We start from the raw sequence: 54,296 nt of genomic DNA, 5'->3' as shown, positions 1-54,296 counted from the left end.
ACCCTCGGCGGCACCACCGACCGGGTCGTCCTCGCGGGCGTCGCCGCCATGCAGCTCTTCTCGGCGCTCACCTCGTTCGTCGTGATGACCTCCGCCGACGCCGAGACGACCCGCGGCGTGCTGTTCTGGCTCCTCGGCTCGCTCGGCGGCGCCGGCTGGACCGACGTGTGGCTGTGCCTGGCCGCGTTGGCCGTGGCACTGGCGGTGTGCCTGCCGTACGCCCGCACCCTCGACGCCTTCGCCTTCGGGCAGGACGCGGCGGCCGCGCTCGGGGTGTCCGTCGCCCGCACCCGCCTGGTGCTGCTGTGCGTCACGGCCCTGCTCACGGCCGCGCTGGTCAGCTCGGCCGGGGCGATCGGCTTCGTCGGACTGGTGCTGCCGCACGCCGCCCGTGCCCTGACCGGCCCGGGGCACGCGCGGCTGCTGCCGGTCACCGCCCTGGCGGGAGCGGTCTTCCTGGTGTGGGTGGACACCCTCGCCCGAACGGTCCTCGAACCGCAGGAGGTTCCGGTGGGGGTCGTGACGTCGCTGATCGGGGTACCCGCGTTCGTCGCGGTGCTGTACCGGACGCGGAGGGCACGGTGAGCGGCACGGGCGCCCGGTTGGGAGCGGGGCTGCGGGCCGACCGGGTCAGCCGCCGTGCCGACGGGCATCTCATCCTGGACGGCGTCACCCTCGCGCCCGAGACCGGCTCCACGGTCGGCGTCCTCGGCCCCAACGGCTCCGGCAAGTCCACCCTGCTGCGGCTGCTGGCCGGGCTGCTCGCGCCGGCCTGCGGGGTCGTCACCCTCGACGGCGCACCGCTGGGCGACCTGCCCCGCCGCACGGTCGCGCGCCGCCTCGCCGTCGTCGAGCAGCAGTCGGACACCCAGGTGGAGCTTACGGTCGAGGACGTGGTGCGGCTCGGCCGCGTCCCGCACCGCCGCGCCTGGACGCCCGCCTCCGCCGACGACGAACGGGCGGTGCGCGCGGCCCTGGAACGCACCGGCCTCGAAGGCCGTTCCGGCCGGCTCTGGCACACCCTCTCGGGCGGCGAACGCCAGCGGGTGCAGATCGCCCGCGCGCTCGCCCAGGAACCCCGCGAACTCCTCCTCGACGAGCCCACCAACCACCTCGACGTCCACCACCAGCTCGACCTGCTCACCCTGGTCACGGGCCTGCCCGTCACCACCGTCGTCGCCCTGCACGACCTCAACCTCGCGGCGATGTACTGCGACCGGGTCGTCGTGCTGTGCGCGGGGCGGGTCGTGGCGGGAGGCACCCCGGGGGACGTCCTCACGGCGGAGCTCATCGCCGAGGTGTACCGGGTGCGGGCCGCCGTCAGCCGCGAAGGGCCCGAGGGGCGGCCCCATGTGCGGTTCCTGGGCACGCTGGTGTGAAAGGAGAGGGCCGGGCACGCCCCGGGTGGGGCGATCGCGCCACGGCGGCCGGAAAACGCTGAACCTGCCTGCGTGCGGCCACCCGCCCGCCTACGCTCACCTCGTGCTGCGCATCATCGACGACCGGACCGGCGAGCCGGTCGACGCCGCCCCGGCCCGCCGGGGCCTGACCCGTGTCGAGGTGCACGCGTCCGGCTCCGACGCCACGAACCTGCGGGTGCTGCTCGTCGGCGACCTGCTCGTCAGGACCCTGGAACTCGGCGGCACACCGGTGTGGGCGCTGCTGACCGGCGGCCGCCGCCAGGCGGAGCTGCGCGCAGACGCCGCGACGCTCGGCATCCGCCCCTTCGAGGACAGCCCCGACGTCGGCGCCGGTCTGGGCGAGGCCCAGGCCGTCCACGTCACCGCCGGGGGCGGGGACACGCCCGACGGGGTGCGGATCGCCGTCGCGCCGGTGGAGCCGGGGCGTCCGGACCGCTTCGACCCGGCCGCCCTGCGCCTCGCCCTGATCACCCGTCACCACAGCGACCCGGTCCGGCTGGAGGAGGCCGGGCTCGCCGACGCCCGCGCCACCCTCGCACGCTGGCGCGGCGCGGTCGCCCGCTGGGCACGGGAGCCCTCACGGCCGATTCCCGACGCCGTGCGGGGCCGACTGCGCGACGCCTGGGAGGACGACCTGGACGTACCCGGCGTGCTGGACGTCCTGCGCCATGTGGAGACCGAGCCGGACCTGGCCGACGGCGCCCGGTTCGAGACGTACGCCTACGCCGACCGGCTGCTCGGCCTCGACCTCACCCGCGATCTGGGAGCCCCGTCATGATCGAACGCGCCGGAGCAGGCCCCCTGCGCCGCCTGGTCGTGCTGCGGCACGCCAAGTCCGCCTGGCCCGTGGACGTCGCCGACCACGAACGCCCCCTCGCCCCGCGCGGCCGCCGGGACGCCCCCGCGGCCGGGCGGGCCCTGGCCGATGCCGACCTCCTGCCGGACCTCGCGCTGTGCTCCACCGCCGTCCGCGCCCGCGGGACCTGGGACCTGGCCGCCGCCGAGTGGGGCACACCCCCGCCGGTCCGGTACGACCGGCGGCTGTACGCCGCCGGCCCGGCCGGTCTGCTGGCCGTCGTCCACGAGGTGCCCGCCGAGGTGGAGACGCTGCTGCTGATCGGGCACAACCCCGGGCTGGAGGAACTGGTCCTGGCCCTTGCCGGTGACGGCCTCGACGACACCCTGGAACGGGTCCGTACGAAGTTCCCCACCTCGGCGTTCGCCGTACTGACCTGGCGCGGCACCGCCTGGCGGGCCCTTGCGCCCGACGCCGCGCTGCTCACCTCCGTGACCGTGCCCCGGGGCAAGAAGAAGTAGCCGGGGGCCCCGCTCCGGTATGGGTCCGTTCCGGTGATGTGCGCCGGGCTCGCGCTGCGCGCACCTGCCGCGGCGGGTACGCCGTCTGCGAAGAACGGCCGTCCCATCCAGGAGGAGAGCAGCCATGCACGCGGTGATTCGGCGGTACGAAGGGGTGACCGACCCGGCTGAGGCGGGACGCCGGGTGAACGAGGAGTTCCTGCCGCTCCTGCGCCAGGTCCAGGGGTTCGTGGCTTACTACTTCGTCGATGCCGGCGGCGGGGTGATGGTGTCGACCGGGGTCTTCGAGGACCGGGCCGGCGCCGAGGAGTCGACCGCGAGGGCGGGCGGCTTCGTCCGGGACCGGCTCGCCGAGCTGCTGCCCAATCCGCCCCAGGTCACGGCCGGCGAGGTCGTGGCCCACTCGTAGCGGAGGTCCCGGCGGCCCCGGCCGGCCGCCCCGCCCGGACGCCGGCGGCCACGCGATTAGGCTGGCCGGATGCAGGACGAATACCGCACGGTCGCCGGCGCCGGCGTGCACGAGACCGAGGTCAACCGCTCCCGCTTCCTGTGCGCCCTCGCCCCGGCGGCCACCGAGCAGGAGGCACAGGAGTTCATCGCCACGGTCCGCAAGGAGCACGCCGACGCCTCCCACAACTGCTGGGCCTATGTGATCGGCGCCGACGCCGCCGTCCAGAAGGCGAGCGACGACGGCGAACCGGGCGGCACCGCCGGCGTCCCCATGCTCCAGATGCTGCTGCGCCGCGACATGCGGTACGTCGTCGCCGTCGTCACCCGCTACTTCGGCGGGGTCAAGCTCGGCGCCGGCGGGCTCATCCGGGCGTACGGCGGGGCGGTCGGCGAGGCTCTGGACACCCTCGGCACCCGCACCCGCCGCAGGTACCGGCTGGCCACGGTCACCGTCGACCACCAGCGGGCCGGCAAGCTGGAGAACGACCTGCGCACCGGCGGGCGCGAAGTCCGCGACGTGCGCTACGGGGAGGCGGTCACGATCGAGATCGCTCTCCCGGACGCCGATGTGGACGCCTTCCGGTCCTGGCTCGCCGACGCCACCGCCGGGACGGCCGGCTTCGAACCGGGCGGGGAGGCGTACGGGGACGCCTGACGGCGGTTTCGGAACCGAACAGGAGGCCATCCCCGGCCCGGCGGAGCCTGCCGGGTGGAATGACCTGTTTCACAGCACAGTTGCGACATTTACCAAGAATTGCCGTCGGATGGGCGTGGCCGTCCGGGGTTCGTGGTGGACCAGGGGTCCACACGCGTTAGCGTGGTGGGTCTGACAGCGGGCGGGACCGGCTCGTGCCGGTGGAGAACGACAGCAGGGGGAGACATGCAGGCGGGGGCGGCGTCTTGAGGCTGCTGCACACCTCCGACTGGCATCTCGGCCGGGCCTTCCACCGGGTGAACATGCTCGGCGCCCAGGCCGAGTTCATCGGCCACCTCGTCACGACCGTGCGGGAGCGGGCCGTGGACGCGGTGGTGGTGTCGGGAGACGTGTACGACCGTGCCGTGCCGCCGCTCGCCGCGGTCGAGCTGTTCGACGACGCCCTGCACCGCCTCGCCGCTCTCGGCGTGCCCACGGTGATGATCTCCGGGAACCACGACTCGGCCCGCCGGCTGGGCGTCGGCGCCGGGCTGATCGGGCGGGCCGGCATCCATCTGCGGACCGAGCCGTCGGCGGCCGGCACCCCCGTGGTGCTGGCCGACACCCACGGGGAGGTGGCCTTCTACGGGCTGCCCTACCTCGAACCGGCCCTGGTGAAGGACGAGTTCGGAGTGGAGAAGGCCGGACACGAGGCCGTGCTCGCCGCCGCCATGGACCGGGTCCGCGCCGACCTCGCCGCCCGCCCGCCCGGCACCCGCTCCGTCGTCCTCGCGCACGCCTTCGTCACCGGCGGCGAACCCAGCGACAGCGAGCGGGACATCACCGTCGGCGGCGTCGCCGCGGTACCGGCCGGGGTCTTCGACGGCGTCGACTACGTGGCGCTCGGGCATCTGCACGGCTGCCAGACCATCACCGACCGTGTCCGCTACTCCGGCTCCCCGCTGCCCTACTCCTTCTCGGAGGCCGCCCACCGCAAGAGCATGTGGCTGGTCGACCTGGCCGCGGACGGCACCGTCGACGCCGAGCGCGTCGACTGCCCGGTGCCCCGCGCCCTGGCCCGGATCCGCGGCACGCTGGAAGACCTGCTCGCCGGCCCGGAGCTGACCCCGCACGAGGAGGCGTGGGTCGAGGCGACCCTCACCGATCCCGTCCGTCCGGCCGACCCGATGGCCCGGCTCACCGCCCGCTTCCCGCACACGCTCAGCCTCGTCTTCGAACCCGACCGCGACGACGACGAGTCCGAGGTGTCGTACGCCAGGCGTCTCGCCGGCCGCAGCGACCAGGAGATCGCCGAGGACTTCGTCGCCCATGTGCGCGGCGCCGGCCCCGACGCGCACGAACAGGGCGTGCTGCGGGACGCGTTCGACGCGGTGCGCGCCGACGAGACCGTACGGGAGGTGGCCCGGTGAGGCTCCACCGGCTCGCGGTCACCGCCTTCGGGCCCTTCGGAGGCACCCAGACCGTCGACTTCGACGGGCTGTCGAGCGCCGGGCTGTTCCTGCTGCACGGCCCCACCGGCGCGGGCAAGACATCCGTCCTCGACGCCGTCTGCTACGCCCTCTACGGCTCGGTGCCGGGCGCCCGGCAGGGCGGCGGGCAGGGCGCGACCCTGCGCAGTGACCACGCCGCGCCCGCGACCCGCACCGAGGTCACCCTCGACCTCACCGTCGCCGGACGCCGCCTGGAGGTCACCCGCCAGCCACCCTGGGAGCGCCCCAAGAAGCGCGGCACCGGCACCACTCTGGACAAGGCCCAGACGTGGCTGCGCGAGTACGACGCGACGGCCGGGGCCTGGAAGGACCTCAGCCGCTCCCACCAGGAGATCGGCGAGGAGATCACCCAGCTCCTCGGCATGAGCCGGGAGCAGTTCTGCCAGGTCGTGCTGCTGCCGCAGGGCGACTTCGCCCGGTTCCTGCGCGCCGACGCCGAGGCCCGCGGCAAGCTGCTGGGCCGCCTGTTCGACACCCGCCGCTTCGCCGACGTCGAGAAGCGCCTCGCCGAGCGCCGCCGCGCCACCGAGACCCAGGTGCGGGACGGCGACGCGGAGCTGCTGGCCGACGCCCACCGCATGCAGCAGGCCGCGGGCGACGCCATGGAGCTGCCCGCACTCGCCCCGGGCGAACCGGGACTCGCCGAGGCCGTCCTGAGCGCGGCCGCCGTCGCCCGCAGCACCGCCCGCGAGGAGCTCACCGTCGCCGCGTGCACGCTCACCGCGGCCGAGTCCGCGCAGGCAGCCGCCGGCCGTGTCCTGGACGACGTCCGCGAACGGGCCCGGCTCCAGCGGCGGTTCGCCCAGGCACGGGAGCGGGCGGCGAGTCTGGAGCGGGGAGCCGAGGCCTACCGGGAGGCGCAGGCGCTCATGGAGCGGGCCCGCAAGGCCGAAGCGGTCGCGCCCGCCCTGGACCTGCGGGAGTCCTCCGAAGCCGAACACCGCCGGGCAGCCGCCGCCGAGGCACGCGCGCGTGCCCTGCTGCCGGATGCCTTCGCCGACGCGAGTGCGGCCGGGCTCGCCTCCGCCGCCCGCCGCACCGCCGAGGAACTGGGCGGACTCGACTCGGCCCGCCGCGCCGAGCGGCGGCTGGCCGAACTCCTCGACGAGCGCACAGGCCTGGACCGCCAGGAGCACGCCGACGCGGAGCTCCTGCAGGACGCCGAGGCCTGGCTCGACGGCTGGGAGGAGAGGCGCACCGCCCTCCAGGCGGGGGTCGACTCCGCCCAGAAGGACGCCGCCCTCGCCGAGCAGCTCGCCGAACGGCGCGAGCCCGCGCGGCAGCGGCTGCGGGCGGCCCGCCTGCGCGACCAGCTCACCCAGGACACGGACCGGGCGGTCGAACGGGTCCGCACCGCACAGGACGAAGCGCTGCGGGCCAAGCAGCACTGGCTCGACCTCAAGGAACAGCGCCTGAACGGCATCGCCGCCGAACTGGCCGCGAACCTCACCGACGGCGAACCCTGCGCCGTCTGCGGCGCCACCGAACACCCCGCCCCCGCCCGCAAGGTCGCCGGGCACGTCGGCCGCGAGGCGGAGGAGCACGCCCTCACCGCCTACCAGCGCGCCGATGAACAGCGCGCCGAGGACGAGCGGCGCCTCGGGGTCGCGCGGGAGGCACTGGCCGCCGCCTCCGCGGAGGCCGGTGACACCCCCACCATCCAACTGGCTCAAGAGGCTGAGGAGTTGGAGGAGCGATACACGCGGGCCCGCAGCGCGGCAGCCCAGCTGCACGCCGCGCAGGAGCGCCTGCGGCAGGCCGGCCACGAGCACGAACGGCGCCTCGCCGCCCGGCAGGAGGCCGCCGTACGGACCGCCTCCCGGGTCGGTCACCGGGAGCGGCTGGACCGCGAACGGGCCGCTCTGGAGGAGGAGCTGGACCGGGCGCGGGGCTCCCTGGACAGCGTCGCCGCCCGGGCCGCACAGCTGGAGCGGCGGACCGCGCTGCTCACGGACGCCGCCGATGCCGCCCGGGCCGCCGAGGACAGCGCCCAGCGGCTCAAGGACGCCGACGCCCGGCTCGCCGACGCCGCCTTCCGCGCCGGCTTCGAGACGCCGCAGGCAGCGGCCGCCGCCCTCCTCGACCCCGCCGCCCACCGCGAGCTGCAACACCGCCTGGACGCCTGGCAGCACGAGGAGGCCGCCGTCCGGGCCGTCCTGGCCGAGGCCGACACGGCCGCCGCGGCCCGCGAGCCGCAGGCCGACCCGGACGCGGCGCAGCGGACGGCCGACGCGGCGGACCGGCGGCTGCGCGACGCCGCCTCCGCCCACGACGCCGCCCGCAGGCGCTGCGCCGAACTCGACCGGCTGTCGGCCCGGGCGGCCGCCTCCGTGCGCCGGCTGGCGCCGCTGCGCGAGGAGTACGACCGCGTCGCCCGGATGGCCGGTCTCGCCGCCGGCACCTCGGCGGACAACGAACGCCGGATGCGCCTGGAGTCGTACGTCCTGGCGGCCCGGCTGGAGCAGGTCGCCGCCGCCGCGACCGTACGGCTGCGCCGCATGTCGTCCGGCCGCTACACCCTCGTCCACTCCGACGACCGCACCGGACGCGGCCGCAGCGGGCTCGGACTGCACGTCGTGGACGCCTGGACCGGCCGGGAACGCGACACGGCGACGTTGTCGGGCGGTGAGACGTTCTTCGCCTCGCTGGCCCTGGCCCTCGGCCTCGCGGACGTCGTCACGGACGAGGCGGGCGGGGTGCGGCTGGACACCCTCTTCATCGACGAGGGCTTCGGCAGCCTCGACGACCAGACCCTGGACGAGGTCCTCGACGTCCTCGACTCCCTGCGTGAACGCGACCGCAGCGTCGGCATCGTCAGCCACGTCCCCGACCTGCGGCGGCGGATCCACGCCCAGCTGGAGGTCGTCAAGGGCCGGTCCGGGTCGGCGCTGCGCCAGCGCGGCGCCTGAGTCAGCGGCCCAGCGGCCGCCGGGGGAGGGGCGAGGAGTACACCACGCTCGTCGTCACCGAACCCAGCGCCCCGATCTTCCCCGACACCTCCTCCAGGTGGCGCATCGAGCGGGCCGTGACCTTGATGACGAAGCAGTCGTCGCCGGTGACGTGGTGCGCCTCCAGGATCTCGGGGGTGACGGCGACGAGGTCGTGGAAGGGCTTGTAGTTGCCGTTCGGATAGCGCAGGCGCACGAACGCCAGGATCGCCAGGCCCAGCCGCTCGGGGTCCACCACCGCCGCGTAGCCCTGGATGACCCCGGCCTCCTCCAGGCGGCGCACCCGCTCGGTGACCGCGCTCGCGGACATCGACACCGCACGGGCCAGGTCGGCGAAACTGGCCCGGCCGTCCCGCTGGAGGACGTCCAGGATGCGCCAGTCGGTGGCGTCCGGGGAATACTCGGTCATGCCCGAGGGATAGCAGGGGAATCCCCGGCGGATCAAGCTCAGGACCGGGGATCGTCACTTCAGGGTCGGCGTCGGCGCCCGTAGTTTCTCTCCCATGACCACCACCGTGAACCCCGTCCTGCGCGTCGCCCCCGCCGCTCCCGCCGAGGCCGCCGCCCACTTCCGCGCCGGTCTCGCCTTCCACACCGACGTGTCCGACGTCGCCGCCGCACTCGGTGCCGGTGGTGATCCCGGCTTCGTCCTCGTCGACTCGCGTTCCGCCGAGGCGTGGGACCAGGGCCACATCCCCGGCGCGCTCCACCTGCCGACCGTGTTGGTCCCCGAGCAGGCCGGGCAGCTCCTCGACCGGTCGGTGCCGGTCGTGACGTACTGCTGGGGCCCCGGCTGCAACGGCGCCGCCCGGGCGGCCCTCGCCCTCGCCGAACTCGGCTACCGGGTCAAGGAGATGCTCGGCGGCTTCGAGTACTGGGTGCGCGAGGGCCTGGCGTTCGAGACCTGGCAGGGTCGCGAGCGCCGGGCCCCGGACCCGCTGACGTCGCCTGCGGACGCCGGTGACTGCGGCTGCTGAACCCCCGATCTTTTGCCGCGAGTTGACCCTGTAGGTTCTTGCGCCATGGTGCGATACGCGGAGCCGGGCGCAGTGGAATGGGTGGAGTCGGGCGGCGGGCCGCTCATAGCGGTACCGGAGACCGTCCTGCCGTTCTGGGCGGGCGCCGACGGCGAGGAGACGGCCTCGGACTACGACCGGGCCTGCGAGGTGGACGGCCACGTCGGCCTCCTCCCGGTCGGCGACTGCACCGCCTTGGTCCTGGGCGACGAACCCGCCTCGACCGCCTACCTGCCCGACCACGGTGTGCTCGTCCGGTGGCGCGCCGGCAGCTCCGAGGACGAACTGCTGGCGAGCGTCCCGGCGGCGATCGACGGCGCGGAGTGGGAGCCGGACGTCCACTGGGAGGTGCCGGGCACGGTCCTCCTGTTCGACGCGGCCTGGCCGGGATCCGACCCGTCGGGGTCGGACCACGTGCGGGTGGCGCTGGAGCCGGGCCGGTACGCCGTGCGCGCGGCAAGCGTCCAGCCCGGCCCGGAGACCTGGCTGGGCCTGGTCCAGCTCCGGTTGCTCGCGCGGAGATGACACCCGGCGTCACCGGCGGAAAAACCATGTGCGCCGGCCGGCCGGGCCGAGCACGATGAACCCATGCCACGCCTTCCCCACCCCACCCCTGAGGAACTGCGCCGTGACACCCTGCCCCTGCGCGGCCGTACGGCGCTGGTCACCGGCGCCAGCCGCCGCGGCGGCATCGGGCACGCCGTGGCCCGCCGCCTGGCCGCCTACGGCGCGAGCGTCTACCTGCATCACCATGTCCCGCACGACGCCGGGCAGCCCTGGGGCGCCGACCGCCCCGAAGACGTCCTCGAATCCGTCCGCGCCGCAGCCGGAGACTCCGGCGCCCGGATCGTCGCGGGCCCCGGAGACCTGGCCGACCCGGACGTGCCCGCCGAACTCGTCACCAGGGCCGCCGACGCCCTCGGCGGACCCCTCGACATCCTCGTCGCCAACCACGCGCAGAGCGGGTTCGACGGCACCTTGGACGAGATCGGCACGGAGATGCTCGACCGGCACTGGGCGGTCGACACCCGTGCCGTCCTGCTGCTCGTCCAGGCACATGCCCGGTTGCGGCCACCCGGCCCCGGAGGCCGTGTGGTGATGATGACCTCCGGTCAGGACATGGCGGGCGGCATGCCGGGCGAGATCGCCTACGCCCTCCAGAAGGGCGCCCTCGCGTCGATCACCCGCTCCCTGTCGGCCACGCTCGTCGAGCGGGGCGTCACGGTCAACACCGTCAACCCCGGCCCCGTGGACACGGACTACCTGACCGGCGAGGACTACGACGCCGTCGCCGCCCGCTTCCCCTCGGGACGGTGGGGCATGCCCGACGACCCGGCCCGCCTCATCGCCTGGCTCGCGACCGACGAGGCGGGCTGGATCACCGGTGAGGTCATCAGCTCCGAGGGCGGGTTCCGGCGCTGATCAGAGCGCGGACCAGCAGATCAGAGGGCGGACAACTCGTCCACCAGATCGTCCAGTCCCAGCGATCCCTGCGACAGCGCGGCCATGTGCCAGGCCTTCGGGTCGAATGCGTCGCCGTGGCGGGCGCGGGCGTTCTCGCGGCCCAGGAGCCAGGCACGTTCGCCGAGCTTGTAGCCGATGGCCTGGCCCGGCATGGACAGGTAGCGGGTCAGCTCGCTCTCCACGAAGTCCGCCGGCCGGCTGCTGTGCGAGCCGAAGAACTCCTGCGCCAGCTCGGCCGTCCAGCGCTCGCCCGGGTGGAAGGGCGAGTCGTCCGGGATCGTCAGCTCCAGGTGCATGCCGATGTCGATGATGACGCGCACCGCCCGCATCATCTGCGCGTCCAGGTAGCCGAGCCGCCGCTCCGGGTCGGTCAGGAAGCCCAGTTCGTCCATCAGCCGCTCCGCGTACAGCGCCCAGCCCTCGGCGTTGGCGCTGACCATGCCGACGCTCGCCTGGTAGCGGGAGAGGTTCTGCGCCACGTGCTTCCACTGGGCCAGCTGGAGGTGGTGGCCGGGGACACCCTCGTGGTACCAGGTCGACACCAGGTCGTAGACGGGGAAGCGCGTCTCGCCCATGGTCGGCAGCCAGGTGCAGCCGGGGCGGGAGAAGTCGTCCGAGGGGGGCGTGTAGTAGGGGGCCGCGGCGCTGCCCGGAGGGGCGATGCGGGACTCCACCCGGCGCACCCGCTCGGCCAGGTCGAAGTGGGTGCCGTCGAGCGCGTCCATCGCCTCGTCCATGAGGCCCTGCAGCCAGTCGCGGACCTCGTCGACGCCCTCGATGTGCGTGCCCTGCTCGTCGAGGTGGGCCAGCGCCTCCCACGGGCTGCCGGCGCCCGGCAGGATCTTCTCGGCCTCGGTCTTCATCTCGCCGAGGAGGCGGTGGTACTCGGACCAGCCGTAGGCGTACGCCTCGTCCAGATCGAGGTCCGTGCCGTTGAAGTAGCGCACCCAGCGCGCGTACCGCTCCCGGCCCACCACGTCCGGCGCGCCCTCGATCGCCGGGGCGTACACATCCCGCATCCAGTCGCGCAGCCGGACGACGGCCTCGGTGGCCGAGCGGGCGGCGGTGTCCAGCTCGGACCGCAGGGCCTCGGGGCCGGCGGCCGCGTACTGCTCGAACCACCCGTGGCCCTCGCCGTCCGCGTCGGCCCATTCGCCGAGCTGCGTCACAAAGGTGGCGGTGGCGCGGGGGCCCGCGTACAGCTTCCGCTCCAGGCCGAGCGCCAGGGACTCCCGGTAGCCCTCCAGCGCGGCCGGGACCGCGCGCAGCCGCTCGGCGATCGCCGTCCAGTCCTCCTCCGACTGCGCCGGCGTCACGGTGAACACCTGCCGCACCGCATGGGCGATCGAGCTCAGGTTGCTGACGGAACGCAGGCTCTCGTCGGCCTCGTGCACCGCGAGTTCGGCGCCCAGCCGCTCGCGCAGCAGCCGCGCGCACCGGCGCTCGATGTCACTGTCCGCGCCGGGCAGCCGCTCGGCCTCGTCCAGCCGGGCCAGCGTCCGGCGTGCCAGCTCCGCGAGCGCCTCCTGGCCCGCGGGCGAGGTGTCGGGCAGCCTGCTCGAACTCTCCTTGTCGCCGAGGAACGTGCCGGTGATCGGGTCGAGGGCGACGAGCTCGTCGACGTACGCGTCGGCGACCTCACGGGGCAGCTGGCTCTTGATCTCAGACATGCGGCCATCCTCGTACGGCGGATCGCACACGTCACGCGGATTGAGCCGAGGGCGAAGGCGGCAGCAGCGGTCCGCACTCCCACTGCTGGAAGATCAGCCGGGTCTCCACCCGCGCCACCTCCCGCTGGGATGTGAACTCGTCCAGCACCAGCCGCTGCAGGTCGGCCATGTCGGCGACCGCGACATGGACCAGATAGTCGTCGGGCCCGGTCAGGTGGAACACCGTCCGCGACTCCGGCAGGACCCGGATCCGCTCCACGAACGGTCCCACCAGCTCCCGGCGGTGCGGCCTGACCTGCACCGACAGCAGGGCTTCCAGTCCCCGTCCCAGCTTGGCCGGATCCAGCTCCAGCCGGTGCCCGAGGATCACGCCCGAGCGGCGCAGTCGCGTCACCCGGTCCAGACACGTCGAGGGCGCCACCCCGACCTGCGCGGCGAGATCCCGGTACGTCGCCCGGGCGTCGTTCTGCAACAGCCGCAACAGATGGAGATCCACCGGATCGAGTACGACAGATTCAGCCATCGGCCGAACGTAGCACGGGATGCTCCCACGATTGTCCGATCGATGTTCAACCTTGCCCACCATGGACATGGACACGATGAGCACGCGCGCCCACGACGGCGCCCGCACCGCACCGCGAGCCCTCGCCACCGAGGCCGTGCACGCAGGGCGGGACGACCTCGCCCGGCAGGGGCTGCACGCCCCGCCGATCGACCTGTCCACCACCTACCCGTCCTACGACAGCCGCGGCGAGGCGGCCCGCATCGACGCCTTCGCCACCACCGGCGCCGAGCCGGACGGCCCGCCCGTCTACGGGCGGCTGGGCAACCCGACCGTCGCCCGCTTCGAGACGGCCCTGGCCCGGCTCGAAGGCACCGAGGCGGCGGTGGCGTTCGCCAGCGGCATGGCGGCGCTGAGCGCCGTCCTCCTCGTCCGCGGCTCGATGGGCCTGCGCCACGTCGTCGCCGTACGCCCCCTCTACGGCTGCAGCGACCACCTGCTGACCGCCGGGCTGCTGGGCTCGGAGGTGACCTGGACCGACCCCGCCGGGGTCGCCGGCGCGCTGCGCCCGGACACCGGCCTGGTCATCGTCGAGTCCCCGGCCAACCCCACCCTCGCCGAGGTCGACCTGCGGGCCGTGGCGCACGCCTGCGGCTCGGTGCCGCTGCTCGTGGACAACACCTTCGCCACCCCCGTCCTCCAGCGCCCCGCCGAGCACGGCGCGCGGCTGGTCCTGCACAGCGCCACCAAGTACCTCGGCGGTCACGGCGACGTCCTGGCGGGCGTGGTCGCCTGCGACGAGGAGTTCGCGGGCCGGCTGCGCCAGGTGCGCTTCGCCACGGGCGGCGTCCTGCACCCGCTGGCCGGCTACCTGCTGCTGCGCGGTCTGTCCACCCTGCCCGTCCGGGTCCGGGCGGCCTCCGCCACGGCAGCCGAACTGGCCCACCGCCTCGCCGCCGACCCGCGGGTGGCCCGTGTGCACTACCCGCGCATCGGCGGCGCGATGGTCGCCTTCGAGGTGTACGGCGACCCGCACGAGGTCATCGCCGGCGTCCGGCTGATCACCCCGGCGGTGAGCCTCGGCAGCGTCGACACCCTCATCCAGCACCCGGCCTCCATCAGCCACCGCATCGTCGACGCCGACGACCGCAGGGGAGCCGGGGTGAGCGACCAGCTCCTGCGCATGTCGGTGGGCCTGGAGGACGTGGAGGACCTCTGGTCGGACCTGGACGCAGCGCTGGCACGACGCCCCGGAAGGGGCGCGGGGAACTGCGCGACAAGCCACAACGAACCCGCACCCGCCCACTGACGCACGCCCCTACGGCGCGGAGGCGCTTCCCAGTTCCTCCGCACTCGTCACGACCGCCTCACCCAGCCGCGCCGTGATGACCAGCGTCCCCTCCTCGACCTGGTAGTCGAGAGGCAGCCCCAGTCCCCGCATCGCGGCGACCATGCCCGTGTTGGACGCCTGCGTCACGGCGTACACGCTGGAGCACCCCGCCTCGACGCCCAGGGCCACCAGCCGCGACAGCAACTCCGCCCCCACACCCCGCCGCTGCCACGCGTCCTCCACGAGCAGCGCGACCTCCGTCTCGTCCCCGTCCCACAGGAGGTGACCGAGCCCGACGAGCCGCCCGGAGGCGGTCTGCACGGCGAGGGTGCGGCCGTAGCGCGGGCTGAGCAGGTGGCCGAGGTACCGGTCGGCGTCACCGACGGGCCCGTGATAGCGCAGCTTCAGCGTGCGGGCCGAGCACCGCTCGTGCATCGCCCTGGCCGCTTCGAGGTCACGTGTGTCGGCCCGCCGCACGGTGATGTCGCTGCCCTCGGCGAGCGTGAGCACGTCCCGTCCGTGCGGCAGGCGCGGTCCGAGCCGGGCGTCCAGTTCCACCAGGGCCCTGGCCCGGGCGAACTCGGTCGGGGTGAACGGCAGGTACGGCCGTTCCACGGTGATCACTCCGCCTTCCGGGGCACGCAGCCGCATCACCGTGTCGTCGAGGGCCCCCTCCACGGTGAGGCCACCCGTCTCCCGGCCGCCACCGGCCGGCGCGGGCCGGGACCGGATCGTGCACCGGCCCAGCAACTGCCGCAAAGCCAGCGGCAGTTCCGCCGCGTCCAGGGCCGTGCGCGCGGCGAGTCCGAGGACCCGGGTCGGTGCGTCCACGAGGTCGTGGGCGTCGGCCCGCTCGATCCAGGTGTCCGCACCACCGGCCGACGCGACGGCCGTGGTGATCGCGGACGCCGGAAGGGCGGCCGGGCCCCGCAGCAGGAACTCGTCGACCGTCCCCTCGGCCAGCGGGTGCGTCTGCAGGCTCAGGATGTCGACGCGCTGTCCGGCCAGGGCACCGCACAGCGCCGCCAGTGACCCCGGCTCGTCCTGAACCGTGGTCCGCATCCGCCACAGGGTGTTCGCCCCCGGCACCGGTTCCGGCGCCGGGGACCCGGTATCACTCGTCGGCGGTGCGTGTTCGAGGCGTCGTGTTCGACGGGCCCGGAAGGCCTCCGCGAACCGCTGCCACGGCGTGGCGGGGCGGCGGTCGTCGTTCCGGTGCGGCACTTGAGTCACTTCTCGCGTCATGCACCCACTGTGACGGAACGGTGTTGCGTGATCGAGAACGCTCTGTGACCAGAGGGTAAAGGGGCCAGTTTCCCCCCTTTGTCGACGCCTCAAACGTTGCGTTCCGTACCTACTGGCCGACCCGGCCCGGCTGGAGGACCTTGGTGTAGAGCACGGTGCCGTCCTGCTCCCGCAGACGTACCGTCAGCTCGCCGCTGTGGCCGTCGATGTCGACCTCGCCGAAGAACTGGAAGCCGCCGGCGGGGGAGACGTTGGCGGTCGTCGGCGCCTTCACGAACACGCGGTCCGGGCCGAAGGTGCCGTCGAGCGCGTTCGCCGGGAAGGCACCGGCGTTGAGCGGGCCGGACACGAACTCCCAGAACGGCTCGAAGTCGGTGAAGGCGGCCTTGGACGGCAGGTAGTGCTGTGCCGAGGTGTGGTGCACATCGGCCGTCAGCCACACCGTGCCCGTGATCCGCCGGTGCTTGACGAACCGCAGCAGTTCGGCGATCTGCAGCTCACGCCCCAGCGGCTTGCCGGGATCGCCCTGCGCGACGGCCTCGATGTTCTGACCGTCCGGGACGACCAGCCCGATCGGCATGTCGGAGGCGATCACCTTCCACACCGCCCGGGAACGGGCCAGCTCGCGCTTGAGCCACTCCAGTTGCTCCCGGCCGAGAATGCCCTGCGGGTCGGTGGGCTGGTCGCCCGGCGAGTTCGCGTTGCGGTAGGTGCGCATGTCCAGGACGAACACGTCCAGCAGCGGGCCGTGGTGCTGCACGCGGTAGACGCGCCCGTCGGGGCGGCGCAGCGTGGAGATCGGGAAGTACTCGGAGAAGGCCTGGCGGGCGCGGGCGGCGAGCACGTCGACGCGCTTCTCGGTGTAGCGGGCGTCGGTCAGGATCTCGCCCGGGTACCAGTTGTTGGTGACCTCGTGGTCGTCCCACTGGACGATGGACGGGACCCGGGCGTTGAAGGCGCGCAGGTTCTCGTCGAGCAGGTTGTAGCGGAAGTTGCCGCGGAACTCCGCGAGGGTCTCGGCGACCTTCGCCTTCTCCTCGGTGGTGATGTTCCGCCAGGTGCGGCCGTCGGGCAGGGCCACGGTCTCGGTGATCGGGCCGTCGGCGTAGATGTTGTCGCCGCTGCAGAGGAAGAAGTCCGGGTCGAGGGCGCCCATGGCGTCGTAGATGCGGTAGCCGCCGAACTCCGGGTTGATGCCCCAGCCCTGTCCGGCCAGGTCGCCGGACCAGACGAACCGCACGCCGTCCCGGCGCCTGGCGGACGCCGTGCGGAAGGTGCCGGTCACCGGCTCGCCGGTGCGGCGCGGGTCGTCCGGGTCGGCGAGCAGCACGCGGTAGTGGATCTGCTCTCCGGACGGCAGACCGCGCAGCCGGGTCGTGCCGGTGAAGTCGGTGCCCGGACCAAGCAGCGGGCCGTGCCATCGGTGCGGGTTGCGGAAGGACTCCGTCGCCGACGTCTCGACGATCATCCGGGCCGGCCGGTCGGAACGCACCCACACCAGCCCGGAGTCGCAGGTCACGTCACCCGCCTGCACACCCCATCCCGCCGTCGGGCGGCCGGAGCGTGCGAACGCGGGTGCGGCGCCGAGAGCGGCGGGCAGGGACAGGGCGGCCGACGCGGCGAGCGAGCCACGCAGGACGCTACGGCGCCCGGGCAACGGACGGTGTGACATGGATACGCCTCCAGGGACGGGATCCGGCCAAGTGTGCAGAGCCACAACTACTGGCACCTCGCAGCGCACACGCGAACCCCAAGTGAACAACTGACCGCAGGGTGAGGGAACCCGCGAACCGGTCGGCTCACCCGGTCGCGGCCCCGGCCATCAGGCGCACGCCCTCGGCGATCCGGGCGGTCGGCACATGGGCGTAGCCCAGGACGAGCCGAACCCCCTCGGCCTCCTCGGGTCCGGCCGGCGTGTGGGCGTAGGCCGACAGCGGGCGCACCGCCACCCCCGCCGCCGCCACCCGCGCGAGGAACCGCTCCTCGGGCCCGTACCGCTGCGGCAGCGTGGCGATGACGTGGAGGCCTGCGGCGATCCCGGACACCTTCGCACCGGGGAAGTGCGCGTCCAGCGCGGCGACCAGCGCGTCGCGCCGGTCGCGGTAGGCGCGCTGGCAACGGCGCAGCTGGCGGTCGTAGTCGCCGCGCTCCAGGAAGCGGGCGAACAGGGCCTGGTCGAGGGAGGGGTGGCCGAGATCCATCGTGCGCTTGCGTTCGACGACCTCCTCCGCCCAGGACTCCGGCACCAGCATCCAGCCCAGCCGCAGGCCCGGCGCGAGGGACTTGCTGACCGAGCCCGTGTAGACCACGTGGTCCGGATCGAGGCCCTGGAGCGCGCCGACGGGTGCGCGGTCGTAACGGAAGTCGCCGTCGTAGTCGTCCTCCAGGACGATGCCGTCCACCGACCGCGCCCAGTCCAGCAGCTCGGCACGCCGCCGGGCCGAGTAGGCGATGCCGGTGGGGAACTGGTGGGCCGGAGTGGTCACCACGGCCCGGACGCCCGAGGCCCGCAGCGGCTCCAGGGCGACTCCCTCGTCGTCCACCGGCAGCGGCACGGCGGTGACCCCGGCCGACGCGTACAGCGCGTCGTGCTGCGGACTGCCCGGGTCCTCCACGCCGACCGCGCGCACACCGCGCGCGTGCAGCGCGAAACCGAGGAGGGTGGTCGCCTGGGCCACCCCCGAGACGACGACGATGCGCTCCGGGTCGGCCACCACGCCCCGCCGCCGGGCGAGCAGTTCGGCCAGCGCGGTACGCAGCCGCGGCAGCCCGCGCGGGTCGGGGTAGCCCAGCTCCTGGTGCGGCAGGTCCGCCAGTACGCCGCGGTGCGCGGCGGCCCACGCGGCGCGCGGGAACAGCGCCAGGTCCGGCGTGCCGGGCACGAAGTCCGCGCGGGCGCCGGGTGAGCGCGGAGCGAGATCGTGCGCCCTCGGCTCCGCCGCCCGGACGGCCGCGCCCACCCAGGTCCCCGATCCCAGGCCGCTGCGCAGGTACCCCTCGGCCGTCAGCTGTTCGTAGGCCTCCGTGACCAGCCCGCGCGACACCCCCAGGTCCGCCGCGAGATCCCGGCTCGACGGCAGCCGGGTGCCCGGGGCGAGCCGGCCCGAGCGGACCGCCTCGCGCAGCGCCGCCTGCAGGGAACGGCCACGCGTGCGTGCCGGAGCCGAAGCGGCGGGGAGCAGCAGCTCCCAGGCGGCGGACGCCGCGCCTTCGCCCGGGTCGCCGCTCCGCGTTGGCCTCATGAGGCAGAACCTTAAGGGAGGTTCCGCCGTCCCCCGGGGCCGGTCAGCGGCTGCCGTCGAGGACCACCCGGGCCACCAGCGCCGGGTCGTCGTTCATCGGGACGTGGCCGCAGCCGGGCAGCCGCACCAGCCGGGCCCCGGGGATGACGCCCTTGGCGCGCACGCCCTGGCGGGGGATGAGCAGCCGGTCCCGGTTGCCCCACGCGACGGTGACCGGCGTGCCCACGATGTCGTCGGTGAACTGCACGGTCCGGCCGGAGCGCAGCGTCTCGGAGAAGCCCTGCGCCCGGGCCAGCGCGAGCGTCTCGGCGACCACGGCCTCGGGGGAACGGCGGCCCGGGCGGGCGTAGATGGTGCTCGTCAGCAGGGTGCGGCCGATGGCCGGGCGGGCCAGCCGCTCGACGACGGGCGGCGGCATCCGGCGGGCGATCTGCCGCATGGCCGTCAGCACCGTGAAGGCGTAGCGTCGCTCGGCCTCGTTCCAGAACCCGGCGGGGGACAGGGCGGTGACGGAGCGGACGAGCCGCGCCCGGGCCAGGTCCAGCGCCAGCAGGCCGCCCAGCGAGTTGCCCGCCACGTGCGGCCGTTCGATCTCCAGCGCGCCGAAGAGCGCGGTCAGGACCGTGCTCATGGTGGGCAGGTCGTGCGCCATGCCGTCCGGGAGCGCCGGCGATTCACCGCAGCCGGGCAGGTCCACGGCGATCACGTCGCGCTCGGCCGCCAGCGCGGGGATCACCGGGTCCCACACCTGGCGGTGGTGGCCGATGCCGTGCAGGAGCAGGAGCGGCTCGCCGCTGCCCCGGCGCGTGTAGGACAGGGTCACACTCTGCTCGCCCTGCGCGGAGGCGACTTTGAAGGAGACGGTGGCGGACATGGGGTGCTCCTCGGCTGTACTCGCTGACGGACGCTGTAGACAGCTTGTCAGCAATTACTACCCGCCGGTAGCCCCATGGTGCCGCCGCCTTCGCGGCGCCCGGCCGCTCAACGGGCCCGCCGCACCTCCAGGTTGAACTCGCCGTGCCCGAACTTCTGGAACAGGCCGACCCACAGGGGCAGCCACATCTCCACGGCCCGGGCCGCCCGGATCCCGCCGAGGTCGAGCACGCGGTCCGCCGGCCAGCCGAACTCCCCGAGCAGCGCCGTCACCTGCTCCCTGGCGCCCGGGTCGTCCCCGCAGACGAAGACGTTGTGCTCGCCCGGCACGCTCGCCGGATCCACCATGACCCGGCAGTTGACCGTGTTGAGCGACTTCACCACGCGCGCGTGCGGAAACGCCCGCTGGATCTGCTCGCCCACGCTGTCCGACCCGACGGGGGACAGCCGCAGCTCGCCCTCCTCGTACGCCAGCGGGTTGGACACGTCCACGACGACCTTCCCCTCCAGGTTCTGCGCCCCGGCCGCCTCCAGCGCGGCGAGCGCCACCCGCCCGCCGACCGCGTTCACCACCACCTCCCCGAACTCCGCCGCCTCCGCGAACGTCCCCGCGCTCCCGGCCGGGCCCGCGGCGGCGGCCCACTGCACCGCGGCCGTGTTGTCCCGCGTGCGCGAGCCGAGCCGCACCTCGTGCCCCAGCTCCACCAGCCGTCCGCCGAGCGTGTGCCCGACCTGTCCCGTGCCCAGCACCGCGTACCGCATCGCCACCTCCGGGAACCGCGGCGCCGATCACCGGCGCCCTGTCGGCCATTCTGTCCGCGAAGGGGCGATTCCGCCTGGACAGGGCCGCGGCGGTGGGCTGGGATGGAGCCGTGACCACCGAGACCGCGACCGACGTGTTCGAAGCACACCGTCCCGTCCTGCTGGACGTCGCCTACCGCATGCTCGGCCGGGTGGCCGACGCGGAGGACGTGGTCCAGGAGGCCTGGCTGCGCTGGTCCGGCAGCGACCGCGCAGACGTGCGCGAGCCGCGCGGCTACCTCGTACGGATCACCACCCGCCTCGCCATCGACCGGCTGCGCCAGATCAAGGCCCGCGGCGAGACGTACGTCGGCCCCTGGCTGCCCGAGCCGTACGTCACCGACTTCGGCGACACCGTGCCGGACACCGCCGAACGGGCCGTGCTCGCCGACTCCGTCTCCCTCGCCGTCCTCGTCGTGCTGGAGTCGCTGTCACCGCTAGAGCGGGCGGTGTTCGTGCTGCGCGAGGCCTTCGGCTTCCCGTACGCCGACATCGCCGCCATGCTCGACCGCGGCGAACCGGCGGTGCGCCAGCTCGCCGGGCGGGCCCGCAAGCACGTCGAGGAGCGCCGCCCGCGCTACGAGGTCGACCCCGGCCGGCGCCGTGACCTCACCGAGCGGTTCCTCGCCGCCGCGGCCGACGGCGACCTCGAAGGCCTCATGAAGCTGCTCGCCCCGGAGGTCCGGCTCGTCGGCGACAGCGGCGGCAAGTCGCGGGCGCCGCTGCGCGTCCTGCGGACCGCCGACAAGGTGGGCCGCTTCCTCATCGGCGCCGCGCAGAAGAGCCTCCCCGGCCTGACCGTCCGCTTCCTGGAGGTCAACGGCGGCCCGGGCGTGCTGATCCTGTCCGACGGCAAGCCCGACGCCGTCTTCCAGCTCGACGTGGCCGACGGACGCGTGCAGTCGGTCTACGTCATCCGCAACCCCGACAAGCTGCGGTCCCTGGCCGCCGCCTAGACACCCCGCGGGCCCGCTCCGAAGCCCCGCATGAACGCCCCGTGAACGTTCCCGGCCATTGGTCTTGACCAAGGATCAGGGCCGCCCTATGGTCGCAGAGAAGTGCAACAACCTTTAATAAACAAGGGCGCTAAAAAGCCGCCGACCACGGCGATTGCGGAGGACAGGGTGGGGACCACGCAGCTGGAATCGGTGCAGGAACCGAAGTACTGGCATCTCAAGACGGTGCTCAGTGAAGCGCTCGACTCGGAGTTCTCGGTGGGGGAGATCCTGCCGAACGAGCGCGACCTCGCGGCCCGCTTCGGCGTCGCCCGCGCCACGCTCCGCCAGGCCCTGGAGCAGCTCGAACTCGAAGGCAGGCTGCAGCGCCGCCGCGGTGTCGGGACGACCGTCGCGCCGCCCCGCATGGGCGTCTCCCTCGGCACCGGCCCGCACACCTGGCCGGGTGGCTCCGAGGACGCCTGGCAGCCCGTCGACTGCACGGCGGCCGTGCCGCCGGCGGCGGTCGCCGACACGCTGGAGACCGGCCGCGACGAGGCCGTGCACATCGTGCGGCGCTCCCGGGTCTCGCACGGCCGGCCCGTGGCCGCCGAGCTGCTGTACATCCCCCAGTCCTCGGTGCCCGAGCTCTCCGGCATCGACGCGCCGTCCGGGGCGGCACACGCGCGTGCGGTGCTGCGGGAGTTGCAGCGGCTGGAGCCGGAGCGGCAGGAGAACGCGGTGGAGCTCGGCTCCGCCGGGGCCGACGAGGCCAAGGAGCTGGACCGGCTGCCGGGGGCGCCGGTGCTGGTGGTGACGACGCGGTTCGTCGCCGGAGGGCGTACGGCCGCGTTGTCGGTGGCGACGTATCGCGCTGACACGTGCCGGTTGACCTTCGGTGACTCGGGGGGTCTGGAGATCCACGCCGGGATGCAGCGACAGGCGTCTTGACCTGGCGCCGTAAGGGGATCGGTGCGTGGGGGCTGCCGGCCCGATGTGGCTTGTCGCGCCCACGCGGTGGAGCCGCATGCCGACACAGCCCCGCGCCCCCGGAGGGCGTGGTCGTCTAGGGACGCTCCACCGCGAAGAGTTGTTCCTCCACGTGGTCCAGGGCCAGGCGCAGGGCGCCCGTTGCCACGGCCGCGTCCCCGAGGCTGGAGAGGGTCACCTCCGGCGGGCGCAGGCAATAGCGGGCGAGTTCCTGGCGGAGGGGGCCCAGGACGCCGTCCAGGCCTGCCGCCCAGCCGCCGATGACGACCAGCTCCGGGTCCAGGGCGAGCACCAGCGCGGCCACGTCGTGGACCAGGCGCTGGATGAAGCGGTCGACGGCGGCGCGGGCCCGCTGGTCGCCCTCGCGGGCCTGCGCGAAGACCCCGGCGACCGCCTGCTCGTCGAGCGGGTGCAGAGGCTCGTCCGTGGTGGACAGGAGCGTCTCGGGCGTCACCTCCCGCCCCAGCAGATGCAGCGCGCCGATCTCGCCGGCCGCTCCGCCGTACCCCCGGTGCAGCCGGCCCCCGATCAGCGAACCGGCGCCCGGGCTGAGCCCCGCCAGCACGAACACCACGTCGTCCGACTCGGTGGCCGCGCCCTTCCAGTGCTCGGCGACGACGGCCGCGTTGGCGTCGTTCTCGACCAGCACCGGGCACTTGAACGACCGGCTCAGCCGCTCGCCCAGCCGCAGCCCCGTCCACCCCGGCAGCGCCGTGCCCAGCGCCACCGTGCCGTCGGCCTCCACGATCCCCGGCGTCGCCACGCCCACGGCCCGCAGCGAGCCGCGTGCCACCCCGGCCCGCCGCAACAGCTCGGCTACGGCCCCGCGCAGGCGCTCCAGCCGCTCATCGGCCTCCGCCGTCTCGGGGACCCCCTTGGCCTGCGCGCCGATCACCCGGCCGTCCAGGTCGGACAGCAGCGCGGCCACCCGGTGCGCCCCGATCTCCAGGCCGAGCAGATGACCGGCCTCCGCCCGGAACCGGAACCGCCGCGCCGGACGCCCCTGCCGCCGGGCAGCGCCCTCCTCGGCCGCCTTCTCCACGACGAGCCCGGCCTCGATGAGCCCCTCGACGACGCCCTCCACGGTCGGCCGGGACAGCCCCGTCACCCGGGTGATCTCGGTCAGCGTCGCGCAGTCCGTGGCGCGCAGCGCGTGCAGCACCACCGCGGAGTTGATCCTTCGCAGCAGCGAGGGATCCCCGCCGGTCAGCCGCCCCACCGTCCGTCCTCCCAGGTCGTGCCCGTGTTGGCCGGATCGTACTTCGACGCGGCACACCCCGGCGAGGGGCAGGCACCGGCCCGGTGATCAGCCGGGCGCCACGAACCCCGACTCGTACGCCGCGATCACCGCCTGGGTGCGGTCCCGCGCCCCCAGCTTGGCCAGCACCGCGCTGACATGCGACTTCACGGTCTCGGTCCCCACGACCAGCCGGGCGGCGATCTCCGCGTTCGACAGGCCGCGCGCCATCAGCCGCAGCACCTCGGACTCCCGCTCGGTCAGCTGGGCCCGTTCCAGCACGGCCCGCGCCGCGCGGTTCCCGCCGGTGTCGCCGTACTCGGCGGCGAGCTGCCGCACCGAGGCCGGGAACAGCAGCGACTCGCCCTCGGCGATCAGCCGCACCGCGTGCACGATCTCGGCGGGCCGGGCCCGCTTGAGTAGGAACCCGTCGGCTCCCGCCCGCAGCGCCTCGTACACGTACTCGTCGTTCTCGAACGTCGTCACCACGAGGATCCGCGGCGGGTCGTCGACCGTCCGCAGCAGCGCCCGGGTGGCCTCGATGCCGTCCAGCAGCGGCATCCGTACGTCCATGGCGACCACGTCCGGCCGCAGCCGCCGCACGAGCGGGATCACCGCCGCCCCGTCCGCGGCCTCCCCGACGACCTCGATGTCGGGCTGCGCCTCCAGCACGGCGCGCAGTCCCGCGCGCACCAGGGGTTCGTCGTCGACGAGGAGAACGGTGACCGGCATCGGACCAGCGTAGATCAACTCAGCGGCAGTTCGGCATGGACCTGCCAGTCCCCGCCGTCGGGCCCGGTGCGGGCCAGGCCGCCGAGCAGGGCCGCCCGTTCGCGTATCCCGCGCAGACCGCTGCCGCGCGCGGAGCCGGAGGCTCCGGCCGGGAGCGGATTGCGTATCGCCAGGACGAGCGTGTCACCGGCGACGCGCACCCGGACCCGAACGGGGACCGCCCCCGCGTGCCGCAGCACGTTGGTCAGCGACTCCTGGAGGATGCGGTAGCCCTCCCGGGACACCGGCCCCGGCACCGTCTCCACCGGGCCGGTCACCTCCGCGTCGACCTTCGCCCCGGAGGCCCGGGCCGACTCCAGCAGGCGGTCGGCGTCCGCGAGAGTCGGTCTGCCGCTCACCGGTTTCCCCGACTCGCGCAGGACGCCGAGCACCCGCTCCAGGTCCTCCAGGGCGGCCCGGCCGGTCTCCTCGATGGCGCCCAGGGCCCGGTCGGTGAAGGCGGGATCGCCCGCGGCCCGGGCCGCCCCCGCCTGCACGACCGCGACCGTGAGCGCGTGCCCGATGGAGTCGTGCAACTCCCGGGCGATCCGCGTGCGTTCCAGGAGCTGTTCCGTGCGCTCCTCCAGCGCGGCGAGCCGCTCGGCGGGGGAAGGGCCCAGCAGCCGCAGGGCGATCGCCGTGATGAGGTGCCCCGAACCGACCACGACCGCGGCCGAAAGGGCCAGGGACAGGGGCGCGAGCAGAGCGTGCCACCAGTGGTGGCCCGTGACGACGAGCCAGGCACCGCCGGCGCGCTCGCCGCTGAGCGCCGTCGACACCAGGTCCACCGTGAGGAGGAGAAGCTGGACGGCGAGATGCGACACCAGGGCGCCGAGGAACAGCCTCGTCTGGAGCCACACCACCAGCCGGCCGCGGTCGCCCCAGGTGGCCGAGGGAGCGACGACGATCTCCGTGCTCTCGTCACCGTCCCGATGGCCGGTCAGCAGCAGCCTGGCCTGGAACCCCTCCACGACCCGCATGGCGGGGACCAGGCCCGCGAGCCCCAGCAGCACGGTCGCCGTGGCCACCGTCCACCACGCCTCGTCGATGAACAGCCACAGGGACGGCCACACGATGGCCATGGACAGATGCAGCCACCGCGTGTACGTCACCGCCCGCGTGAAAGGGCGCAGCATGCGGAACATGGCGTCATCGTGCCAGCCGGCACCGACAGCGAGCCTCCCCCGCACGGGGGAGACGATCTCCACCGCCGGGGGAGGACCGCACTGCGGTCCGGCCGCCACGCTGCTGCCATGACCAGCATCGACGTCCAGGACCTCACCAAGGAGTTCGGCGGCCGGCGGGCCGTGGACCGGCTCACCTTCAGCGTGCGGCCCGGCCGCGTCACCGGCTTCCTCGGCCCGAACGGCGCCGGGAAGTCCACCACCATGCGGCTGGTGCTCGGCCTCGACCGGCCGACCGCCGGTTCCGCCACGATCGGCGGCCGGCCCTACCCGGAGCTCCGTGAACCCCTGCGCCACGTGGGCGCGCTGCTCGACGCGCAGGCCGCGCACGGCTCCCGCACCGCCCGCGACCACCTCCGTGTCCTGGCGGCGAGCAACCGCATCCCGGACCGGCGGGCCGACGAGGTACTGGAGGAGACGGGCCTGTCGTCGGTGGCCCGGCGACGGGTACGGACGTACTCCCTCGGCATGCGTCAACGGCTCGGCATCGCCGCCGCCCTGCTGGGCGACCCCGAGGTGATCATGCTGGACGAGCCGTCCAACGGTCTCGATCCCGAAGGCATCGTGTGGATACGGACGTTGCTGCGCCGGCTGGCGGGGGAGGGCCGCACGGTCCTGGTCTCCAGCCACCTGATGAACGAGACCGCGTCCTTCGCCGACCACCTCGTCGTCCTCGGCCGGGGCCGGCTGCTCGCCGACACCCCCATGCGGGACTTCATCCACGCGCGCGTGCAGCCCCGTGTGCGCATCCGCACGACCGATCCCGTCGCGCTCACGTCCGCCCTCGCCCGGCACGGCCACGACGCGGAGGAGCACGCGGACGGGCACTGGACCGTGGACGGCGCACGGGTGGACGACATCGGCCGCATCGCCTCGGCCGCGGGCCTGCCCGTCCTCGAACTGGCCGCCGAGGAGGGCACGTTGGAGCAGGCCTACTTCGATCTCACCGACTCCGAGACCGAGTTCACCGCACAGTCCCAGGAGGCCTGACCATGGAACTCACGCCCGTACTGCGCTCCGAGTGGCTGAAGATCCGCACGCTGCGCTCGCTCCCGGGAGCGCTGCTGGCGCTGTTCGCGGCCACCGTGGCGTTCTCCGCGATCGCCGGCGTCTCCGACGCCTCGGACCCGGGGTTCGATCCGCTGTTCGCGTCCCTGTCCGGCGTCATACCGGGCCAGATCGCGGCCGTCTCCTTCGGGGCCGTGGCCGTGTCGTCGGAGTTCCACCAGGGCGCGCTGCGGCTCTCGCTGGCGGCGGTGCCGCGCCGTGGCCGGTGGTTCGCGGCCAAGGCGGCCGTCATCGCCGTACCGGCGTTCCTCGTGGGGCTGGTGACGGCCCTCGCCGCCCTGCTCGCGGCCCGGGCGGGCCTCGGCCCGGCGGCCGTCGGGCTCAGCACGGGTGAGCAGGTGCGCGGGGTCGTGGGCTGCGGCCTCTACCTCATGCTGATGGCGCTGTTCGCCGCGGGGATCGCCGCCCTGTTGCGCAGCGGCGTGGCCACCCTCTCCCTGCTGGTGCCGTTCATCCTCGTGGTGTCGTTCGTGATCGGCGACGCCACCGGCACCGTCGCCGACTTCCTGCCCGACAAGGCCGGGCAACTGGTCCTCCGGGAGACCTACGACGGCACCCTGGGGCCGTGGTCGGGGCTCGCCGTGACCGCGCTGTGGACGGCCGCCGCCCTGCTGGCGGGAGCCTGGCGCCTGCGCCGCAGGGACGCCTGACGACGAGCCGGGTGATGCCCCGCCAAGTGTCAGTGGGGGCGGGTTTACTGGACCCATGAACATCGCACAGCACATCGCCGTCATCGACGAGCTGTGCTACCGCCCCTTTCCGGCGGAGCACGGCCCGTCGGACGTCGGCTTTTCGGGACCGGGTCATCATGTCGCGGTGTTAGAGGCCGCGACGGACACCGACCCGGCCGCCCGGGCGGTGACGATCGACCAGTACGAGAAGGACCGCGACGCGGTCTACGAGCTCCTCGCCTCCCGCTGGGGCGACACGGACCCCTACAACCTGGAGACGGTCCAGCTGCGCACCGAGCGGGAGGAGATACCCCGCCCCTGGGCCGAGTTGAGCGCGTGCGCGGGCGTCGCCCACCTGTGGGAGGTGGAGGGCACGGGCCGCTGGGTCGCCGTGGCGGTCGGGGACCGTGACGTGGCGCGGGAGGTCCGGCTGCTGGCCCTGGTCACGGAGACGGACCCGCCGTAGCGGATCAGGCCCCGGCGGCTTCCCGCAGCCGTCCGAACTCCTCCGCCATCGTCTCGGCCGTCCAGTGCGCGTTCAGCCCGCTCGGGTTGGGCAGCACCCACACGCGGGTGTCCCCGATCGTCCGCGTCTGCGGCCCCACCCGCGCCGTGCGGTCGTCGAACGCCGCGCGGTACGCGGTCACCCCCACGACGGCCAGCCAGCGCGGCCGCAGCCGCTCCACCTTCGCCGCGAGCAGCCGCCCGCCCTCCCGGTACTCCTCGGCGCTCAGCTCGTCGGCCCGGGCGGAAGCCCGAGCCACGACGTTGGTGATGCCGAGCCCGTACGACAGCAACTCCTGCTGCTCGGACGGCTTCAGCAGCCGCGGTGTGAAGCCGGACCGGTGCAGCACCGGCCAGAAGCGGTTGCCCGGGCGGGCGAAGTGATGGCCCGTCGCGGCCGTCATCAGGCCGGGGTTGATGCCGCAGAACAGCACGTGCAGGCCCTCCGCGACCACGTCGGGCACGACGCGGTCGCGGGCGGCCTCCAACTCCTCGGGCGTGAAGCGCGGCATCGCGGGCTGCGTGACCGGCGCGTCAGAGGATCGCCCCGGGCGTGTAGCCCGCGGCCTGGGGGTTCTGCTTGACGATCTCCTCGACCCGGGCCACGACGGTGGCGACCTGGTCGCCCGCGGCACCGGTGAAGGACAGCTTGTCGGCCATCAGCGCGTCCAGCTGGTCACGGTCCAGCGGGATACGCGCGTCGGCGGCCAGCTTGTCGAGCAGTTCGTTGCGCTCGGCGCCCTGCTCGCGCATGGCGAGCGCGGAGGCGACGGCGTTCTCCTTGATCGCCTCGTGCGCGAGCTCCCGGCCCACGCCCGCGCGCACGGCGCCCATCAGCACCTTCGTGGTGGCGAGGAACGGCAGGTAGCGGTCCAGCTCGCGGGCCACGACCGCAGGGAACGCGCCGAACTCGTCGAGCACCGTCAGGAACGTCTCCAGCAGTCCGTCCAGCGCGAAGAACGCGTCCGGCAGCGCGACCCGGCGCACCACCGAGCAGGACACGTCGCCCTCGTTCCACTGGTCGCCCGCCAGCTCGCCGGTCATCGAGGCGTAGCCGCGCAGGATCACCATCAGGCCGTTGACGCGCTCGCAGGAGCGGGTGTTCATCTTGTGCGGCATCGCCGAGGAGCCGACCTGGCCGGGCTTGAAGCCCTCGGTGACCAGCTCGTGCCCGGCCATCAGCCGGATCGTCTTCGCCAGTGACGACGGGGCCGCCGCCAGCTGCACCAGCGCGGTGACGACCTCGTAGTCCAGCGAGCGCGGGTAGACCTGGCCGACCGAGGTGAACGCCTGCGAGAAGCCGAGGTGCCCGGCGATCCGCTGCTCCAGGTCCGCGAGCTTCGCGGCGTCCCCGCCCAGCAGGTCCAGCATGTCCTGCGCGGTGCCGACCGGGCCCTTGATGCCGCGCAGCGGGTAGCGGCCCAGCAGCTCCTCGATGCGGCCGTGGGCGACGAGCAGCTCGTCGGTGGCGGTGGCGAAGCGCTTGCCGAGGGTGGTGGCCTGCGCGGCGACGTTGTGCGAGCGGCCGGCCATGACCAGCTCTCCGTACTCACCGGCGAGCTTGCCGAGCCGGGCCAGGACGGCGACCGTGCGGTCGCGCATCAGCTCCAGCGAGAGGCGGATCTGCAGCTGCTCGACGTTCTCGGTGAGGTCGCGGGAGGTCATCCCCTTGTGCACGTGCTCGTGCCCGGCGAGGTCGTTGAACTCCTCGATGCGCGCCTTCACGTCGTGCCGGGTGACCTTCTCGCGCTCGGCGATGGAGGCCAGGTCGACGGTGTCGAGAACGCGCTCGTAATCGGCCAGCGCCGCCTCCGGCACCTCGATCCCGAGGTCCTTCTGGGCCCGCAGCACGGCGAGCCAGAGCTGCCGCTCCAGCTTCACCTTCTGCTCGGGCGACCAGAGCGTGGCGAGCTCGGCGGAGGCGTAGCGTCCGGCGAGGACGTTCGGGATACGGGGCTTGGCGGGAGCGGAAGTCACGTGACCGGATTCTACTGGCGATTCGTGCAGGCCAGCGCCGCGGGTGTGTTTGTCGGAACCTACGACGCCGGCGCGGACGCGTCCACCTGCGGCTACGCCAGGTCTTCGTACGGCGCCAGCTCCGGCCGCTTCGGCGGCATGCCGTCGCCCGAGGAGCGGCCCGTCAGGCGGCGGCCTATCCAGGGCAGCAGGTGCTGCCGGGCGAAGCGGGCGTCCGCCACGCGCCGCATGACCCAGCCCGGCGGCAGCGTCGCCGGCATCGGCGTGCGCCAGTCGGCGTCCTCGGGGTCGTAGCCCAGTGTCTGCCAGACCGCCTCGGCGACCCGGCGGTGTCCCTCGGCCGTCAGGTGCAGCCGGTCCACGTCCCACATCCGCGGGTCGCTCAGGGACGGCGCGCCGTACAGGTCGACGACGATCGCGCCGTGCCGGGCGGCCAGCTCGTCGACGCAGGTGAACAGCTCCTCCATGCGTGGCCGGAAGCGCTCCAGGACGGGGCCCTGCCGGCCCGGACTGCGCATCAGCACGAGCTGCCGGCACGCCGGGGCCAGCTTCTCCACGGCCTCCTCCAGGAGCCCGCGCACCCGGCCCATGTCGCACTTGGGCCGCAGTGTGTCGTTGAGGCCGCCGACCAGGGTGATCACGTCGGCTCCCATGGCCGCCGCGAGGTCGACCTGCTCGTCGACGATCTGCTGGATCAGTTTGCCGCGCACGGCGAGGTTGGCGTACCGGAAGCCGGGCGCACGGGCCGCCATCCGGGCGGCGAGCAGGTCCGCCCAGCCCCGGTAGGTGCCGTCGGGCATCAGGTCCGACATGCCCTCGGTGAAGGAGTCGCCGACCGCGACCAGGCTGCTGTAGGTGGGGTTCGTCTGCATGGCGACGGAAATGGTATCCCGTGCACATACCCATCAGTCGGTCGGTCCCGCGGAACCCGTTCTCACGCCCGCTGACCGAACAGCTCCCGCAGCACGTCCTCCATGGTCACCAGCCCGGCCAGCCGCCCGTCCGCCCCGAGGACGGCCGCCACGTGCGTACGGCTGCCCCGCATCGCCGTGAGGACGTCGTCCAGCGGGGTGTGCTCCCGCACCCGGGCGATGGGGCGCATGTCCCGCAGCCGGAACGGCGTGTCCCGTCCGGCGGCGTCCAGGGCGTCCTTCACATGCAGGTAGCCGACGATCCGCCGCCCCTGGTCCACCACCGGGAAGCGGGAGAACCCGGACTCGGCCGACAGCCGCTCCAGTTCCTCCGGAGTGACGCCCACGCTCGCGTACTCCACGCGCTCCAGCGGCAGCACCACGTCCCGCACCGGACGGCGGCCCAGCTCCAGCGCGTCGCGCAGCCGCTCCTGGGCGCGGTCGTCGATCAGGCCCGCCTCGCTGGAGTCCTTCACGATCTGCGCTATCTCCGCGTCCGAGTAGGAGGCGGCCACCTCCTCCCGGGCCTGAACGCGCAGCAGCTTCAGCAGCGCGTTGGCGAACGCGTTCACCGTGAAGATCACCGGGCGCAGCGCCCGGGACAGCGCCACCAGGGGCGGTCCGAGCGCCAGCGCGCTGCGCACCGGCTCGGCGAGCGCGATGTTCTTCGGCACCATCTCGCCGAGCAGCATGTGCAGATACGTCGCGAGGGACAGCGCGATCACGAAGGACACCGCGTGGCCCGCGCCCTCGGGAACGCCCACCGCGTGGAACGCAGGCTCCAGCAGATGGGCGATCGCCGGCTCGGCCACCACGCCCAGCACCAGCGTGCACAGCGTGATGCCGAGCTGCGCGGCCGCCATCAGCGCGGACACGTGCTCCAGGCCCCACAGCACGCTCTTCGCACGCCGGTCGCCCTGGTCGGCGTAGGGCTCGATCTGGCTGCGGCGCACCGAGATCAGCGCGAACTCGGCGCCGACGAAGAAGGCGTTGACGACGAGCGTCGCCAGTCCGATCAGCAGCTGGACGGCGGTCACAGCTCCACCCCCTTCTCGTCGCGCTTCCGGTCGTCGAGCGGTGCGCGCAGCCGGACGCGGGCGGCCCGGCGCCCCGTGGCGTCCAGGACCTCCAGGTGCCAGCCGGCGACTTCGAGGGTGTCACCGGCGGCCGGTATCCGCCCGAGCACCGTCGCCACCAGCCCGGCGAGCGTCTCGTAGGGACCCTCCGGCGCGCGCAGCCCGACGCGTTCCAGGTGGTCCACGCGCGCGGAGCCGTCGGCCGAGAACAGGGCGTGCCCGCTCTCGTCCGTGCCGGCCGCGGCCAGGTCCGGGGTCTCGTGCGGGTCGTGCTCGTCACGCACGTCGCCGACGACCTCCTCGACGATGTCCTCCAGCGTGGCCACGCCCGCCGTGCCGCCGTACTCGTCGATCACGACGGCCATCGTGCGCTTGCCGGAGAGCCGGTCCAGGAGCCGGTCGACGGTGAGCGTCTCTGGGACCAGCAGCGGCTCGCGCATCAGCTCGGACACGTAGATCCGGGTCCGGCGCTCGGCCGGCACCGCCAGCACGTCCTTGACGTGAGCCGTTCCGACGACCGAGTCGAGGGTCCCGCGGTAGACCGGGAACCGGGACAGGCCGGTCGCCCGGGTCGCGTTCGCGACGTCCTCCAGGGTGGCCTGCACCTCCAGCGCGACGACCTGCACCCGGGGCGTCATCACGTTCTCCGCGGTCAGGTCGGCGAGGTTGAGCGTGCGCACGAACAACTCGGCGGTGTCCGCCTCCAGGGCGCCCTCCTTGGCGGAGTGCCGGGCGAGGGCGGCCAGCTCCTGCGGCCCGCGCGCCGAGGCGAGTTCCTCGGCGGGCTCGACACCGATCCGCCGCACGACCCGGTTCGCCGTGTTGTTCAGGTGCGTGATGAAGGGCCGGAACGCGGCACTGAACCAGCGCTGTGCGTTGCCCAGGGTCTTGGCGACGGTCAGCGGCGAGGAGATCGCCCAGTTCTTGGGCACCAGCTCGCCGACGACCATCAGGAACACCGTGGACAAGGCGGTGCCGATCACCAGCGCGATGCTGTGCGACGCCGAGCGCGAGACGCCGAGGTCCTCCAGCGGCCCGGCGATCATGGCGGCGATCGACGGCTCGGCGAGCATGCCGACCACCAGGTTCGTGACGGTGATGCCGAGCTGCGCCCCGGAGAGCTGGAACGTCAGACTCCGTACGGCCTTCAGTGCGCCCTGCGCGCCGCGCTCGCCGCGCTCGACGGCCCGCTCCAGCTCGGCGCGCTCGACCGTGGTGAGGGAGAACTCGGCCGCCACGAAGGCGCCGCAGGCGAGCGAGAGCGCGATCGCCGCCAGGAGGAGGAGCACTTCGGTCATCGGTTCACCCCCGTTCCATGGTTCTCCAGGACGGGGCGGAACGCGCGGTGTCGCGCGCGGGGAGGCTCGCCCATGGGCGGAGGCTCACAACCTTTCATGCAGGACCGAGTGGCCATTCAAGAGTAAAGGATGGGCAAAGTCCGCCTCCGGTTGCGATCACGGCCTCGCGGCCGTGCCTACCCGGTGAGCGGCTTCACCCAGCGTCGCCACTGCTCCTCTGCCCCGTATCCGGCGGCACCCCACGTCCGGTGCGCGGTCTCGTTGCGCGTGAGCACCATCGCGTCCGCGCGGCGCCCGCCGAGCCGTACGAACCGCTCCTCGGCGGCGGCGAGCAGCGCGGTCGCGACGCCCTGGCGGCGGTGGTCCGGGTGCACGGCCAGCCGGTACAGATGGCAGCGCCAGCCGTCGAACCCGGCGATGACCGTGCCCGCCAGTTCGCCCTCGCGGTCGGCCAGGATCAGCGCCTCGGGGTCACGGGCGACGAGCCGCTCCACACCACCGCGGTCGTCACTGATGCTCGTGCCCTCGGCGGCCACCTTCCAGAAGGCCAGCACCGCGTCGAGGTCCTCGGGCGTCGCGGCCCGGATGTGCAAGTCGGTCATCGCATGATCACAGCACTCGCACCCGCCCGCGTCAGACCGTTTCACCATGCGGACGTCACTCGTGCGCGATGGCCGCCAGGACGTTCATGCGGGACGCACGCAACGCCGGCAGCAGCGCCGCCACGACCCCCACCACCGCCGAACCGACCACCACGAGCACGATCGTCAGCCACGGGACCGCCAGGGCGGTCATGCCCTGGAGTGCCAGCACCTGCTGCGTGCACACCCCCCACACCAGCCCCAGCACCAGCCCCAGGACCGCGCCGAACACCGCGATGACGACGGACTCCAGCCGGATCATCCGCCGCAGCTGCCGCCGGGCCAGCCCGATCGCCCGCAACAGGCCGATCTCCCGGGTGCGTTCGACGACCGACAGCGCGAGGGTGTTGACCACGCCGAGCACGGCGATGATGATCGCCAGCCCGAGCAGCGCGTACACGAGGTACAGCAGGACCGCGATCTGGTCCCGGACCAGCTGTTTGTAGTCGGCCAGGTCCCGCACCTGCACCTGCGGGTACGGCTCCAGGGTCTCCTCCAGGTTCGCGCGGAGCTCGCCGTCGCCGGTCCCGGGGGCGGCGTTCACGTACAGCGCGGAGTCCTGCCCGCCCGGCGCGTACCGCTCCAGGGTGCCCATGCCGAAGAACAGCCCGCCCTGGGTGCCGAACCCCTCGGCGGAGTCCTGGTCGGTGAGCGCCCCGACCGTCAGCTCGGCCGAGCGTCCTGCCGGGAACCGCACCGGAAGGGTGCTGCCGACCCGCACGCCGTGGTCGCGGGCGAAGTCCCGGTCCATGGCCAGGTGCCCGCTCGCGAGCGCGGCCGCGGAGTCCCCTTGCGCGTAGGTGATGTTGGCGACCTCGTCGAGCCGCGGATCGTAGCCCGCGGCGGTGGTCTCCACCCGGTCGCCGTCCGGGAGCCGCACCGCGACCGGCGTGAACCGCCCGCGCACCACCAGGCCCACGCCGTCGGTGGCGCGCACCTTCTCGGTGACCTCCGGCGGGAACGGCTGGAAGTTGGAGTTCTGGATCACGAAGTCGGCGCCCAGCGTCTTGTCGATCTGCCGGTCGAACGACGCGGTCATCGACTCGCTCGCCACCGACATCCCGCCCACCAGGGCGATCCCCACCATCAGGGCGGCCGCGGTGGCGCCGGTCCGGCGGGGATTGCGCAGGGCGTTGCGCTGGCTCATCCGGCCGATCGGCCCGAACACCGCGGGGAACGCGCCGCCGAGCACCCGGATCACCGGGCGCACCAGCAGTGGCCCGGCGATCACGGTCGCGATCAGGGTCAGCACCACGCCGAGTCCCAGCAGGGACGCCGCCGACGACGTCTGCCGCGACGCCGCGCAGCCCGCGAGCGCCGCCGCACCGGCCGCCCCGACGACGGCGCCCGCCACCGCGCGCACCCGCAGCGGCCGGCCCACCCCGGCGACCTCGGCGTCCGAGAGCGCGGCCATCGGCGACACGCCCGCGGCCCGCCGGGCCGGGAGGTACGCGGCGACGAAGGTGACGCCGAGCCCGACGACGTAGGCCGCCACCGGTGTCACCCAGCCGATCTCCATCTCGTCGGCGTCGATGTTCATGCCGAGAAGGCCCATCAGCCCGATCAGACCGGCCGCGAGCCCGATGCCCGCGGCGAGCCCCAGCGTGGAGCCGACCAGTCCGAGCAGCAGGGCCTCGGTGAGCACCGAGTTCCGGACCTGGCGCCGGTCGGCACCCAGCGCGCGCAGCAGGCCCAGTTCGCGGGTGCGCTGGGCGATGAGCATGGAGAAGGTGTTGACGATCAGGAACACGCCGACCAGCACGGCGATCCCGGCGAATCCGAGCATCACGTACTTGATGACGTCGAGGAACCCGCCCAGTTGCTCGACGTCGGACTCGGCCTGCTCGCCGGCCGTCCTGAAGTCGTAGGTGTGCGGGCCGAGTGCGCCGGCCACACGCTGTTTGAGCCGGTCGTCGCTGACGCCCTCCGCCGCGTCGACCGCGATGGCGGTGGCCGTCCCCGGCCGGCCCAGCAGCTTCGTCTGCGCGGTGGGCGTGTCGAAGTAGATCAGCGCCGAGCCGGGGTTCGTGGTCGTGAAGGTGACGATGCCGACCACCCGCACCTGGAACGACCCGGGAGGCGCGATGACCGTGAGGGTGTCGCCGATGCGCACGTTCTTGCGGCCGGCGGTCTCGGCGTCGAGCAGCGCCTCGGCGGGACCGCGCGGGGCATGGCCCGAGGTCAGCTGCACGGGGCTGCGCTCGTTCGGGTTCCAGGCGTTGCCGAGCGTCGGCGCCCCGGTGGTCGGGCCGACCGGCTCGTTCTCGTCGTCGACGACGGTGAGGCCGTGCACCTCCACATCGGCACGGGCCGCCGCCACCCCGTCGACCTGCCGTACGCGTTCGGCGAGCGCGGCCGGCAGGGTGGCCGTCCGGCCAGAGGGCACCGCCTCGTCCAGGTCCTCCTTCGGGCTGACCGTGACATCGGCCGCGGTGGAGGCGAACAGGCGGTCGAACGTGCGGCTGACGGTGTCCGAGAAGATCAGGCTCCCCGTGACGAACGCGACGGACAGCAGGACGGCGAGCGCCGAGAGCAGCAGCCGCCCCTTGTGCGCCAGGAAGCTCCGCAGGGTCGCCTTGAGCACGGGCTCAGTTCTCCTCGGGTGACGCCGGGGCGCCGGCGTCGTCGTAGCGGGTGCGGATCACGTCGAACCTCTTCATCCGCTCCAGCACCGCCTCCGCCGTGGGGCGCCGCATCTCGTCGACGATCCGGCCGTCCCCGAGGAAGAGCACCAGGTCCGAGTGGGCGGCGGCGCCCGGGTCGTGGGTGACCATGACGACGGTCTGCCCGAGCCGGTCCACCGCCTCGCGCAGGAAGCCGAGCACCTCCAGGCCGGCCCGCGAGTCGAGGTTGCCGGTCGGCTCGTCCGCGAAGATCAGCTCGGGCCGGGAGGCCAGCGCCCGGGCGCAGGCCACGCGCTGCTGCTGCCCGCCGGAGAGCTGCGACGGCCGGTGCCCGAGCCGGTCCCGCAGGCCCAGGGTGTCGATCACCCGGTCCAGCCACGCCTCGTCGGCCTTCCGGCCCGCGATGTCCATGGGCAGGGTGATGTTCTCCCGTGCGTTCAGGGTCGGGATGAGGTTGAACGACTGGAACATGAACCCGATCCGGTCGCGGCGCAGCCGCGTCAGCTCGCGCTCCCTCAGCCCCGTGATCTCCGTGTCGCCGAGCCACACCTGACCGGCCGACACGGTGTCGAGCCCGGCCAGACAGTGCATCAGCGTGGACTTCCCGGAGCCCGACGGGCCCATCACGGCGGTGAACCGGCCCCGGACGACGTCCACGTCCACCGAGTCGAGCGCGAGCACCGTCGTCTCGCCCGAGCCGTACGCCTTGGTCAGACCGCGGGCGCGGGCCGCGATCCCGTCGGCCGGCGCGAGGCCGGGAGCGTGCTCCGCAGCAGGTGTGGACAAGGCCGCCTCCTCTGGGTGGACGTCAGAACCTCCTGGCCCTGCCCGAGAGTAATGTGATCCGGCCCACACTCGGTATCCTCCGCGGGTCGGACACCGCCCTTGCCGGTGCTAGCACCTGCGCGCTAGCTTCGAGGTATGGCGAAGACCCAGCTGAACGTGCGCGTCGACGAGGGCACCGCCCGCGCCGCCCGTGAGCGTGCCCTGGCCCGCGGGATGAGCGTCAACCGCTACATCGAGGAGCTGGTCAGACAGGACACCGGCGAGGTGGGCCACACCTTCGTGGAGGCCGCCGCCGACTTCATGAAGCAGTACGAGTCCGTCTTCGCCGAGGAGTTCGGCGCAGAGCGTGAGGGCACGCGCGAAGGTCGCCACTGAACCGTTGGATAACCTCGAGATCGACCTCGCCTGGCTGCTGATGCTCGCCGAGCAGAAGACCCCCGGAGACCCACAGGTCACCGACTGGGGAGCCCTCGTCGCCGCCGTCGCCCGTCATCAGGCCGCCATCTTCGACGTGCCCGTCTACGACAGCCCGCACGCCCGTGCCGCCGCGCTGCTCCAGCTCCTCCTGCACGTCCCCGCGCTGGAGCGCTCCAACGCCCTGTTCGCCTCCGCCGTCGCCTACGCGTACCTGGTCGCCAGCGGTGTCAAGGTCGTCACCTCGCCCGAGCAGGTCCGCGACCTCGCCCGGCTGGTCAAGAGCGGTGAGGCGTCCGTACGGGACATCGAGCAGGAACTGCGGCAGTGGAGCCTGTGATCAGTCGCCGACCGGGCGCCACGCCGTGCCGAGCACGCAGTACGAGGTGGGCAGCGTCGGCCCCTGGGCCGGCATGAGCACCCGCCGGTAGGGGCCGAGCTCGAACCCGGCGTCCCGCAGCGCCCGGACCGGCTCCCGTGCCACATGGCAGCCCCCGCTCAGCACCGGCCACACCGTCCGGTCCAAGGCGTGCTGCGTGAAGGTCATCGCCCGGCCGCCGCCCCGGCCGTGCTCGAAGAACCGCACCTCGCCGCCCGGCCGCAGCACCCGCCGCAGTTCCCCGAGCGCCCGGGGCACGTCCCGCACACTGCACAGCACCAGCGACACCACGGCCGCGTCGAAGCCCTCGCTCTTGACCGGCAGCGCCTCGGCCGCACCTGGCACGACGTCCACCGGCACCTCGGCGCGCAGCGCGGCCTCCACGGCCAGGTGCCGCAGCCGCCGCTCCGGTTCGATCGCGACCACCTCCGCGACGGTGCCCGGGTAGTGCGCGAAGTTCAGCCCGTTGCCCGCGCCGACCTCGATCACCCGCCCGGACAGCCCGTCGAGCAGTCTTTCCCGGATCCTGCCCACGCCCATCCGGGTCTCGGCGGCCACACTGGCCCGGGCGTAGCAGCGGGCGAACAGCGGATGGTGCACGGCGTCCCGGGGCACCTTGCGGGAGCGGAGCGGCATCGAAAACCTCCCTGTGAGGCCGGCCTCACCCGGATTCTCCCCGCGACGGGCCCGGCGCACCCCTGCCGTCTACCGCAGGAGTACGCGGCCCAGCACCGGAAGGTGGTCGCTGGCGGTCGCCTCCAGCGCCGTCACCTCCGTCACCTCGGCCCCTCGCCCCAGCACCTGGTCGATCCTCGCCACCGGCAGGACGGCCGGCCAGCTGAACGCGAACCCCGTGGGCGGCGGGTGCAGCCGGGAGGTGAGCGGGGCGAGGCCGCGGTCCTGCACCGTGCCGTTGAGGTCGCCCATCACCAGCAGCCGGCCGGCCGGGTCGGCGGCGATCCGGGCCCCGAGCAGGGCCGCGCTCTCGTCACGGGCCGCCGAGGCGAGCCCCGTCGGGCCCAGGCGTACGGACGGCAGATGGACCACGTACACCGCGACCCTGCCGCCGGGCGCGGACACCGTGGCCCGCAGAGCCCGCCGCCAGTCCTCCGGGAAACCCTCCGGCCGGATGTCCACGGGCCGCACGTCCGACAGCGGATACGCCGACCAGAGCCCGACCGTGCCGTGGACGGCCCGGTGCGGATGGGAAGCGCCCAGGACGCCCTGGTAAGCGGGCCGTGCGGCGGGCGTCAGCTCCTCCACGGCGATCAGGCCGGCGCGGGTGGCGCGCAGGGCCCGGGCGGTACCGGCGGGATCGGCGTTGTCGTCGGCCACGTTGTGCTGGACGACGGTCAGGTCGTACGAGCCCGGAGGCGAGGAGAACCACACCCCGCCGAACATCCAGAGCCACACGGCCCCGGGCGCCAGGCAGGCGAGCAGCCCCGCCCAGGACCGCGTGAGCAGGGCGAGGCAGCCGAGCACGGGCACGGCCACACCCAGCCACGGCAGGAACGTCTCCAGCAGGCTCCCGAGCCGCCCGGCCCCGTTGGGCACGGCCGAGTGCAGGGCGAGCAGACCGGCGACCCCGAGGGCGCCGGCCACCAGCCAGGGGCCCCACGACGACCTGCCGTGGCCGGTCACGCTAGGCGAGTTCCGCCGCCAGCAGGGCGGCGGCGCCGGCCACCAGCGGGTTGTCGGCCGGGGCGTCCTCCTCCGGCTGCGTGGTCAGCACCGACATCACGATCGGCGGGCCGTCCGGCGGCCAGGTGATGCCCACGTCGTTGTTGCTGCCGTACCGCCCGCCACCCGTCTTGTCGGCGAGCAGCCAGTCGGCCGGCAGCCCCTTGCGGAACCTCTCCAGGCTCGTGGTGTTGCGCAGCAGCCAGTCCGTGAGCCGGGCGCGGTCCCCGGGCTCCAGTGCGGAGCCGAGCACGAGCCGGGCGTACGTCAGGCCGATCGCGCGCGGGGTCGTCGTGTCGGTCACGCGCCACGGCTCGGCGGAGTTGAGCTCGGGCTCCCAGCGGTCGAGCCGGGTGGTCCGGTCGCCGATCGAGCGGGCGAAGCGCGTGATCGCGGTCGGTCCGCCCAGCTCCTTGAGCAGCAGGTTGCCCGCGGTGTTGTCGCTGAAGCGGATGGTGGCGTCGCACAGTTCCTCCACTGTCATCCCGGTCGCCACGTGCTTCTCGGTGACGGGGGAGTAGCCCGACTTCGTGACGCAGGCCTGGGTGTAGTGGATGCGCCGGGCCAGGAACTCGCCGTCGCGGTCGAGGTCGCGCAGGACGGCAGCGGCGGCGAGCGTCTTGAACACCGAGGCCATCGGGAAGAGCTCGTCGGCCCGGTACGCCACCGTCCGGCCCGTGCGGACGTTGCGGGCGTACACGCCCAGCCGTGCGGTGTGCTCCCGCTCCAGGTCGCGCAGCCGCGCGGTGACGCCGCCGGTGGCGGATAACGCGTGGGCCGTGCCGCCGCCCAGCGAGAGAGCGGCGGCCGTGCCCAGCGCGAGGGCGGTGCGGCGGGACGGGTGTGATCCGTTCGTGCGCAAGGTGGTCCCTTCGGAGGTGATCACGTCAGTAGTTCAACACGCGATCACGTCCGTGGCGGTTTCACCGCGAGCCCGCCCGGACTCTCACAACACCCGGGGCGCCTCCCGCATCCGGAACGCCTCCGCGTCCCAGGAGCCGTCCAGCCGCGGCGCCAGCCAGTGCGGCGCGGCCCGCCGGAACTCCGCAGGGGGCAGGGCCCCCGACCCGGCCGGGACGGAGCCCAGCAGCGGGGCTCCGGCCACGTCCGGCAGATCCGCGAGATTGCAGCGGGCGGCGAGATCCGGGGCCGCGGGCCAGCTGCCGATCACGATCCCGGCGGGATCCAGCCCCCGGGAGCGCAGTTCACGCGCCGTCAGCTCCGTCATGTTCAGGGTGCCGAGCCCCGCCGGGGCCACGACCAGCACCGGCGCCGACAGCAGCCGGGCCGCGTCGGCCAGGGTGCCGCCGGCCGCGTCGAACCGGACGAGCAGCCCGCCGGCCCCTTCGACCAGCACCAGATCGTGCTCGGTGGCCAGCTTGGCGGCGGCCTCCGCGACCTCGTGCGGATGGACCGGGGCCCGGCCCGCCCGGCGCGCCGCCGTGGCCGGGGCCAACGGCTCGGGATAGCGGGCGAGTTCCGCCGTCGTCACCGGGCCAGCGATGCGCGCCACCTCGGCGGCGTCGCCGGGCTCGTCGGGCCGCACGCCCGTCTGCGCGGCCTTCAGCACGGCCACCGAACGGCCGGCGGCCAGCGCCGCCGCGGCGACGGCGGCGGTCACGACCGTCTTGCCGACCTCCGTGCCCGTGCCCGTGATCACCAGTACCGGCATGTCATCCCTCCCGCGCCGCCGCGCACACGGCCCGCGCGATCCGCGCCAGGTCCGCCTCGCCCGTGACGTACGGCGGCATGGTGTAGATCAGATCGCGGAACGGCCGCAGCCACACGCCCTCGCGCACGGCCGCCGCCGTCGCCGCCTCCATGTCCACGGCGTGGTCCAGCTGCACGACCCCGATGGCGCCGAGCACCCGCACGTCCTTCACCCCCGGCAGCTCCGAGGCCGCCGAGAGCCCGTCCCGCAGGCCCGTCTCGATCCGCTTGACCTCCGCGAGCCAGTCCTGCCCGAGCAGCAGCTCGATCGAGGCGCAGGCCACCGCCGCGGCCAGGGGATTGCCCATGAACGTCGGGCCGTGCGCCAGCACCGGCACCTCGCCGCGCGAGATGCCGTCGGCCACCCGCGCGGTGCACAGGGTCGCCGCCATCGTCAGGTAGCCGCCGGTCAGTGCCTTGCCCACGCACATCACGTCCGGCGTCACGGCCGCGTGCTCCGCCGCGAACATCGCGCCCGTACGGCCGAATCCGGTCGCGATCTCGTCGAACACCAGCAGCACGTCGTGCGCGTCGCACGCCTCGCGCAGGACCCGCAGGTACGCGGGGGAGTGGAAGCGCATCCCGCCCGCGCCCTGCACCACCGGCTCGACGATCACCGCCGCCAGTTCGCCGGCGTGCCGCTCGATCAGCGACCGCAGCTGCTCGGCGTACGCCTCGTCGTACTCCGCCGGGGGCGGGCCGGCGAACACCTGACGCTGGAGCACCCCGGCCCACAGCTCGTGCATCCCGCCCTCGGGATCGCACACCGACATGGGCTGCCAGGTGTCGCCGTGGTAGCCGCCGCGCCAGGTCAGCAGCCGCTGCTTGCCGGGGCGGCCCAGCGAACGCCAGTACTGCAGGCACATCTTGACCGCCACCTCGACCGACACCGACCCCGAGTCGGCGAGGAACACATGCTCCAGACCCTCGGGCGACATGTCGACAAGGAGCTTCGCCAGGCGTACGGCGGGCTCGTGGGTGAGCCCGCCGAACATCACGTGGCTCATCCGCCCGAGCTGCTCGCGCGCGGCCTCGTTGAGCACCGGGTGGTTGTAGCCGTGGATCGCCGACCACCAGGACGACATCCCGTCGACCAGCTCTCCCGAGCCGTCGGCGAGCCGCAGCCGCACCCCGCTCGCCGATTCCACGACGAGCGGTTCCTGCCGCCCGGGCATCGGTCCGTACGGATGCCACACATGCCGCCGGTCGAGCTCCAGCAGCTCGGCCACGGCCGGCTCAGGCATTGGGAGCGAGGTCCGTCCCGGCGCCCCGGCGGCGCACGGCGACCAGGTCGGTCCGGGGCTCGCCGGTCTGCGGGCCGTCCTGCGCGGCGGCCTGCGGCGCGGGCTCGGATCCGCACGCCCCGCCACCCTCGGAACCGCACACCCCGCCACCGTCGTGGCAGCCGCCGGCGGCCCGGTGCTCCGGCAGGGTCACCTGGTCGGTGCCCTCCACCTCGAACCCGGCGTCCGCGATCATCTCCAGGTCGGCCTTGCCGGCCTGGCCCTCGCTGGTGAGGTAGTCGCCGAGGAAGATCGAGTTGGCCAGGTGCAGGGCGAGCGGCTGCATCGTGCGCAGATGGACCTCGCGCCCGCCCGCGATCCGCACCTCGACGTCCGGGCAGACGAACCGCGTCATCGCGAGGATCCTGAGGCACCGCTGCGGGGTCAGGTTCCACTCCTTGCCGAGCGGGGTGCCCTCGAACGGGATCAGGAAGTTGACCGGAACCGAGTCCGGGTCCAGCTCACGCAGCGAGAAGACGACGTCGACCAGGTCCTCGTCCGACTCGCCCATGCCGGCGATCAGCCCGGAGCAGGCGGACAGACCGGCCGCGTGCGCCTTCTGCACGGTGTCCACGCGGTCCTCGTAGGTGTGCGTGGTGGTGATCTCCCCGTACGTCGCCTCGGACGTGTTGAGGTTGTGGTTGTAGGCGTCGGCGCCGGCCTCGCGCAGCCGCTCCGCCTGGCCCTCGGAGAGCAGTCCGAGACAGGCGCACACCTCGACGCCCTCGTTGTTGTCCTTGATCGCCTTGATCGTCTCGGAGACCCGGTCCACGTCCCGGTCGGTCGGGCCGCGCCCGCTCGCCACCAGGCACACCCGCTTGGCCCCTCCGGCCACACCGGCCGCCGCCGCGTCGGACGCCTGGCCGGGCTTCAGCCAGGAGTACTTCAGGATCCCGGCCGTCGAGCCGAGCCGCTGCGAACAGTAGGAGCAGTCCTCCGGGCACAGGCCGGACTTGAGATTGACCAGATAGTTCAGTTTCACCCGCCGGCCGAACCAGTGCCGGCGCACCTTTCCGGCCGCGGCCACCACATCGAGCAGGTCGTCGTCGGACGTCGCGAGGACGGCCAGTGCCTCGTCGCGGGTCGGCAGCTCGCGCCGAAGCCCCTTGTCCACCAGCGTGTTCAGCAGGTCCATGGAAGCCGATCCTGTCCTAAGGAGGCGTCCGGGGCCAAGGAGACTTCGCACAAGAGAGTCGCTTCGAGGTGTGGGTATTGCCACACACTGACCTGCTGGTCGTCCCGCTAGTGTCTGTGCACTGCCTACAAATTCCCCGGAGGACCACCCATGGCGTTCGGCTGGATCGACGAGCAGGCGGAGCTGCGCGCCCGCGCCGGACTCGTACGGACTCTGCGCCCCCGTCCGGCCGAATCCCCGCTCCTCGACCTGGCGAGCAACGACTACCTCGGGCTGGCCCGTCACCCCGAGATCACCGAGGGCGCGGCCCGGGCCGCGCGGACCTGGGGCGGCGGCTCGACGGGCTCCCGGCTCGTCACCGGCACCACCGAACTGCACGCCGAACTCGAGCGGGAACTGGCCGGTTTCTGCGGATTCGAGGCGGCCCTCGTCTTCTCCTCCGGTTATGCCGCCAACCTCGCCGCGGTCACCGCGCTGGCCCCGCACGGCTCCCTGATCGTCTCCGACGCGGGCAACCACGCCTCGCTCATCGACGGCTGCCGGCTGGCCCGCGGCACCACCCAGGTGGTGGCGCACGCCGAGCCGGACGCCGTGCGCAAGGCGCTGGCCACCCACGAGGGCACGGCGATCGCCGTCTCCGACACGGTCTTCTCGGTCGACGGCGACGCGGCCCCCCTCACCGGGCTGGCCGAGGCCTGCCGGGAGCACGGCGCCGGGCTGGTCGTCGACGACGCCCACGGTCTGGGCGTCCTCGGCGACGGAGGTCGCGGCGCCCCGCACGCGGCGGGAATCGCGGGCGCCGGCGACGTCGTCGCGACGGTCACGCTGTCCAAGTCGCTGGGCAGCCAGGGCGGAGCCGTCCTCGGCCCCGCCCGGGTCGTCGACCATCTGGTCAACGCGGCCCGGACGTTCATCTTCGACACGGGACTCGCCCCCGCGGCGGCGGGAGCGGCCCTGTCGGCCCTCCGGTTGCTGTGCCGCGAACCGGAACGGGCGGCGCGGGCCCGCGCGGTGGCGGGCGAACTGCACGCACGCCTGACCGCCGCGGGCCTGGAAGCGGTGCGTCCGGACGCCGCGGTGGTCTCGGTGCGCGCGCCCTCTCCCGAGGACGCCGTGAACTGGGCGGCACGGTGCCGCGCTGCGGGCCTGGCCGTGGGGTGCTTCCGTCCTCCCTCCGTGCCCGACGGCATCTCACGGCTCAGGCTGACCGCCCGGGCTGACCTGACCGGTCAGCAGATCGAACGCGCTGTACGGCTGATCGGCGAGACGCGGCCATGAGTCGGCGTGACACGGCCGTGCGTCGCACGATGGCGGTCTGACCGAACGCGGTTACATGCGGTCCACCCCGGACGCGAACGCGGCCCAGCTCTCCGGGGAGAAGAGCAGCGCGGGTCCGGCCGGGGCCTTGGAGTCGCGTACGGCGAGCAGTCCGGCCCAGGGCGGGGTGTCCGGACACGCGGTCTCGACGCAGTTGTTCGCGCCGGTGCTGTAGCTGCTGCGCAACCACCGCACGCCGTGCAGTTCGGTGCTTGAGGGGACGTGACGAGGCAGTGCACGCATGGTGCCTCCTTACGCGCCGGCGGCTGTCCCGGCGATGAAATCCAACGAGTCCTCGGGCGAAAGGGCGTGGATCTGAAGGGCGTTGAAGGCCTCCGTGTAGGCCCGGAGGTCTTCTTTCCGTTCGAGGTAGAGGCTACTCGTCAAGTGGTCGAGAACAACCACATCCAGATCAGAAGTGCTCGAAAACGAGAAGATAACGAAAGGGCCGGTGACACCGATGTGCGCCCCGGCGGCGAACGGCAGCACCTGGAGGCGCACTTGGGGCAGCCGGGCCGCCTCGACCAGCCGTTCCAGCTGGCGGGCCATGACCCCGGGCCCGCCCACCTCCCGCCGCAGCACCGCCTCGTCCAGGACGGCGCTGAGTCTCAGCGGGGGATCGGCGCGCAGCACGTCCTGCCGGGCCAGCCGCACTTCCACCAGCGTGTCGAGCCGGTCCTCCGGGAGCCCCTCCACCGCCGCCCGCGTCACCGCACGCGCGTATTCGGGCGTCTGGAGCAGGCCCGGCACGACCGTGGTCTCCAGCGTGCGCATCGCGCCGGCCTGGGACTCCAGGCTGATGAAGTCCCAGTAGGCCGGCGGCAGCACCCCGCGGTAGGCGTGCCGCCAGTGGTGCCGGCCGTCGCTGTCGTCGGACCCAGCCAACGCCATGAGCAGTTCGCGGAGTTGGGAGTCCGCCACATCGTAGGCGTCGAGAAGTGACCGCACATCGGCCGGTTTCACCCCGCTCGTGCCCGTCTCGATCCGGCTGACCTTGGACTGGTGCCAGCCCACCAGCCGGGCCGCCTCACCGCTCGTGAGCCCCGCAGAGGTGCGCAGCGCACGCAGTTCGGCGCCCAGTTTCCGGCGGCGCACCGCGGGACCGTGCCGCATGGCTCCTCCTTACTCCTTCCGAGCCACCCAAATACGGTCTCGCGTCGCAGAGTTCACCGCTTTGAGCGACAGATATATGCATATCTTGGTGGATCGCCGCCCTTCGCGGGTGTTCTGGTGGCACTCTGGCGACGAAGCACCAGTCCGGGACCGTACTCGAACCATCCGCTCCGTGTCGGGCTGTGGTCCCGTGGGAAAGGGACGACGTCGCCATGGCAGACCATCTGGAAGCATCCGTCACTCTGCCGAGCGATCCGGCCTCGGTCTCCGCAGCGCGTGCGTACGTGGTGGGCACGCTGGCGGAGTGGGGCCTGCCGGCGGACACGGAAGTGTCCGACACCGTCCGGCTCATCATCTCCGAGCTCGCCACCAACGCCGTGCAGCACACCTTCGGTCAGTCGCCCACGTTCACCGTGGACGTCGAGCTCGACCGCGACGAGCACCTGCGCATCGGTGTCACGGACAGCCATCCGCGCTTCCCCAGACGCCTGCCCGCCGCCGTTCAGCAGGACAACGGCCGTGGCCTGGTCATCATCCGCTGGCTGACCGCGGAGTGCGGCGGCAGACTCCGCATCCGCCCCACCCGTGAGGGCGGCAAGACCATCTCGATCGAACTCCCGTGGGTCCTCCCCGTGCAGCCGGTGACCGCCGCGGTGCAGCAGGAGCCGTAGTCACTCCTGGCAGGACCCGAAAGACCTCCCCAGCGGGTGCCCTCCGCGCGCATCCCGGCCCGCGCGACCGACATCCGGGCCACCCTCACGGCTGTGACGCCCACTCCGAGCCCTTGGAGCCGCCGGAGAGCGAGGCCGTCACCGGTGCCGTGCCGACGCCTCCCGGTTCGCTGCCGCCCCTCGAAGCCCCGACGGCTGCCTGACGGTGCGCCGCAGCGGTGCGGGACTCCTGACGTCATCCTGGTCCGATTCCGCGTCGGCGGTCTCTCCGGTACCGTCCGCCTCCTCGCGCAGCCCCGTCCGCCGCACCAGCCGCGGAAGCAGCCCCCACAGGCCGACACAGGCCAGGAACGTCCCGGCGCCCGCGGCGATACCGCCGGCCCGGCCCGTGGTCACGTCGACCACCAGCAGCACGGAACCGCTGAACGCGAACACCAGCACGCTCAGGCCGATGGTGGCCAGACGCGAGGAGACCTGCACGATGCGGGGCTTGGCGCCCTGCTGGAAGAGCGAGCGGTGCAGCGCGGCCGGTGCGGTGAAGAGCGCGGCGGCCAGGACCGCCAGCAGCAGGGTGATGACGTAGGTGACGCGCTGGACCGTGTCGAGGTCCTCGAAGCGCGAGGTGAAGGCCAGCGACAGCAGGAAGGCGAAGAGGATCTGCACGCCCGTCTGGGTGACGCGGAGTTCCTGGAGCAGCTCCACGAAGTTGCGGTCGGCGCGTTGCAGTGGAGTCTCGTTGCGCGCGGTGCAGGGACGGTGCTCGGCCATGGGGTCACGGGTATCCACGAGAGCCCGTGTCACGCTCCGGCGTGCGGCGGCGCGTCAGGACGCCGCCGCACGCCGGGCGGATCACTTCACGCGCCCGTACCAGACGCTCTTGGTCCAGATCTTCTGCAGCCGCACCACGTCCCCGCTCTTCGGGGAGTGCCAGAGCTTGTTCTTACCCGCGTAGATACCGACGTGGTACACGTTGCTGCCCGAGTGGAAGAACACCAGGTCGCCCGCCTTGCGGTTCTTGGCGGAGATGTGGCGCGTCTTGTTGTACTGCTGGGCAGCCGTGCGGGGGAGCTTCTTGCCGGCCTTCTTGAACGAGTAGAGCGTGAGCCCGGAGCAGTCGAACCGGTGCGGACCGGTGGCCCCGTACTTGTAGGGCGAACCCTTCTTGGATGCAGCGATCTGGAGTGCCTTGGTCGCCGGCGTGGCTGCCGCGGCCTCGGAGGTGAAGCCGGGCGCCACGATCGAACCGCCCACGGCGGCGATGGTGAGCGCCGAGGCCGTGCCGGCCCGGACCATGAGCGACGGGACACGATTGAGCGCAGTCATGCGCAACCCTTCGTCAGCCGCCTGTGAAGGATGACCTGTCGGATTCGGGCTGGCGAAGTTGCCCGGCCGCTGACGCGGCTTCACCCCAAGGGCTGCTCGGGTCAGGTCATGGCGTGACCGTCCCGGCGACCCGTCGTGCTTGGGTCCTCCACTCCTGCCGATCCACTCCTGTCGACCGGTCATCCGGGCGGCGGCAGGACTCGGCGTCCGCCCGGATCGCCCCGCCACAGCGGCGGGGGCTTGTCGTCAGACAGGGATCTTGGCGCATGCCTGTCCGGATTTCCCAACGGAACCGGGGATTTGTGTTGTTACTCACCACTCGCCCGTTCGGGTGGACACGTGTGCGTTCGAGCCACTGTCCACGGATTCGCGGCCCCCGGACCAGCGACGGAATGCCCCATTCTGTCCTTGGGCTACGCGCGTTGCGCAACCGGAACGGTCCCAAAATTGGTCTCCCGCCTACTCCGAACAGGGGTACGTCTTTTGGTCCGTTTCGACTCAGGTCCGGACGCCTCGATGACGGAGCGGTTGTCCGGACCGAGGGTTCCGCGTCAACTGACGGACTCCGGGGGCAGGGTGAGCCGGGCCGTGCGCCGCTCGCCGTCCAGCACCCGCAGTGCCCGGGCCAGCGTGCCGGCGTGCAGTTCCGTCTCGCCCCGCTGATGCATCAGGGCCAACGCGTCACGCAATGCGGTCGCCTTGCCGACCAGGGCCTGGGCGGCGCGCAGTCCGCGGTAGGTGTCGCCGTCCTGGGCCGGGTTGATGCGGCCGAGAAGGTCGACGACGTCGAGGTAACGGTCGATCAGTTCCGCCTCGGCGCGTGTCAGGGCGGGCAGCGGCGGCAGTTCGGGCGGGAGCACCGGGGCCTCACCGTCCGGTCGGCGGTGCGAGGGGGGTCCTGCGGCCGGGGATGATCCCGTCCACCAGGCCGTAGTCCACCGCCTCCTGGGCGGTCAGGATCTTCTCCCGCTCGATGTCCGTGCTCACCTGCTCCCGGGGGCGGCCCGTGTGCAGCGCGAGCAGTTCCTCCATCCGGCTCCGGATGCGCGTCAACTCGTCGGCCTGGATCGCCAGATCACTGGCCTGCCCCCGGACCGGCTCGGGCAGCGCGGGCTGATGGATCACCAGGCGGGCGTCGGGCAGCGCGAATCGCTTGCCGGGCGTGCCCGCCGCCAGGAGTACCGAGGCGGCGGCACCGGCCTGGCCCAGGCAGATCGTCTCCACGTCGCAGGAGACGTACCGCATCGTGTCGTGGATGGCCGTCATCGCGTGGAAGGTGCCGCCGGGGGAGTTGATGTACAGCGAGATGTCCCGCTCCGGGGCCTGGTGCTCCAGGTGCATGAACTGGGCCATGACGTCGTTCGCCGAGGTCTCGTCCACAGGCGCCCCGAGGAAGACGATCCGCTCCTCCAGGAGCTTCGAGTACGGATCCATCGTCCGTTGCCCGGACGCCGTGCGATCGGTGAACTCGGGCAGCACATGGCGGGCGGACGGTCGGGTCATGGCGAACCCCTCCTCGCGGCGCAGCCGTCTCCGGCGACGGCTGTCTCTGTAAAAAATGTACAGGACGTACGTCACGTTATGATGGGGACATGGCCTACGAGATTCCGGTGACGCAAGCCAGGGCTGAGCTCGCCGACCTGATCAACCGCGTGGTGTACGGCGGCGAACGCGTCGTCGTCACCCGGCACGGCAAGCCTCTCGTCGCCCTCGTCTCGGCCGATGACCTGCGGCGACTCGAAGAGCCCCAGGAGCTCGCGGCGTCCGCGGAGGAGCCGGTGATCAGCGCCGTCTCCACGGTCCGCGAGGTCGCGTCCGCTCCTGGTGAACCCCAGCGGTTCGGCATCGCGGCGGAGCACCGGAGGGCCGGCCACTAGGGCCCGGCCCCGGACAGACGAAAGACCGTGCGTCCCCGTCCGCTACAGCGGGGACGCACGGTCGCTTCGTGGGGGTGCCGGTCAGCCGACGGCCGAGAGTTCCCGGTGGCCGGCCGCGGGCTCGGCGCCCGCCTTCCGCGCCCGGAGCGAGCCGCCGAGCAGGACGGCACCCAGGCCCAGCACCGCCCACCAGGCCAGGGTCAGGGCGGGGCCGGTCGCCGCCGCGCCGTCGAAGGAAGACACCGAGCGCAGCAGGGTCGTCCCCGCGCCGGGCGGCAGCCACTGACCGAGCACGCCGGCCGGCTCCGGCAGCATCTCCGGGGCCGAGGTGGCGCCGGAGAACGGGTTGCCGAGCAGCATCACCACGGCGGCCGCGAGGCCCGTGCCGGCGGGGCCGATCAGGGCGGCGAGTCCGGCGACGGCGCCGCCGACGGCCAGCGTGGACAGCGCGAGCACACCCGCTTCCGCCCACCAGTCGCCGCCGAGTGCCCCGAGCCAGCTGTGCGTGATCCCGGCAGCGGCCACGCCCACCAGGGCGGACGCGCCGAGCAGAGCGAGCGCGGCCCGGACGCCGCGCAGCCCGAGCAGGGTGACCACGGCGCCCGCCGCGATGCCGGCCAGGGCGAGCGGCAGTACGGCGGCGGTCAGCCCGGCGCCGCGCGGATCACTGGCCGGGGTGGGCACGACATCGACCGTCTTCACCTGTGCGCCCCCGGCGGCGGCCTGCTGCGCCACGGCCTGCTGGAGGAACTGCGCGACGGCCGGTCCGGCCGCCGACGCGGTGAGCAGTTCGGGGCCCTGCGGTGTGACCACCACCGCCCCGTACACGCTCCGGTCCTCGATGGCGTCCCGGGCGGCGGCCTCGTCGGCGTAGCGGTGGATCTCGAAGGCGCCCTCGTGCCGCTCCAGCTGCCTCTCGACCTGGGCCACCGCGGCCGGCGGTCCGGCCACGCCCAGCGGCAGGTCGCGGGGCGCGATACGGGAGGCGGGCCAGGCGAAGGCCCACAGGGCGAGGGCGGCCAGGACGGGCACGAGGACGACGACCGCGATCACGCGGCGGTTGCGGGAAGGCATGAGGGTCTCCTGGAGTGAGCGGACCGGAGGAGCGCTAAAAAGAAGGATCGTTCGTTTTGCTCTGCTCTCACCGTGCTCCGCCGGCGGGAGCTTGTCAAGAATGAATATTCGTTTTACTTTGTGGACCATGGCACGCGTCTCCCAGGAACATCTCGACGCCCGCCGCCGCCAGATCCTCGACGGCGCCGCGCTCTGCTTCGCCCGCAACGGCTTCCACGCCACGTCCATGCAGGACGTGCTGAAGGAGGTCGACCTCTCGGCGGGCGCCGTGTACCGCTACTTCAGCGGCAAGGAGGAACTGATCGGCGCGATCGTCGCCGAGGTGCTCGGCTCGGTCCGCGAGGCGTTCGAGGAGGCGGTGCGGCAGAGTCCGCCCCCGCCGCCGGACGAACTCGTCGCCTCCGTCCTCGGCAGGACGCTGGCCGCCCGGGAGTCCCTGGTCGTCGACGGCCGGCCCGCCTTTCCGCGGCTCGTCGTCCAGGTGTGGACGGAGACCCTGCGCAACGACGAGCTGGCGCTCATCCTGCGGGAGGGCTACGGCTCGGTCCGCGCGGCCTGGGGGAGGATCGTCGAGGGCTATCAGCAGGCCGGGATGATGCGCGCCGACGTGACGCCGGACCACGTGGCCCGCACGATGATCGCCTGCGTCCTCGGGTTCATCGCACAGCAGTCCCTCTTCGGACCCGCCCCGGTCGAGGTCCTCCGGGACGGTCTGCGGGCGCTGACCAGCATGCGGGACGTGGACACCGCGGCCGGTGGATCACAGCTCGGTTAACGTGCCCGAAACGCGGTCCAACTAGCCTGCCGCTCCACGCCACCTGGCACTTTGCCCCGTGGCCGCGGCAGCCGGGCCCCGCACCGCCCGGAGCGAGGACTGTGAGGTGGGACGTGCAACTGACCCCGCACGAGCAAGAACGACTGCTGATCCACGTGGCGGCCGACGTGGCCGAGAAGCGCCGGGCCCGGGGGCTGAAGCTCAACCACCCCGAGGCGGTTGCGCTCATCACCTCGCACATCCTCGAAGGCGCACGGGACGGCCGGACCGTCGCGGACCTCATGTCCTCCGGACGCAAGCTCCTGACCAGGGACGACGTCATGGAGGGCATCCCGGAGATGATCCACGACGTCCAGGTCGAGGCCACCTTCCCCGACGGCACCAAGCTCGTCACCGTCCATGAGCCGATCGTCTGACGGGGAGGCCGCCGTGATTCCCGGAGAGATCCTGTTCGCCGACGGGACGATTGCCTACAACGAGGGCCGCGAGGCCGTCCGGCTCACCGTCCTCAACGCCGCCGACCGGCCAGTGCAGGTCGGCTCCCACTACCACTTCGCCGAGGCCAACCCCGGCCTGGAGTTCGACCGTGCCGCCGCGCGCGGCAGGCGGCTGAACGTCGCCGCCGGCACCGCGGTGCGCTTCGAGCCCGGGATCCCCGTCGAGGTCGAACTCGTTCCGCTGGCCGGCGCCCGCGTGGTGCCCGGTCTGCGCGGGGAGACCGGAGGTGCCCTCGATGCCTGAGATCTCGCGTGCCGCCTACGCCGACCTGTTCGGCCCGACCACCGGCGACCGGATCCGCCTCGCCGACACCGACCTGCTGGTCGAGATCGAGGAAGACCGCTCCGGCGGGCCGGGACGCGCCGGCGACGAGGCCGTGTTCGGCGGCGGCAAGGTCATCCGTGAGTCCATGGGCCAGGCCCGTGCCACACGCGCGGAAGGCACCCCCGACACCGTCGTCACCGGCGCGGTGATCATCGACCACTGGGGGATCGTCAAGGCCGACATCGGCATCCGCGACGGCCGGATCACCGGCATCGGCAAGGCCGGCAACCCCGACACCATGGACGGTGTCCACCCCGACCTGGTCATCGGCCCCGAGACCGAGATCATCGCCGGCAACGGGCGGATCCTCACGGCCGGTGCGATCGACGCGCACGTCCACTTCATCTGCCCGCAGATCGCCGACGAGGCCTTGTCCTCCGGCATCACGACCCTCGTCGGCGGCGGAACGGGCCCGGCCGAGGGCTCCAAGGCCACCACCGTGACGCCCGGCCCCTGGCACCTCGCGCGGATGCTGGAGGCCATGGAGGCCCATCCCCTCAACATCGGGCTGCTCGGCAAGGGCAACACCGTCTCCCACGAGGCGATGCTGTCGCAGATCCGGGGCGGTGCGCTCGGTCTGAAGCTGCACGAGGACTGGGGCTCCACCCCGGCCGTCATCGACGCCTCGCTGACCGTCGCAGAGCAGACCGGCATCCAGGTCGCCATCCACACCGACACGCTCAACGAGGCCGGGTTCGTCGGCGACACCCTGGCCGCGATCGCCGGCCGGGGCATCCACGCGTACCACACCGAGGGTGCGGGCGGCGGGCACGCGCCGGACATCATGACCGTGGTCTCCGAGTCGTACGTCCTGCCCAGCTCCACGAACCCGACTCGGCCGTTCACCGTCAACACCGCCGAGGAACACCTCGACATGCTGATGGTGTGCCACCACCTCAACCCGGCGGTGCCGGAGGACCTGGCCTTCGCCGAGTCCCGGATCCGGCCGTCCACGATCGGCGCGGAGGATGTGCTGCACGACCTGGGCGCGATCTCGATCATCTCGTCCGACTCCCAGGCCATGGGGCGCGTCGGCGAGGTCGTCATGCGGACCTGGCAGACCGCGCACGTGATGAAGCGGCGGCGGGGCGCGCTCCCCGGGGACGGACGCGCCGACAACCACCGGGTGCGTCGCTATGTCGCCAAGTACACGATCAACCCGGCGCTCGCCCAGGGCCTGGCCCGGGAGATCGGATCGGTCGAGAGCGGCAAGCTGGCCGACCTGGTGCTGTGGGAGCCGGCGTTCTTCGGTGTGAAGCCGCAGCTCGTCATCAAGGGCGGGCAGATCGCGTACGCGCAGATGGGCGACGCGAACGCCTCGATCCCCACGCCCCAGCCGATCCTGCCCCGCCCGATGTACGGGGCGATCGGGCGGGCGCCCGCCGCCAACTCCCTGAACTTCGTAGCCCCCATGGCCGTCGAGGCCGGCCTGCCGGAGCGGCTGGGGCTCGGGAAGCGGTTCGTGGCGATCGAGTCGACGCGCGGTGTGACCAAGGCCGACATGCGGGAGAACGACGCGCGGCCCGAGGTGCGGGTCGACCCGGACAGCTTCGCCGTGCACATCGACGGAGAGCTGGTCGAGGCGGCGCCCGCGGCCGAACTGCCCATGGCTCAGCGGTACTTCCT

The 54,296-nt window shown here is 73.2% G+C and carries 58 protein-coding genes and 1 riboswitch (2 of these 59 cut by a window edge); of the genes, 26 read left to right on the top strand and 32 right to left on the bottom strand.

Annotated elements, in window-relative coordinates; all coding sequences use genetic code 11:
- The 8 genes from HNR57_RS24440 to HNR57_RS24405 form a co-directional block, all read left to right on the top strand.
- Positions 1-585: the 3' portion of a FecCD family ABC transporter permease gene (locus HNR57_RS24440; protein ID WP_184562848.1), read on the top strand. Its footprint begins 468 nt before the window's first position; the window shows 585 of its 1,053 coding nt (coding positions 469-1,053); its start codon lies beyond the left edge, outside the window; the stop codon is at positions 583-585.
- Positions 582-1,379, top strand: coding sequence for an ABC transporter ATP-binding protein (locus HNR57_RS24435; protein ID WP_184562846.1), 798 nt, complete (start codon positions 582-584; stop codon positions 1,377-1,379). The genes HNR57_RS24440 and HNR57_RS24435 overlap by 4 nt, the downstream gene beginning before the upstream one ends.
- Before the next feature lie 103 nt (positions 1,380-1,482).
- Entirely contained in the window at positions 1,483-2,199 is a 717-nt protein-coding gene (locus tag HNR57_RS24430; protein WP_313674592.1) for a hypothetical protein, read from the top strand.
- The gene (locus HNR57_RS24425) at positions 2,196-2,738 is read left to right on the top strand and encodes a SixA phosphatase family protein (RefSeq protein WP_184562845.1); all 543 of its coding nucleotides are present in this window, start codon (positions 2,196-2,198) and stop codon (positions 2,736-2,738) included. Before HNR57_RS24430 ends, HNR57_RS24425 begins: the two co-directional genes overlap by 4 nt.
- 124 nt (positions 2,739-2,862) lie before the next feature.
- Positions 2,863-3,147 carry a hypothetical protein gene (locus tag HNR57_RS24420; RefSeq protein ID WP_184562843.1) on the top strand — a complete coding sequence of 95 codons (285 nt, stop codon included), beginning with the start codon at positions 2,863-2,865 and terminating at the stop codon, positions 3,145-3,147.
- Positions 3,148-3,216: 69 nt separating this feature from the next.
- Complete coding sequence (locus tag HNR57_RS24415) at positions 3,217-3,843, top strand: YigZ family protein (RefSeq protein WP_184562841.1); 627 nt, start codon at positions 3,217-3,219, stop codon at positions 3,841-3,843.
- A gap of 245 nt (positions 3,844-4,088) precedes the next feature.
- A complete protein-coding gene (locus tag HNR57_RS24410) occupies positions 4,089-5,252 on the top strand; it encodes an exonuclease SbcCD subunit D (RefSeq protein ID WP_184562839.1) in 1,164 nt (387 codons plus the stop codon).
- Positions 5,249-8,242, top strand: coding sequence for an AAA family ATPase (locus tag HNR57_RS24405; protein ID WP_184562837.1), 2,994 nt, complete (start codon positions 5,249-5,251; stop codon positions 8,240-8,242). Before HNR57_RS24410 ends, HNR57_RS24405 begins: the two co-directional genes overlap by 4 nt.
- Before the next feature lies 1 nt (position 8,243).
- On the opposite strand, the gene HNR57_RS24400 is transcribed toward HNR57_RS24405, so the two are convergent.
- Entirely contained in the window at positions 8,244-8,690 is a 447-nt protein-coding gene (locus tag HNR57_RS24400) for an Lrp/AsnC family transcriptional regulator (RefSeq protein ID WP_184562835.1), read from the bottom strand.
- A 94-nt stretch (positions 8,691-8,784) separates the two neighbouring features.
- On the opposite strand from HNR57_RS24400, the gene HNR57_RS24395 reads away from it, so the two are divergent.
- From HNR57_RS24395 to HNR57_RS24385, 3 genes are all read left to right on the top strand, one after another.
- The gene (locus tag HNR57_RS24395; RefSeq protein ID WP_184562833.1) at positions 8,785-9,258 is read left to right on the top strand and encodes a rhodanese-like domain-containing protein; all 474 of its coding nucleotides are present in this window, start codon (positions 8,785-8,787) and stop codon (positions 9,256-9,258) included.
- 45 nt (positions 9,259-9,303) lie between these two features.
- Positions 9,304-9,822, top strand: coding sequence for an immunity 21 family protein (locus HNR57_RS24390; RefSeq protein ID WP_184562831.1), 519 nt, complete (start codon positions 9,304-9,306; stop codon positions 9,820-9,822).
- A gap of 63 nt (positions 9,823-9,885) precedes the next feature.
- Positions 9,886-10,719 carry an SDR family oxidoreductase gene (locus HNR57_RS24385; RefSeq protein ID WP_184562829.1) on the top strand — a complete coding sequence of 278 codons (834 nt, stop codon included), beginning with the start codon at positions 9,886-9,888 and terminating at the stop codon, positions 10,717-10,719.
- 20 nt (positions 10,720-10,739) lie between these two features.
- Here HNR57_RS24385 and HNR57_RS24380 read toward each other — a convergent pair whose 3' ends face one another.
- On the bottom strand, positions 10,740-12,431 hold the full coding sequence (locus tag HNR57_RS24380; protein ID WP_184562827.1) for a DUF885 domain-containing protein: 1,692 nt from the start codon (positions 12,429-12,431) through the stop codon (positions 10,740-10,742).
- A gap of 31 nt (positions 12,432-12,462) precedes the next feature.
- On the bottom strand, positions 12,463-12,954 hold the full coding sequence (locus HNR57_RS24375) for an Lrp/AsnC family transcriptional regulator (protein ID WP_030835643.1): 492 nt from the start codon (positions 12,952-12,954) through the stop codon (positions 12,463-12,465).
- 67 nt (positions 12,955-13,021) lie between these two features.
- Between HNR57_RS24375 and HNR57_RS24370 the strand changes: the two genes are divergently transcribed.
- Positions 13,022-14,242, top strand: coding sequence for a trans-sulfuration enzyme family protein (locus tag HNR57_RS24370; protein ID WP_184563020.1), 1,221 nt, complete (start codon positions 13,022-13,024; stop codon positions 14,240-14,242).
- A gap of 9 nt (positions 14,243-14,251) precedes the next feature.
- Here the strand turns inward: HNR57_RS24370 and HNR57_RS24365 are convergent, their stop codons facing one another.
- From HNR57_RS24365 to HNR57_RS24345, 5 genes are all read right to left on the bottom strand, one after another.
- Positions 14,252-15,508 (bottom strand): GNAT family N-acetyltransferase, encoded by a 1,257-nt coding sequence (locus HNR57_RS24365; RefSeq protein WP_184562825.1) that lies wholly within the window; start codon positions 15,506-15,508, stop codon positions 14,252-14,254.
- Between the two features lie 109 nt (positions 15,509-15,617).
- Positions 15,618-17,180, bottom strand: a complete 1,563-nt coding sequence (locus HNR57_RS24360; protein WP_184562823.1) for an alkaline phosphatase D family protein — start codon at positions 17,178-17,180, stop codon at positions 15,618-15,620.
- Positions 17,181-17,307: 127 nt separating this feature from the next.
- The gene (pdxR, locus tag HNR57_RS24355; protein WP_184562821.1) at positions 17,308-18,750 is read right to left on the bottom strand and encodes a MocR-like pyridoxine biosynthesis transcription factor PdxR; all 1,443 of its coding nucleotides are present in this window, start codon (positions 18,748-18,750) and stop codon (positions 17,308-17,310) included.
- Between the two features lie 43 nt (positions 18,751-18,793).
- Positions 18,794-19,624, bottom strand: coding sequence for an alpha/beta fold hydrolase (locus HNR57_RS24350; protein WP_184562819.1), 831 nt, complete (start codon positions 19,622-19,624; stop codon positions 18,794-18,796).
- Between the two features lie 107 nt (positions 19,625-19,731).
- Positions 19,732-20,385, bottom strand: a complete 654-nt coding sequence (locus HNR57_RS24345; protein ID WP_184562817.1) for an NADPH-dependent F420 reductase — start codon at positions 20,383-20,385, stop codon at positions 19,732-19,734.
- Between the two features lie 110 nt (positions 20,386-20,495).
- On the opposite strand from HNR57_RS24345, the gene HNR57_RS24340 reads away from it, so the two are divergent.
- Positions 20,496-21,380 (top strand): RNA polymerase sigma-70 factor, encoded by an 885-nt coding sequence (locus tag HNR57_RS24340; protein ID WP_184562815.1) that lies wholly within the window; start codon positions 20,496-20,498, stop codon positions 21,378-21,380.
- A gap of 168 nt (positions 21,381-21,548) precedes the next feature.
- Positions 21,549-22,310 (top strand): GntR family transcriptional regulator, encoded by a 762-nt coding sequence (locus tag HNR57_RS24335; RefSeq protein WP_184562813.1) that lies wholly within the window; start codon positions 21,549-21,551, stop codon positions 22,308-22,310.
- 115 nt (positions 22,311-22,425) lie between these two features.
- On the opposite strand, the gene HNR57_RS24330 is transcribed toward HNR57_RS24335, so the two are convergent.
- The 3 genes from HNR57_RS24330 to HNR57_RS24320 form a co-directional block, all read right to left on the bottom strand.
- Positions 22,426-23,568 (bottom strand): ROK family transcriptional regulator, encoded by a 1,143-nt coding sequence (locus tag HNR57_RS24330; RefSeq protein ID WP_184562811.1) that lies wholly within the window; start codon positions 23,566-23,568, stop codon positions 22,426-22,428.
- 87 nt (positions 23,569-23,655) lie between these two features.
- Positions 23,656-24,318, bottom strand: coding sequence for a response regulator (locus tag HNR57_RS24325; protein WP_033307279.1), 663 nt, complete (start codon positions 24,316-24,318; stop codon positions 23,656-23,658).
- Positions 24,319-24,332: 14 nt separating this feature from the next.
- A complete protein-coding gene (locus HNR57_RS24320) occupies positions 24,333-25,502 on the bottom strand; it encodes a sensor histidine kinase (RefSeq protein ID WP_184562809.1) in 1,170 nt (389 codons plus the stop codon).
- 108 nt (positions 25,503-25,610) lie between these two features.
- Between HNR57_RS24320 and HNR57_RS24315 the strand changes: the two genes are divergently transcribed.
- From HNR57_RS24315 to HNR57_RS24305, 3 genes are read left to right on the top strand one after another with little or no spacing between them, the layout of a single operon-like run.
- A complete protein-coding gene (locus HNR57_RS24315) occupies positions 25,611-26,531 on the top strand; it encodes an ABC transporter ATP-binding protein (RefSeq protein ID WP_184562807.1) in 921 nt (306 codons plus the stop codon).
- Between the two features lie 2 nt (positions 26,532-26,533).
- Positions 26,534-27,259: an ABC transporter permease gene (locus HNR57_RS24310; RefSeq protein WP_184562805.1), complete on the top strand. Its 726-nt coding sequence runs from the start codon at positions 26,534-26,536 to the stop codon at positions 27,257-27,259.
- 55 nt (positions 27,260-27,314) lie between these two features.
- The gene (locus HNR57_RS24305; protein WP_184562803.1) at positions 27,315-27,746 is read left to right on the top strand and encodes a hypothetical protein; all 432 of its coding nucleotides are present in this window, start codon (positions 27,315-27,317) and stop codon (positions 27,744-27,746) included.
- A 4-nt stretch (positions 27,747-27,750) separates the two neighbouring features.
- Here the strand turns inward: HNR57_RS24305 and mug are convergent, their stop codons facing one another.
- From mug to HNR57_RS24265, 8 genes are all read right to left on the bottom strand, one after another.
- Entirely contained in the window at positions 27,751-28,296 is a 546-nt protein-coding gene (gene mug / locus HNR57_RS24300; RefSeq protein WP_184562801.1) for a G/U mismatch-specific DNA glycosylase, read from the bottom strand.
- 22 nt (positions 28,297-28,318) lie between these two features.
- Entirely contained in the window at positions 28,319-29,761 is a 1,443-nt protein-coding gene (purB, locus tag HNR57_RS24295; RefSeq protein ID WP_184562799.1) for an adenylosuccinate lyase, read from the bottom strand.
- Positions 29,762-29,853: 92 nt separating this feature from the next.
- Positions 29,854-30,633 (bottom strand): SGNH/GDSL hydrolase family protein, encoded by a 780-nt coding sequence (locus tag HNR57_RS24290; protein ID WP_184562797.1) that lies wholly within the window; start codon positions 30,631-30,633, stop codon positions 29,854-29,856.
- Between the two features lie 62 nt (positions 30,634-30,695).
- Complete coding sequence (locus HNR57_RS24285) at positions 30,696-31,709, bottom strand: hemolysin family protein (protein ID WP_184562795.1); 1,014 nt, start codon at positions 31,707-31,709, stop codon at positions 30,696-30,698.
- A complete protein-coding gene (locus HNR57_RS24280; protein ID WP_184562793.1) occupies positions 31,706-33,046 on the bottom strand; it encodes a hemolysin family protein in 1,341 nt (446 codons plus the stop codon). The genes HNR57_RS24285 and HNR57_RS24280 overlap by 4 nt, the downstream gene beginning before the upstream one ends.
- A gap of 176 nt (positions 33,047-33,222) precedes the next feature.
- Positions 33,223-33,648 (bottom strand): GNAT family N-acetyltransferase, encoded by a 426-nt coding sequence (locus HNR57_RS24275; RefSeq protein WP_184562791.1) that lies wholly within the window; start codon positions 33,646-33,648, stop codon positions 33,223-33,225.
- Between the two features lie 55 nt (positions 33,649-33,703).
- Entirely contained in the window at positions 33,704-36,271 is a 2,568-nt protein-coding gene (locus tag HNR57_RS24270; protein WP_184562789.1) for an ABC transporter permease, read from the bottom strand.
- A 4-nt stretch (positions 36,272-36,275) separates the two neighbouring features.
- Positions 36,276-37,097 carry an ABC transporter ATP-binding protein gene (locus tag HNR57_RS24265; protein WP_184562787.1) on the bottom strand — a complete coding sequence of 274 codons (822 nt, stop codon included), beginning with the start codon at positions 37,095-37,097 and terminating at the stop codon, positions 36,276-36,278.
- Positions 37,098-37,232: 135 nt separating this feature from the next.
- Between HNR57_RS24265 and HNR57_RS24260 the strand changes: the two genes are divergently transcribed.
- Together HNR57_RS24260 and HNR57_RS24255 are read left to right on the top strand one after the other, a co-directional pair.
- Entirely contained in the window at positions 37,233-37,472 is a 240-nt protein-coding gene (locus HNR57_RS24260) for a hypothetical protein (protein ID WP_030041501.1), read from the top strand.
- A gap of 4 nt (positions 37,473-37,476) precedes the next feature.
- Entirely contained in the window at positions 37,477-37,851 is a 375-nt protein-coding gene (locus HNR57_RS24255; protein WP_184562785.1) for a fic family toxin-antitoxin system, toxin component, read from the top strand.
- Here the strand turns inward: HNR57_RS24255 and HNR57_RS24250 are convergent, their stop codons facing one another.
- The 6 genes from HNR57_RS24250 to bioB all read right to left on the bottom strand — a co-directional run bounded on the left by HNR57_RS24250 (position 37,852) and on the right by bioB (position 43,698).
- Entirely contained in the window at positions 37,852-38,526 is a 675-nt protein-coding gene (locus HNR57_RS24250; protein ID WP_184562783.1) for a class I SAM-dependent methyltransferase, read from the bottom strand.
- A 69-nt stretch (positions 38,527-38,595) separates the two neighbouring features.
- The gene (locus HNR57_RS24245) at positions 38,596-39,531 is read right to left on the bottom strand and encodes an endonuclease/exonuclease/phosphatase family protein (protein WP_313674575.1); all 936 of its coding nucleotides are present in this window, start codon (positions 39,529-39,531) and stop codon (positions 38,596-38,598) included.
- 1 nt (position 39,532) lies between these two features.
- Positions 39,533-40,456: a class A beta-lactamase gene (gene bla / locus HNR57_RS24240; protein WP_184562781.1), complete on the bottom strand. Its 924-nt coding sequence runs from the start codon at positions 40,454-40,456 to the stop codon at positions 39,533-39,535.
- A 60-nt stretch (positions 40,457-40,516) separates the two neighbouring features.
- Positions 40,517-41,242: a dethiobiotin synthase gene (gene bioD, locus HNR57_RS24235; RefSeq protein WP_184562779.1), complete on the bottom strand. Its 726-nt coding sequence runs from the start codon at positions 41,240-41,242 to the stop codon at positions 40,517-40,519.
- 1 nt (position 41,243) lies between these two features.
- On the bottom strand, positions 41,244-42,524 hold the full coding sequence (locus HNR57_RS24230; RefSeq protein ID WP_184562778.1) for an adenosylmethionine--8-amino-7-oxononanoate transaminase: 1,281 nt from the start codon (positions 42,522-42,524) through the stop codon (positions 41,244-41,246).
- A complete protein-coding gene (gene bioB, locus HNR57_RS24225) occupies positions 42,517-43,698 on the bottom strand; it encodes a biotin synthase BioB (protein WP_184562776.1) in 1,182 nt (393 codons plus the stop codon). The genes HNR57_RS24230 and bioB overlap by 8 nt, the downstream gene beginning before the upstream one ends.
- A gap of 150 nt (positions 43,699-43,848) precedes the next feature.
- On the opposite strand from bioB, the gene HNR57_RS24220 reads away from it, so the two are divergent.
- The gene (locus HNR57_RS24220; RefSeq protein ID WP_184562774.1) at positions 43,849-44,976 is read left to right on the top strand and encodes an 8-amino-7-oxononanoate synthase; all 1,128 of its coding nucleotides are present in this window, start codon (positions 43,849-43,851) and stop codon (positions 44,974-44,976) included.
- A 51-nt stretch (positions 44,977-45,027) separates the two neighbouring features.
- Here the strand turns inward: HNR57_RS24220 and HNR57_RS24215 are convergent, their stop codons facing one another.
- Positions 45,028-45,258 carry a DUF397 domain-containing protein gene (locus tag HNR57_RS24215; protein WP_184562773.1) on the bottom strand — a complete coding sequence of 77 codons (231 nt, stop codon included), beginning with the start codon at positions 45,256-45,258 and terminating at the stop codon, positions 45,028-45,030.
- 9 nt (positions 45,259-45,267) lie between these two features.
- Positions 45,268-46,128, bottom strand: coding sequence for a helix-turn-helix domain-containing protein (locus HNR57_RS24210; RefSeq protein WP_184562771.1), 861 nt, complete (start codon positions 46,126-46,128; stop codon positions 45,268-45,270).
- Between the two features lie 212 nt (positions 46,129-46,340).
- Between HNR57_RS24210 and HNR57_RS24205 the strand changes: the two genes are divergently transcribed.
- On the top strand, positions 46,341-46,799 hold the full coding sequence (locus tag HNR57_RS24205; RefSeq protein WP_184562769.1) for an ATP-binding protein: 459 nt from the start codon (positions 46,341-46,343) through the stop codon (positions 46,797-46,799).
- Positions 46,800-46,937: 138 nt separating this feature from the next.
- Here HNR57_RS24205 and HNR57_RS24200 read toward each other — a convergent pair whose 3' ends face one another.
- From HNR57_RS24200 to HNR57_RS24185, 4 genes are all read right to left on the bottom strand, one after another.
- Positions 46,938-47,567 carry a DUF6328 family protein gene (locus tag HNR57_RS24200; protein WP_184562767.1) on the bottom strand — a complete coding sequence of 210 codons (630 nt, stop codon included), beginning with the start codon at positions 47,565-47,567 and terminating at the stop codon, positions 46,938-46,940.
- Between the two features lie 81 nt (positions 47,568-47,648).
- Positions 47,649-48,122: a C40 family peptidase gene (locus HNR57_RS24195; protein ID WP_033307256.1), complete on the bottom strand. Its 474-nt coding sequence runs from the start codon at positions 48,120-48,122 to the stop codon at positions 47,649-47,651.
- Positions 48,123-48,125: 3 nt separating this feature from the next.
- A riboswitch (cyclic di-AMP (ydaO/yuaA leader) is annotated at positions 48,126-48,325 on the bottom strand.
- 348 nt (positions 48,326-48,673) lie between these two features.
- Positions 48,674-48,982: a hypothetical protein gene (locus HNR57_RS24190; RefSeq protein WP_184562765.1), complete on the bottom strand. Its 309-nt coding sequence runs from the start codon at positions 48,980-48,982 to the stop codon at positions 48,674-48,676.
- Between the two features lie 7 nt (positions 48,983-48,989).
- On the bottom strand, positions 48,990-49,625 hold the full coding sequence (locus HNR57_RS24185) for an ATP-dependent Clp protease proteolytic subunit (RefSeq protein ID WP_184562763.1): 636 nt from the start codon (positions 49,623-49,625) through the stop codon (positions 48,990-48,992).
- A gap of 89 nt (positions 49,626-49,714) precedes the next feature.
- Here HNR57_RS24185 and HNR57_RS24180 point away from each other — a divergent pair, with 89 nt between their 5' ends.
- Complete coding sequence (locus HNR57_RS24180) at positions 49,715-49,999, top strand: type II toxin-antitoxin system Phd/YefM family antitoxin (protein ID WP_184562761.1); 285 nt, start codon at positions 49,715-49,717, stop codon at positions 49,997-49,999.
- Positions 50,000-50,080: 81 nt separating this feature from the next.
- Here HNR57_RS24180 and HNR57_RS24175 read toward each other — a convergent pair whose 3' ends face one another.
- Entirely contained in the window at positions 50,081-51,073 is a 993-nt protein-coding gene (locus HNR57_RS24175; protein WP_184562759.1) for an ABC transporter permease, read from the bottom strand.
- A 127-nt stretch (positions 51,074-51,200) separates the two neighbouring features.
- Here HNR57_RS24175 and HNR57_RS24170 point away from each other — a divergent pair, with 127 nt between their 5' ends.
- The 4 genes from HNR57_RS24170 to HNR57_RS24155 all read left to right on the top strand — a co-directional run.
- Positions 51,201-51,848 carry a TetR/AcrR family transcriptional regulator gene (locus HNR57_RS24170; protein WP_184562757.1) on the top strand — a complete coding sequence of 216 codons (648 nt, stop codon included), beginning with the start codon at positions 51,201-51,203 and terminating at the stop codon, positions 51,846-51,848.
- A gap of 113 nt (positions 51,849-51,961) precedes the next feature.
- Positions 51,962-52,264 (top strand): urease subunit gamma, encoded by a 303-nt coding sequence (locus HNR57_RS24165; protein WP_184562755.1) that lies wholly within the window; start codon positions 51,962-51,964, stop codon positions 52,262-52,264.
- A gap of 13 nt (positions 52,265-52,277) precedes the next feature.
- Positions 52,278-52,589 carry an urease subunit beta gene (locus HNR57_RS24160; protein ID WP_184562753.1) on the top strand — a complete coding sequence of 104 codons (312 nt, stop codon included), beginning with the start codon at positions 52,278-52,280 and terminating at the stop codon, positions 52,587-52,589.
- On the top strand, positions 52,582-54,296 hold the 5' portion of the coding sequence (locus HNR57_RS24155) for an urease subunit alpha (protein ID WP_184562745.1). 7 nt of this gene lie beyond the right edge of the window; only the first 1,715 of its 1,722 coding nucleotides appear in the window; its start codon is at positions 52,582-52,584; its stop codon lies beyond the right edge, outside the window. The genes HNR57_RS24160 and HNR57_RS24155 overlap by 8 nt, the downstream gene beginning before the upstream one ends.

It is taken from the genome of Streptomyces paradoxus (assembly GCF_014202475.1).
Taxonomy (GTDB): domain Bacteria; phylum Actinomycetota; class Actinomycetes; order Streptomycetales; family Streptomycetaceae; genus Streptomyces; species Streptomyces paradoxus.
Note: the sequence above shows the minus strand (reverse complement) of the source record. Positions and strands in the feature narration are given on the sequence as shown.

What these genes read in the sequence shown, in the direction of transcription:
- HNR57_RS24360 (WP_184562823.1), bottom strand. Translation starts at nt 17,180, where the DNA reads ATGTCACACCGTCCGTTGCCCGGGCGCCGTAGCGTCCTGCGTGGCTCG.
- HNR57_RS24395 (WP_184562833.1), top strand. Translation starts at nt 8,785, where the DNA reads ATGACCACCACCGTGAACCCCGTCCTGCGCGTCGCCCCCGCCGCTCCC.
- HNR57_RS24230 (WP_184562778.1), bottom strand. Translation starts at nt 42,524, where the DNA reads ATGCCTGAGCCGGCCGTGGCCGAGCTGCTGGAGCTCGACCGGCGGCAT.
- HNR57_RS24170 (WP_184562757.1), top strand. Translation starts at nt 51,201, where the DNA reads ATGGCACGCGTCTCCCAGGAACATCTCGACGCCCGCCGCCGCCAGATC.
- HNR57_RS24275 (WP_184562791.1), bottom strand. Translation starts at nt 33,648, where the DNA reads ATGACCGACTTGCACATCCGGGCCGCGACGCCCGAGGACCTCGACGCG.
- pdxR (WP_184562821.1), bottom strand. Translation starts at nt 18,750, where the DNA reads ATGAGGCCAACGCGGAGCGGCGACCCGGGCGAAGGCGCGGCGTCCGCC.
- bioB (WP_184562776.1), bottom strand. Translation starts at nt 43,698, where the DNA reads ATGGACCTGCTGAACACGCTGGTGGACAAGGGGCTTCGGCGCGAGCTG.
- HNR57_RS24180 (WP_184562761.1), top strand. Translation starts at nt 49,715, where the DNA reads ATGGCCTACGAGATTCCGGTGACGCAAGCCAGGGCTGAGCTCGCCGAC.
- HNR57_RS24175 (WP_184562759.1), bottom strand. Translation starts at nt 51,073, where the DNA reads ATGCCTTCCCGCAACCGCCGCGTGATCGCGGTCGTCGTCCTCGTGCCC.
- HNR57_RS24250 (WP_184562783.1), bottom strand. Translation starts at nt 38,526, where the DNA reads ATGCCGCTCCGCTCCCGCAAGGTGCCCCGGGACGCCGTGCACCATCCG.
- mug (WP_184562801.1), bottom strand. Translation starts at nt 28,296, where the DNA reads ATGCCGCGCTTCACGCCCGAGGAGTTGGAGGCCGCCCGCGACCGCGTC.
- HNR57_RS24365 (WP_184562825.1), bottom strand. Translation starts at nt 15,508, where the DNA reads ATGACGCGAGAAGTGACTCAAGTGCCGCACCGGAACGACGACCGCCGC.
- HNR57_RS24315 (WP_184562807.1), top strand. Translation starts at nt 25,611, where the DNA reads ATGACCAGCATCGACGTCCAGGACCTCACCAAGGAGTTCGGCGGCCGG.
- HNR57_RS24425 (WP_184562845.1), top strand. Translation starts at nt 2,196, where the DNA reads ATGATCGAACGCGCCGGAGCAGGCCCCCTGCGCCGCCTGGTCGTGCTG.
- HNR57_RS24220 (WP_184562774.1), top strand. Translation starts at nt 43,849, where the DNA reads ATGGCGTTCGGCTGGATCGACGAGCAGGCGGAGCTGCGCGCCCGCGCC.
- HNR57_RS24385 (WP_184562829.1), top strand. Translation starts at nt 9,886, where the DNA reads ATGCCACGCCTTCCCCACCCCACCCCTGAGGAACTGCGCCGTGACACC.
- HNR57_RS24260 (WP_030041501.1), top strand. Translation starts at nt 37,233, where the DNA reads ATGGCGAAGACCCAGCTGAACGTGCGCGTCGACGAGGGCACCGCCCGC.
- HNR57_RS24375 (WP_030835643.1), bottom strand. Translation starts at nt 12,954, where the DNA reads ATGGCTGAATCTGTCGTACTCGATCCGGTGGATCTCCATCTGTTGCGG.
- HNR57_RS24310 (WP_184562805.1), top strand. Translation starts at nt 26,534, where the DNA reads ATGGAACTCACGCCCGTACTGCGCTCCGAGTGGCTGAAGATCCGCACG.
- HNR57_RS24290 (WP_184562797.1), bottom strand. Translation starts at nt 30,633, where the DNA reads ATGCAGACGAACCCCACCTACAGCAGCCTGGTCGCGGTCGGCGACTCC.
- HNR57_RS24305 (WP_184562803.1), top strand. Translation starts at nt 27,315, where the DNA reads ATGAACATCGCACAGCACATCGCCGTCATCGACGAGCTGTGCTACCGC.
- HNR57_RS24195 (WP_033307256.1), bottom strand. Translation starts at nt 48,122, where the DNA reads ATGACTGCGCTCAATCGTGTCCCGTCGCTCATGGTCCGGGCCGGCACG.
- HNR57_RS24280 (WP_184562793.1), bottom strand. Translation starts at nt 33,046, where the DNA reads ATGACCGAAGTGCTCCTCCTCCTGGCGGCGATCGCGCTCTCGCTCGCC.
- HNR57_RS24205 (WP_184562769.1), top strand. Translation starts at nt 46,341, where the DNA reads ATGGCAGACCATCTGGAAGCATCCGTCACTCTGCCGAGCGATCCGGCC.
- HNR57_RS24215 (WP_184562773.1), bottom strand. Translation starts at nt 45,258, where the DNA reads ATGCGTGCACTGCCTCGTCACGTCCCCTCAAGCACCGAACTGCACGGC.
- HNR57_RS24415 (WP_184562841.1), top strand. Translation starts at nt 3,217, where the DNA reads ATGCAGGACGAATACCGCACGGTCGCCGGCGCCGGCGTGCACGAGACC.
- HNR57_RS24350 (WP_184562819.1), bottom strand. Translation starts at nt 19,624, where the DNA reads ATGTCCGCCACCGTCTCCTTCAAAGTCGCCTCCGCGCAGGGCGAGCAG.
- HNR57_RS24400 (WP_184562835.1), bottom strand. Translation starts at nt 8,690, where the DNA reads ATGACCGAGTATTCCCCGGACGCCACCGACTGGCGCATCCTGGACGTC.
- HNR57_RS24390 (WP_184562831.1), top strand. Translation starts at nt 9,304, where the DNA reads ATGGTGCGATACGCGGAGCCGGGCGCAGTGGAATGGGTGGAGTCGGGC.
- HNR57_RS24345 (WP_184562817.1), bottom strand. Translation starts at nt 20,385, where the DNA reads ATGCGGTACGCGGTGCTGGGCACGGGACAGGTCGGGCACACGCTCGGC.
- HNR57_RS24200 (WP_184562767.1), bottom strand. Translation starts at nt 47,567, where the DNA reads ATGGCCGAGCACCGTCCCTGCACCGCGCGCAACGAGACTCCACTGCAA.
- HNR57_RS24185 (WP_184562763.1), bottom strand. Translation starts at nt 49,625, where the DNA reads ATGACCCGACCGTCCGCCCGCCATGTGCTGCCCGAGTTCACCGATCGC.
- HNR57_RS24380 (WP_184562827.1), bottom strand. Translation starts at nt 12,431, where the DNA reads ATGTCTGAGATCAAGAGCCAGCTGCCCCGTGAGGTCGCCGACGCGTAC.
- bioD (WP_184562779.1), bottom strand. Translation starts at nt 41,242, where the DNA reads ATGCCGGTACTGGTGATCACGGGCACGGGCACGGAGGTCGGCAAGACG.
- HNR57_RS24325 (WP_033307279.1), bottom strand. Translation starts at nt 24,318, where the DNA reads ATGCCGGTCACCGTTCTCCTCGTCGACGACGAACCCCTGGTGCGCGCG.
- HNR57_RS24420 (WP_184562843.1), top strand. Translation starts at nt 2,863, where the DNA reads ATGCACGCGGTGATTCGGCGGTACGAAGGGGTGACCGACCCGGCTGAG.
- HNR57_RS24210 (WP_184562771.1), bottom strand. Translation starts at nt 46,128, where the DNA reads ATGCGGCACGGTCCCGCGGTGCGCCGCCGGAAACTGGGCGCCGAACTG.
- HNR57_RS24370 (WP_184563020.1), top strand. Translation starts at nt 13,022, where the DNA reads ATGGACACGATGAGCACGCGCGCCCACGACGGCGCCCGCACCGCACCG.
- HNR57_RS24320 (WP_184562809.1), bottom strand. Translation starts at nt 25,502, where the DNA reads ATGTTCCGCATGCTGCGCCCTTTCACGCGGGCGGTGACGTACACGCGG.